The following is a 56,344-nucleotide window of genomic DNA, read 5'->3' on the forward strand; positions in this document are numbered from 1 at the left end:
CTGGCGCTCGTCTACTGGCTCGGCTTCCTGGCACTGATCGGCTGCGTGGCGCTGGTGTTTTGCGTGATCTGGTTTTCCAGCGCCAGCAAGAACCTGATGGCGGGTCGTCCGGAGGACGTCGACACCCAAATCGCCGGGCCGACGACTTTCATGGCGGGCCTCTAGCGCCAAGTCGCTTTCGATGCTGCGGCCCTTCGGGCTGCGCGCGACAATCGCTCCTCAAGCGATCCGCAAAACGAGGTCGCACCCACTTTTCAGTCTCTGCGCCCCACTTACTTTCATGTCCTCTTCCGACAAGCCGTCATCCGGTGCCGTCAAACTCGAAGGCGCGGGCGATGCCTTGCTCGCCGCCAATGCGCAAATCGAGGTGATGTCCGAGCAGCTCCAATCGCTGAACGAACTGCTCGCCAAGCCGCTCGACCAGATCCTCGCCGAGCGCGACAAGTTCAAGGAAGCGGCCGCTGCCTGGGATGCTTTTGCCGCCCAGTGGGTGCTCTCGCAGCGCGCCATGAAGCGCGTCGCGCTCGATCTGGCAGTCGACCAGGGCGTCACCGAAGAAGACGTCGTCGCCCGCGCGATGGCCTATGCCAACGAGGTGCTCAACGGCGACGAAGTCGACCTCGGCGGCACCATCGCCGAAGCGCAGCTGGCGCACATCGGTCGCCATCGCGCGTTTCTTCGCAAACAATTCCGCCCATCCTGACAACGCTGATCCCGCCTACGCTTTTGGAGCCGTCATCGCCACCGCCAAATCCCTCGTCACCGACGAATACAAGCTGTTCCCTTCACCGCGGAACGTGCATCGCGGCGTGTTCGAGCACCAGGTTTTCCTGCCGTATCCGTACATGCTGATCGACATGGAAAGCTATTACCTGAAAGGCCGCTACAGCCTCTTCGCGGCCTGCCGCCTGGTCGACAACAAGATGGGCCAGCTCGTCACGCTCGAAGACGTTGCCGACGAGGTCAAGTTCAAGAGCAAGTTCGTGCCCGACTGAGCGCTCCACGGCCACCGCAACAAGATTTACAACGAAGGAGACAACACCATGTTCCAGACCGCTCTCATGACCGGCCAGCGCATCCTCGTCACCGGGGGTGGCACCGGCCTCGGCAAGTCGATGTCCGAAAAGTTTTTGGCGCTCGGCGCCGACGTCGCCATCTGCGGCCGGCGTCAGTCGGTACTCGAAGAAACAGCGGCCCAATGGCGCAAGGATTTTCCGGAGCGGCGCATCGACACCTTCGGCGTCGACATCCGCAATGCGCAGGCGGTCGATGAAATGGTCGAGAGTCTGTTCGAAAGCGGCGGCCTCACCGGTCTCGTCAACAACGCCGCCGGCAACTTCGTCGCACCGACCGAAAGCCTGTCGCCACGCGCCTTCGACGCCGTCGCCAACATCGTGTTCCATGGCAGCTTCTACGTGACGCAAGCCGTCGGCAAGCGGTGGGTCGCACAGGCCAAGTCCGGCGAGTGGGAAAAGGGCAGCCCGTACCGCAGCGTGATGAGCATCATCGTCACCTGGGTCGACAACGGCGGCCCGTATGTCGTGCCTTCGGCCATGAGCAAGGCCGGCATCGAGGTCATGACCAAATCGCTGGCGATCGAATGGGCGCGCTACGGCATTCGACTCAACGCCGTCGGCCCGGGCGAGATCCCGACCGAGGGCATGAGCAAGCGCCTCAATCCCGGCGAAGAGCCGGGTGAGCGCTCCAAGGCCAGCAACCCGATGGCGCGCGTCGGCGAAATGAGCGAGCTGCAGAACCTCGCAGCCTTCCTGATGGCGCCGGGCCAATGCGACTGGCTTACCGGTCAGTCGATCATGATGGACGGTGGCCAGGCCGCGGCCACCGGCGGCAACTTCTACGAGCTGCGCCAGTGGAGCGATGCCGACTGGATCGCGGCCCGCGAGCGCATCGAAGAACAGAACGCCAAAGACAAGCTGCAGCGCTGAGGGCGCGAATGCGTGTTTGTCGCTGCGACGGCGGGCGAGCGATGCCCTAAGTAAAAACCCGTTAGGTCGGCATCGGTTTGCTCGGTACTCTGTATACAGAGTTCAAAGCAAGTCATGTCAATGCCACTGGTTCAGATCCCCGCCGCTCCCGACCTGGTCGATCAGGTCTATCGGGCGCTGCTCGACGCCATCAGCAGCGGCTCGCTGGCGCCGGGCGAGCGGCTCACCCAGGAGGACATAGCGCGGCGCTTGAACGTGTCGCGGCAGCCTGTGCTGCAGGCGTTGCGGCTGCTCAAGAAAGACGGCTTCGTGCACGACGCGCCGGGGCGTGGCGTGTGGGTGGCCCCGCTCGATGTCGAGTGGACGCGCAAGGTCTACCAGGTGCGGGGCGCCCTTGACATGCTGGCCGCGCGACTGGCTGCCGCACAGTGCTTTCGTATCGACCCCAAGCTGATCGAACGCGGCCGGCGTGCCGCGCGCGGCCGCAGCGTGGAGGCCATGCTCGATGCCGACATGGCGTTCCACCAGGCGATCTACGCCGCATCCGGCAATGCATTGATCGGGCAAAGCGCCGACCACCACTGGCGCCATCTGCGACGCGCCATGGGCGCGGTGCTGCAGTCCGCCACCCAGCGCGAATCGCTCTGGGACGAACACCAATCGATCGCCGATGCGATCGCATCCGGCGACGCCGACGGCGCCGCGCGGCTGAGCAACGACCACGGCGCGGAAGCCAGCGCCAACCTCGGCCGGCGCCTTGCCGAACGACTGAATAGCCCGGCCCTTTCCACTTCAACTAACGCACTTTCCGGAGACATACGATGAAGCTCACACCCGAACAACGCGCGCAATTCGATCGCGACGGCTACTTGTTCTTTCCCGGTCATTTCACGCCCGAAGAAACTCGCACGCTGACCGAGGCGGTGCCGGACCTGTACAGCCGCCGCGAGGCCTTCAACGTGCGAGAAAAAGGCAAGGACGCCGTGCGCACCAACTTTGCGGCGCACCTGATCAGCGAGCCGTTCGCTCGCCTGGCGCGTCATCCCCGGATGGTGGGGCCGGTGACCGATCTCTTCGAGGAAGAGGTCTACATGCACCAGTTCAAGATCAACGGAAAGATGGCCTTCGAGGGCGACGTGTGGCAGTGGCACCAGGACTACGGTACCTGGCTCAACGACGATCTGATGCCGACCGAGCGCGCCATGAACGTGGCGATCTTCCTGGACGACGTGAGCGAATACAACGGCCCGTTGATGTTCATCCCGGGCAGTCACAAGAAGGGCGTGGTCGATGCCAAGCACGACCTCACCACCACCAGCTACCCGCTCTGGACGGTCGACCACGACCTGATCCGGCAGCTGGTCGATCGTGCCGGTGGCAAGGACGGCGGCATCGTCTCGCCCAAGGGCCCGGCCGGCTCGATGATCCTGTTCCATAGCTGCCTGGTGCACGCTTCGGGCAGCAACCTGTCGCCCTTCAATCGCGTCGCGGTGTACTTGAGCCTGTGCGCGGTCAGCAACCACATTCGTCGCTTCAAGCGACCCGAGTTCATCGCACAACGCGACTTCACCCCGATCGAGATGCTGCCCGACGACTGCCTGCTGAAGCCCTACCCGGTCGAGACGCCGTGGCAGCACGGCTTGCCTGAGAGCGCGCTGCAGACGTCGCTCGACGTCATCGACGAAGCCACTGCCGCCTGACAGGAATTGTGATGAGCCTCCACTCCAAACTCCAGCAACGCGAAGCCGAAGGCCGTCCGATTCGTATCGGATTGATCGGCGCCGGCAAATTCGGATCGATGTACCTGGCGCAGATTCCGCGAACGCCCGGCATTCATCTGGTCGCCATCGCCGACCTCTCGCCCGACGCGGCGCGTGCCAGCCTGACGCGGGTCGGATGGGATCCGGCACGCACGCAGGCGCGCTCGGCCCAGGAGGCGCTGAAGACCGGCGCCACCTGGATCACCGACGACTGGCAAGCCGTCACCCGCAACGCCGGCATCGATATCGTGGTCGAGTGCACCGGCAATCCGGTGGCGGCGGTGCAGCACTGCCTGGATGCGTTTGCTCACGGCAAGCATGTGGTCAACGTGACGGTAGAGGCCGATGCTTTCTGCGGCCCGTTGCTGGCGCGCAAGGCGCAAGACGCCGGCGTGATCTATTCGCTGGCGTTCGGCGACCAGCCCGCCTTGATCTGCGACCTGGTCGACTGGGCGCGTACCTGCGGCTTTCCGGTGGTGGCGGCCGGTCGCGGCCACAAGTGGTTGCCGCACTTCTCGGAATCGACGCCCGAGACGGTCTGGGGCAACTACGGCCTGACGCCCGAACAGGCCGAGCGCGGCGGCCTCAACCCGAAGATGTTCAACAGCTTTCTCGACGGCTCCAAGCCGTCGATCGAAAGCTCCTCGGTGGCCAACGCCACCGGTCTTTTCGTGCCGTCCGACGGGTTGCTCTATCCGCCGGCCAGCGTGGAAGACATTCCGGTCGTGACGCGGCCGAAAAGCGAAGGCGGCGTGCTGGAGCGCAAGGGCATGGTCGAAGTCATTTCGTCGCTCGAGGCCGATGGCAGGCGCATCCCGTACGACATCCGCATGGGCGTGTGGGTCACGGTCGAGGCCGAGACCGATTACATCAAGAACTGCTTCGAGGAATACAACGCGCACACCGACCCCAGCGGTCGCTACTTCACCCTGTACAAGCGCTGGCACCTGATCGGGCTGGAGGTCGGCGTGTCGGTCGCCAGCGTCGCGCTGCGCGGCGAGGCCACCGGTGTCGCGACCTGCTGGAACGCCGACGTGGTGGCGACCGCCAAGCGCGACCTGATGCCGGGCGAGATGCTCGATGGCGAAGGCGGCTACACCGTCTGGGGCAAATTGCTCCCGGCCGATCGTTCATTGCGAATGGGCGGGCTGCCGCTGGGTCTGGCCCACAACGTCAAGGTGCTGCGGCCGGTCAAGAAGGGCCAGAGCCTGAGCTGGGCCGACGTCGCGAAGGACATGTCGACCGACGCCTACAAGTTGCGCGCGGAAATGGAGTCGATGTTCGCGCTGCCCGACGCCAAGGTCGCCTGAAGCCCGGTTGTTCGGCCCGGCATCCGGCCACAGCCGGTCGATGCTTTCACCGCGAGCACGCTCTCGACACCCAAAGAAACTGCACATGCCAACCCCACACATCATCGGCTGGGGGCACACGCCCTTCGGAAAGCTCGACCAGCTCGACATAGAGCAGATGTTTCGTGACGCCGCGCTTCCCGCAATGGCGAGTGCCGGACTCGAACCCAAAGACATCGACGGCATATTTGTCGGCACCTTCAATGCCGGCTTCGTACCGCAAGACTTCAGCGCGTCGATCGCGGCAGTCGCCATCCCGGCATTCCGGTTCACCCCGGCGGTGCGTATGGAGAACGCGTGCGCTACCGGTTCCGCTGCGATCTGGGCGGCAATCGATGCGCTTGAGAGCGGTCGCATGAAGCGGGTACTCGTCGTCGGCTTCGAGAAGATGAACACGCTGCCGAACAACGAGATCAGCGCGGTGCTTATCAAGTGTTCTTACGTCAAGGAAGAGGGCAGCGAGCCGGGAGGCTTTGCTGGCGTGTTCGGAAAAATCGCAGCGACCTATTTCGAGCGTTTCGGCGATCAGTCCGATGCGCTCGCGGCAATCTCTGCAAAGAATCACATCAATGGTGTTCGCAATCCCTATGCGCACATGAAACGCGATCTCGGCTTCGATTTTTGCCGGACCGTGTCCGACAAGAATCCGTTTGTCGCCGGACCCCTCAAGCGCTCGGACTGTTCGCTGGTGTCGGATGGAGCGGCTGCGCTCGTGCTGTCTTTGGAGCCCGTGGGCAATGCACAGGTGTCCCCAGTACGTTGGCGCTCGCGTACGCAGGTCAACGACTTCCTGCCCCTGTCGCGCAGGGACCCGACGCGATTCGAAGGAGCGACCCGGGCCTGGAGCGAGGGTCTTGCCGCGGCACGGTCGCAGTTATCGGACCTGCAGTTCGTGGAGACGCATGACTGCTTCACCATTGCGGAACTGCTCGAATATGAAGCCATGGGGTTGGCGCCACACGGCCAGGGTGCTCGGGTCATCCTGGACGGCGTGACCAACATGGAGGGACGACTGCCGGTGAATCCATCGGGCGGCCTCAAATCGCGCGGCCACCCGATCGGGGCCACCGGCGTGTCGCAACACGTCATGGCTGCGATGCAGTTGTCCGGGACTGCCGGGGACATGCAGGTGCCGAACGCCCGTGTGGGTGCGGTGTTCAATATGGGCGGCGCTGCCGTCGCCAATTACCTGAGTGTGCTCGAAGCGGTCTGATCGATGCACCCGGCTCAAGTCATGAACCTCGGCCAATTGCTGACGCAAACGGCCCGGTTGTTTCCGCAACACGCAGGTCTGATCCAGGGCGACGAGACCTGGACCTGGAAGGCAATCCACGCGCGGGTCGACGCCATGGTGGCGGCACTGCGCCACAAGGGCATGAAGAAGGGCGACAAGATCCTCGTGCAGTCCCGCAACAACCTGCAGTTGTTCGAGAGTTGCTGGGTCGCCTTTCGTCTCGGTTGCGTTTGGGTGCCGACGAACTTCCGCCTGACGCCACCCGAGATTTCGTATCTCGGCGCATCGAGCGGTGCACGCCTCATGATCTACGAGTCGGATTTCGCGATGCACGTCGACGCCGTGCGTGCGGCATCGGACGCGCTGGAACTCGTGGTCTGCATCGGGAATCCGCGTGCCGGTGAGAGTTCGTACGAGGGACTCGTCCAAGAGCACGCAGCAGACTCGGCCGAGTCTGGCGAATCGGTCGAGTGCGCCGCAGTCGCTTACGACGACCCGTTGTGGTTTTTCTATACCTCGGGCACGACCGGCAAGCCCAAGGCGGGCATCCTCACGCACGGACAAATGGCTTTCGTGGTGACCAACCATCTTGCCGAACTGATTCCCTGCACCACGGAAAAAGACTGTTCGATCGCGGTCGCGCCGCTCTCGCACGGCGCCGGAATCCATGCGCTGCTCAATGTGGCCCGGGGTGCCGCTACCGTCATGATGCCGGGCGAAAGGCTGGAGCCGGAGTCGTTCTGGCAACTCGTCGAGCGGCATGCAGTGAGCAACGTCTTCACCGTCCCGACGATCGTCAAGATGCTGGTCGAACATCCGGCCGTCGATCGTTACGATCACTCTTCACTCCGCTACGTCATCTATGCCGGAGCACCGATGTACCGGATCGACCAGAAACTTGCGCTCGGCAAACTGGGCAAGGTGCTGGTGCAGTACTTCGGTCTCGGCGAGGTCACCGGCAACATCACCGTTCTCACTCCCGACATGCACTCGGCGGACGACGACGACCCCCGCGCCAACATCGGATCGTGCGGTCGGGCCCGAGTGGGCATGGAGGTCGCGATTCTGGATGCAGCGTTTCAGCGTGTCGCAGCGGGCACCGTCGGCGAAATCTGCTGCCGTGGCCCCGCTGTTTTCAATGGGTATCACAACAACCCGGATGCCACGGCCAAGGCACTGCAAGGTGGCTGGTTCCATACGGGCGACCTGGGCCGGATGGACGGCCGCGGGCTGCTCTACATCACCGGCCGCGAATCCGACATGTACATCTCCGGCGGGTCCAACGTGTACCCGCGTGAAGTCGAAGAGGTCCTGCTCACGCACCCGGGCGTCGCCGAGGTCGCCGTGCTGGGCGTACCCGATTCCAAATGGGGAGAAATCGGCGTTGCGGTGATCGTTCGCGGGGCCTCGGCGAGTCCGGTCGACGAACAGGCCCTGCTGGCCCACCTCGATGGCCGATGCGCAAAGTACCGCTGGCCACGCCGGATGTTCTTCTGGGACGCCTTGCCGAAGTCGGGCTACGGCAAGGTGACCAAGAAGGATGTATTGCGGCTTCTTACCGAGCGCGGCGACATCGCTCCGTCTTCCTGATCATGGCCGCGTTGCGACAGGGAATACGCATGAAGGATGTTCGTTGAGCAATCGAATGAAAGACAAAGTCGTCATCGTCAGTGGTGCCGGCTCTTCGGGACCCGGCTGGAGCAATGGGAAAGCGGCGGCGGTGCTCTATGCGAGGGAAGGCGCACAGGTTTTCGCAGTCGACTCACGACTGGAGGCGGCACAGGAAACGCAGGCTCTCATCGAAGGCGAGGGCGGCACCTGCATGACGTTCAGGGCCGACGCTTCCGTGAGTGCCGACATGAAGCAGGCGGTCGAAGCCTGCATCGGTCGGTTCGGTCGCATCGACGTGCTGCACAACAACGTGGGAATCGTCGAGGTCGGCGGGCCGGTCGAGACTTCAGAGGAAAGCTGGGACCATGTCATCGCGGTGAACCAGACCAGCGTGTTCCTCGCCTGCAAGCACGTGTTGCCGCACATGATCGAACGACAGTCCGGTGCCATCGTGAACATCGGCTCCGTCGCCGCCGTACGTTGGATCGGCTTTCCCTACATTGCTTACAGCGCCGCCAAGGCTGCGATCGTCGCCATGACGTCGAACATCGCAGTCCAGTACGCCGCACAAGGCATCCGTGCCAACTGCGTGATGCCAGGCTTCATGAACACTCCGTTGATTCGGGCGCCGCTGCTCAAGACGTATGGCGGCGACATCGATTCGATGATCGAACAGCGCGACAAGCAAGTGCCCACCGGAAAGATGGGAGACGCATGGGACACCGCCTATGCAGCGCTCTATCTGGCATCGGATGAAGCCCGCTATGTGACCGGAATTCAATTGACGGTCGATGGCGGACTCACCGCCCGATGTGCCTGACAGCGACTAAAAAATAACCACGATAACCACGATAACCACGATAAACCAGGAGACAAGAAGATATGCAAACCTCACGCCGCACCATTCTCAAGACCGCCACGACCATCGGCCTGATCGGTCTTGGCAGCAAGACCGCGACCGCACAAAACGGCACCTTCAACTTCAAGGTCGGGACCAATGTCCAGAACACGCACCCGATCTTCATTCGCCTGAATGAAGCGACAGAGAAGATCAAGTCCGAAACCGATGGCAAGGTGATCGTGCGCGTTTTTCCTAACGGGCAACTCGGGTCGGACACCGACATGTTGAGCCAAGTGCGCTCCGGTGGCCTGGACTTCCTCACCCTGGCGGGCGTGATTCTCGCCAATCTGGTGCCGATGGCGTCGCTCAACAGCGTGGGCTTCGCGTTCCCGGACTATCCCAGTGTCTGGAAGGCGATGGACGGCGACCTAGGCAATTTCATTCGCCTGCACATCACCAAAGCGAATCTGCATGTGTTCGACAAGGTGTGGGACAACGGCTTTCGTCATGTCACTTCGTCCAAACTGATCAACACACCGACCGATCTCAACGAACTGAAGATTCGCGTCCCGGTCAGTCCATTGCTGATGTCGTTGTTCAAGACGCTCAAGGCGTCGCCGACCGGCATCAACTTCAACGAGCTTTACAGCGCACTCCAGACCAAGCTGGTCGATGCGCAGGAAAACCCGCTTCCCATCATCCAGTCCGCAAAGCTTTATGAAGTGCAAAAGAACTGTGCGCTGACAGGCCATATCTGGGACGGTTACTGGATGCTGGCCAACAACCGGGCATTCGAAAGTATGCCGGTCGCGTTGCGCGAGATCGTGACCAAGAACTTCAATGCGGCTGCCATGGTCCAGCGCGCCGACAGCGAAAAACTGGCGGTGTCGTTGCAACAGGAACTGGCCGGCAAAGGACTTGTTTTCAACAAGCCGGCGATCGAGCCGTTTCGCGCGGCGCTGCAACAGGGCAAGTTCTATTCGGAGTGGAAGGGAAAGTTCGGCGACGAGGCTTGGGCCAAGCTCGAGGCAGCGGTCGGCAAGCTGGTGTGACGGGAGCAGGACATGAACACCCAGGTCTTGTCCCCGGAGTTTGTTGCGCGACCGCCGCTGCGGCCCCTGGCGGCCCGGCTGGATCAAGCTTTTTTCAGCGTCATCGAGAACGTCGCAGCGCTGTTGCTCATCGGCGAGATCTGCATCCTGTTTGCCGGCATCGTGGCGCGCTATGTTTTTCATGCGCCGTTGATCTGGTCGGACGAACTCGCTCAGATGATGTTCATCTGGCTGGCGATGCTGGGCGCCGTGATCGCATTGCGGCGCGGCGAGCACATGCGAATGTCGACCTTCGTCAACAACGCATCGCCAGGCACCCGTACGCTGCTCGAGACGGTGGCCATCATCGCGGCCATCGTCTTTCTCGGCTGCATTCTGGTTCCGGCCTACGAGTACGCGGCAGACGAGCAATTCATGATGATGCCCGGCCTGGAGTTGTCGAGTTCATGGCGGGCAGCGGCGTTGCCGGTCGGCATGTTCCTGATGTTGCTCGCGGGGTTGCTCCGACTTGCCGTCGTCGCTGAATGGAGGGTGATCCTGACTTCGCTGGTGCTGATCGGTGTGTGCGCTGCGGCGCTCATCCTGGCCAAGCCGCTGTTCGGATCTCTGGGCAACGTCAACCTGGTGATTTTCTTTGTCTTCATGATCGCGGGATGCGTGTTCGCCGGCGTGCCCATCGCGTTCTCGTTCGGACTCGCCACGTTGAGCTATCTGGCGTTGACCACCACGACACCGCTGGCAGTCCTGGTCGGGCGCATGGGCGAAGGCCTGTCGCATCTGATCCTGCTGGCGGTGCCCATGTTCGTTTTTCTCGGGCTGCTGATCGAGGCGACCGGCATGGCGCGACGCCTCATCGGTTGCCTTGCTTCGATGATCGGGCATGTCAAGGGCGGACTCTCTTACGTGCTGGTCGGCGCCATGTACCTTGTGTCCGGAATTTCAGGATCCAAGGTGGCCGACATGGCGGCCATCGCACCCGCGCTCTTTCCGGAGATGCGCAAACGCGGGTCGAAGCCGGGTGAGTTGGTGGCGCTGCTTTCTGCGACGGGCGCACAGACCGAGACCATTCCGCCGAGCCTGGTGTTGATCACGGTCGGCTCCGTCACCGGCGTGTCGATTACCGCGTTGTTCGCGGGTGGCATGCTGCCGGCCGTGGTGGTCGGCCTGCTGCTTTGCGTGGTCGTCTGGCATCGACACCGTCACGAAGACCTTCGGCATATCTCCCGCAGCACCAAGGCCCAGATCGCGAAGCACCTCCTTGCAGCCTCGCCTGCCATCGCGTTGCCCTTCGTTATCCGGTTTGCGGTCGTCGAGGGCATCGCCACCGCCACTGAAGTTTCGACGATCGGCATCGTCTATTCGATGGCCGTCGGGCTGTTGATCTACAAAGAGTTCGACTGGAATCGGCTCAAGCCCATGCTGCTCGACACGGCTGCGCTTTCCGGCGCGATCCTGTTGATCATCGGCGCGGCCACCGGCATGGCGTGGGCGCTGACGCAATCGGGTTTCTCCACCAGTCTTGCCGAGGCGGCGATGGCGCTCCCCGGTGGCAAGTGGACGTTCCTGGCCGCTTCCATTGTCGGTTTCATCGTTCTCGGCAGCGTGCTCGAAGGCATTCCCGCCATCGTGCTTTTTGGGCCACTGCTGTTTCCGATTGCCCAGCAAGTGGGGCTTCACGAGGTGCACTACGCCATGGTGGTCATCCTGGCGATGGGCATCGGATTGTTCGCTCCGCCATTCGGTGTGGGCTACTACTCTGCGTGCGCCGTGAGCAGGATCGATCCGCAAGAAGGACTGCGCCCGTTGGTCGGGTATGTCGTCGCACTGGTCATCGGCGTCGTGGTCATCGCGGCCGTTCCCTGGTTCTCCACGGCATTCCTGTAACGCACGGGCGACCCGGCGTCCGCCCTCGAAGCGCCGGGTTTTTACGCTTTTTTTACGGCCCCTGACCGACTCCATTCCCCGTTTTTATGTGCCCCTGCCGAGACTGACTGCCATGTCTCGAAACAGGAGTGACTGAATGGACTTCGTATGGATTGCCGCCCTCGCCGTGTTCTGGCTGGGAATGGTCGGCATGGTGAACGGGTTGCACAAGCTGCAATCCGCCAAGGGCGAACAGGGAGCGCGCAAATGATCAGTCTCGAAGTGCTTTACGGCTTCGGCGGATTCATTGCGATCGCGTTGTTCGCCTATCTTGTCTACGCCCTGATCCGCGCAGAGGAGTTCTGACATGACCACCTCCGCATGGACCCTGCTGGTGGTCTTTCTCGTTTTGCTGGGCGTGCTGGCTTGGCCGCTAGGCCGCTTCATGGCCGCGATGTGCGACAGCCGCTTGCCGCGTTGGATGCAGCGCGTCGAAGCGCCGTTGTACGCGGTGGCGGGTACGTCGCCTGACCAGTCGATGCACTGGCGCACCTATGCGCTGGCGCTGGTTGCTTTCAACACTCTCGGCGCGATCTTCGTCTACGGCTTGCAGCGCCTGCAGGCCGCGCTGCCGTTGAACCCGGCAGGCATGGCCGCGGTGTCGCCGGATTCGTCGTTCAACACGGCGATCAGCTTCGTGAGCAACACCAACTGGCAGGGCTACGCCGGCGAGTCGACCATGAGCTATCTCACGCAGATGCTCGGCCTCACGGTGCAGAACTTTCTGTCGGCGGCCACCGGCATCGCCGTCGCCTTCGCGCTGGCACGCGGCTTCGCGGCGCGGCGCACCGACGGCAAGGGGCTGGTCGGCAACTTCTGGGTCGACCTGACGCGCATCACAGTGTGGCTGTTGCTGCCGATCTCGTTCGTCATCGCGATGGTGCTCGCAGGCCAGGGCGTCATCCAGAACTTCGACGCTTACAAGACCGCGACGACGATCGAAGCACAGGCTTACCAACAGCCCAAGCTCGACGCCGGCGGTCAGCCCGTCAAGGACGCCGCTGGCGCTCCGGTGCTCGAAGACGCGAAGACCACCACGCAAACGCTCGCCATGGGTCCGGTCGCTTCGCAAGAAGCCATCAAGATGCTCGGCACCAACGGTGGCGGCTTCTTCAACGCCAATTCGGCGCACCCGTACGAGAACCCGACCGCGTTTTCCAACCTCGTGGAGATGCTGGCGATCTTCCTGATCCCGGCGGGACTGTGCTTCACCTTCGGCCGCGTCGTCGGTGACCGACGCCAGGGCTTCGCCGTGCTCGCTACGATGACGGTGTTGTTCGTCATCGGCGTGCTGGTCATGATTCCGGCCGAACATGCGGGTAACCCTTTGCTGACCTCGCTCGGGGTCGACCAGGCATCGAGTGCGATGCAGGTCGGCGGCAACATGGAAGGAAAGGAAACGCGCTTCGGCCTCGATGCGTCGTCGCTGTTCGCCGTGATCACCACCGCCGCATCTTGCGGTGCCGTCAACGCGATGCACGACTCGCTCACGCCGCTCGGCGGCATGGTGCCGATGGTGATGATGCAGCTCGGTGAAGTCGTCTTCGGCGGCGTCGGCACCGGCCTGTACAGCATGCTGATCTTCGCGATCCTCGCAGTGTTCATCGCCGGCCTGATGATCGGTCGCACGCCTGAATACCTCGGCAAGAAGATCGAGGCGCACGAGATGAAGCTCACCTCTATCGCCATTCTGGTCACGCCGATGCTGGTGCTCGCAGGCACCGCCATCGCGGTCATCGCAGCAGATGGCAAGGCCGGCATCGCCAACCCTGGCGCGCACGGTTTCTCGGAAATCCTGTATGCGCTGACATCGGCGGGCAACAACAACGGCAGCGCCTTTGCCGGGCTTTCGGCCAACACGCCTTTCTACAACGGGCTGCTCGCGGTCGCTATGTGGTTCGGCCGCTTCGGCGTGATCGTCCCGGTGCTCGCCATCGCGGGTGCGCTCGCTGCCAAGAAGCGCCTGCCGGTGACCGCCGGAACGATGCCCACGCACGGGCCGCTGTTCGTGACTTTGCTGATCGGCACCGTGCTGCTGGTCGGCTTGCTCAACTACGTGCCTGCGCTCGCGCTTGGGCCGATGGTCGAGCACCTCATGCTCTGGAAATAAAGGCTCGCCCCCAGGTCGCTGCGCACTGCGTGTCGCGACTTCCACCCCCTGACCGGGGGCAACACCAGCAGCCTGGCAAAGCCAGTTCCGCGGTGTTCCTGGAAAAGACCTCATGGACAATTGATATGCAAATCCGATCTTCCCTTTCTCTCTTCGATGGTGCGCTCATCAAGCCCGCACTGTGGTCGTCGGTGACCAAGCTGAGTCCGCGCGTGCAATGGCGCAACCCGGTGATGTTCATCGTCTACATCGGCAGCATCCTGACGACGCTGCTCTGGCTGCATGCGCTGACATTTCCGGGTGACACCGGCATGCCGCCGGCGTTCGTGCTGGCCGTGTCGATCTGGCTCTGGTTCACCGTGCTCTTCGCCAACTTCGCCGAAGCGTTGGCCGAAGGCCGCAGCAAGGCGCAAGCCGCTTCCTTGCGCGGTTTGCGCAAGGACACCTGGGCCAAGAAGCTGCAGCAGCCGCACTACGGCGCGGCCTTCCTGCCCGAGCAGGCGCCCAACCTGCGCAAGGGTGACGTCGTGCTCATCGAGAGCGGCGACGTGGTGCCGCTCGATGGTGAAGTCATCGAAGGCGTGGCCTCGGTCGACGAAAGCGCCATCACCGGCGAATCGGCACCCGTGGTGCGCGAATCGGGCGGCGACTTCTCGGCTGTGACCGGTGGCACACGCGTGCTGTCCGACTGGCTGGTGGTGCGCATCTCGGTCAACCCCGGTGAGTCGTTTCTCGACCGCATGATCGGCATGGTCGAGGCTGCCAAGCGCCAGAAGACGCCGAACGAGGTCGCCCTCACCATCCTGCTGGTGGCGCTCACGCTGGTGTTCCTGATGGTCACCGTCACGCTGCTGCCGTACTCGGTGTTCAGCGTGGCCGCGGCCGGTACCGGCACGGTGGTGTCGCTCACCGCGTTGGTCGCGCTGCTGGTGTGCCTGATCCCGACGACCATCGGCGGCCTGCTGTCGGCGGTCGGCGTGGCCGGCATGAGCCGGATGATGCAAGCCAACGTCATCGCCACTTCGGGCCGCGCGGTGGAGGCCGCCGGCGACGTCGACGTGCTGTTGCTCGACAAGACCGGCACCATCACGCACGGCAACCGCCAGGCCAGCGCTTTCCTGCCGGCTGCCGGTGTCCGGCCCGAGCGGCTGGCCCGCGCCGCAGTCGTCGCCTCGCTGGCCGACGACACGCCCGAAGGCCGCAGCATCGTCGAGCTGGCACGCCGCCAGAACGTGTCGGATGCCGGCGTCGAAGGCGCGACCTTCGTGCCCTTTACCGCGCAAACGCGCATGAGCGGCGCCGACCTTCCGGCAGCGGCCAACAGCCTCGACGTCGACACCATCGCCATGCGCAAGGGCGCGGTGCACGCGGTGCAGAAGTACGTGGAAGCGCTCGGCGGCACGATGCCGCCCGATGTGCTGCGCGCATCCGAAGAAGTGTCGCGTCGTGGCAGCACGCCGCTGGCCGTGTCCGAAGGCAACCATGTGCTGGGCATCGTCGAGCTGAAGGACATCGTCAAGACCGGCATCAAGGAGCGCTTTGCCGAGCTGCGCCGCATGGGCATCAAGACGGTGATGATCACCGGCGACAACAAGCTCACTGCGGCTGCCATCGCGGCCGAAGCCGGCGTCGACGACTTTCTGGCCGAAGCCACGCCGGAAGACAAGCTCGCGCTCATTCGCCAGTACCAGGCCGACGGCCGGCTGGTCGCGATGACCGGCGACGGCACCAACGATGCACCGGCACTGGCGCAAGCCGACGTGGCGGTGGCGATGGGCAGCGGCACGCAGGCCGCGAAAGAGGCCGCCAACATGGTCGACCTCGACTCCAATCCGACCAAGCTGCTCGAAGTGGTGGAGACCGGCAAGGCCTTGCTGATGACGCGCGGCTCGCTCACCACGTTCTCCATTGCGAACGACGTGGCGAAGTACTTTGCCATCATCCCGGCGATCTTCGTGTCGACCTATCCGCAGCTCGGTGCGCTCAACGTGATGCGGCTCGCCAGCCCGTCGTCGGCCATCCTGTCGGCGGTGATCTTCAACGCGCTGGTCATCGTCTTCCTGATCCCGCTGGCGCTCAAGGGCGTGCGCTACCGGCCCGTCGGCGCCGCTGCGCTGCTGCGCCGCAACCTCGCGATCTATGGCCTCGGCGGCCTCATCGTGCCCTTCGTCGGCATCAAGCTGATCGACTGGATCCTCGTTGCCGTGCACCTCGTCTAAAGCGTCTCCAGGACTCATCATCATGAAAAACATTCTTCGTCCCGCGCTGGTTCTGTTCGTCTTGCTCAGCGCCCTTACCGGGCTGCTCTATCCGCTGGTCGTGACCGGCGCCGTCAAGGCGGTGTTCCCGGTGCAGGCGGCGGGCAGCATCGTCGAACGCGACGGCGTGGTCATCGGCTCGACGCTCATCGGCCAGAACTTCAGCGACCCCAAGCACTTCTGGGGACGCCCGTCGGCCACCTCGCCGATGACCTACAACGGCGCGGCTTCGGGCGGCTCCAACCAGGGCCCGCTCAACCCGGCGCTGGTCGATGCGGTCAAGGGTCGCGTCGAGGCTCTGCGTGCTGCCGATCCTGGCAATACCGCGCCGGTGCCGGTCGATCTGGTGACCGCATCGGCCAGCGGGCTCGACCCACACATCAGTCCGGCTGCCGCGAGCTACCAGGCGGCCCGCGTGGCACGTGAGCGCGGCCTGCAACCGGCGCAAGTCGAGCAACTGGTCGCCTCGCACACCGAAGGCGCGCTGTGGGGCTTTTTGGGCGAGGCGCGTGTCAACGTGCTGGCACTCAACATGGCGCTCGACGCCGCCAAGTGAGGAGCACCTGTCATGGCCTATGCCGCTTATCGAGAGAACAATGGTGTCCCGCGAATCTCGCATGCCACGCCCCGCAACGCGACCGCGTTCTGCGTGCTCGACGTGACCGTCGCCTGCGCAGATGCCGCCTGCGTTCGGCGTAACGTCGCGCAGGTCGACGACACCGGCGTGGTCCGGTGCGAGCCGCTGCTGCACGACGACGGCACGCAAGAGAGCGTTGCGCCCCGCGTGCGCCTGATGATTCGCTTGCCGATCACCCGCTACACCGAGCTGCTGCACCGTTTGATCGAGTGCGTGCCTTCCGGTGAAATCGGCCGCTTGGTGAGCTGGCGCGAGCACCTCGCGCGCTGCGGGTTGCGCGATGGCCGATAGCACCTTGGTGCAGGACCTCTGGCACGGGCTGCTGGCCCTGGCGGCGTTGATGGTGCCGCTGTTGTTCGCCTGGTTCGTGCTGTCGCGCACCGCAAGGCGGCACAGGCACAAGAAGCACATGACCAGAGACGAAAAGGGCAGAAGCGAGCTATTTGCGTTCGCGTCGACGAAGCGCTGCTCTGGTGCCCCATGCGCATCCGATCACCGAAACGCTCAAGATCAACACGCTCGAAAAATCGACGCTCCAATGTCCATCCAAGACTCGGCTCACGACGGCCCCAAGGCACATGAACCCAGCGACATAGAAAAACTCTCCTGCGAGCAATGCGAACCATGCACGCTGCCTGATGAACGGCCGCTTGAACTGGGTCCAGAGCGCCACCCCGAAGCCCGCAAGGCTCGTCAGAATCCAAGCGAGCAGCGATATGCCCGTGAACAACGTAATCGATCCGACGTAAACGGTCCCTTTGTTGATGGGATAGGCGACCACCGACCACAGCATTGGCGCAATGGTCGTGGCGATCGCAATCCCGGCAATACGGCTTGGCCAAAGTGACCCGTGTTTATCGGACGCCAGCATCGAAAATCCGTTGTGCCAGTGCTTTCCATCTTGCGGGTGAGTCCTTGACGACTTGCGCGTAGTAAAAATGGCCTTCTGCATTCTTCGAACCGAACTGCCTTCCCAGCGTGGGAATTGCTTGCGCAATTTCAAGCTGTGTCATTCCTGCATGAAGCAAGTCGCCCCTATCGGTGAGGTCTATGACGACCACGCTCTTGATGTTTTTGTTGGCGCGCAGCTTTGCAAGGAAGTCTTTATCGATGGGCGAACCGATCAGTACGAGGTGATCGACGATGTGCCCTTTGTTTGCGTAGAAGTTGGCAGTCTGAGCCGCGAGCAGCGAGCCATAGGAATAGCCGAGCATATTGAACTGGCCTTCTTTCGCGTCCATGCCGCTTGTCAGTACCCAGTCATCGCTGTCCTCGTAGCGAATGAGCAGACCGGCTCTGAATGCGTCGAGGAATGTGCCGCCCGAGTCCTTTGCGAAGTTGGGCATGTTCGCGCCAGCGGTGTTGGTGAGACCAACGCTCACGTTCTTGATACCCACCGCTTGAAATGCCGCCAACTGCGGCTTTATGTAGTCACCGTTCAAGCCCGCCCCACCCCAATACAGCGTGCCACGCGGCTTCTTCACATAGACCTTGACCGGCGCCGTATCGCTCTTGAGCGTCAGCGGGGACACGCTCGAATGAATGGGATTGAACCCGTAGTGCGGGGTGCTCACTCTATTCACCCTCCGGCAGAACTTCCAACTCGGCGCTCAGCGCATGCGCCGCGCTGACTCGCTGTGTCTTGCCATCGCTGTCGGTGACGCCTTCGAACGTCAACCCGTCAACGGTAAGTCTGTAGCGACGATGCCTGAGTGGTTCGCCCGTCCCTTCATCGAGAACGTGAAAGTGTTGGTCGTATTTCTTCTCAGGTGCTTTCGAGTCGTGATCCTCGGCTATCGCCTGCGTTCCAAGTCCGAATGCGATCCTGGCAGCTGCGTTGCTGCCGATCTCGCTTCGGGCGTTGCTTTGCAACGCGATGAGCGTAGCGCCGCAAGAGGTGAGCATTCCTTCCAGCGCGATTCGCACCCCGTTGACGGTGCGCTCCTCAGCGCCTTCGATGATGGTGTGGATGCCGGGGCATATGGGGCAGCGCACCTTGTGCCCGACGCCGGAGGCCCGCCGCCCGTAGACATCGAAACCCTCGAATCCCTCGATGACGGTGCCTTTGTGTGTCGTGGTGTCGCCCACGCAAATGATTGGCCGTTCTGCCATGGTCAGTACCTCCCTTGGCCAGCGTGCTGGCCTGCTGTTTTCGACGAAGCCTCTCGGGTTTGCCGTATGAAACGGATACCGCGATGTATGGCGGAAAGCAGACTAGCACCAAAGAAATTTGCGTCAGCGGTTGCAGCCACCCGGTTTTGTTAAAAAGTTCCTAATGCAAGACCACACCCGCCCCGACCCCGACGCATTGATCGCGCAGATGCGCAACGACGAGGCGCGCGCCAGGCGCGGCAAGCTGCGCATCTACTTCGGCGCCAGTGCCGGTGTCGGCAAGACCTGGGCGATGCTGAGCGCCGCACAACGCGAGCGCACGGCGGGCCGCGACGTGATGATCGGCGTGGTCGAAACGCATGGTCGCAGCGAGACCGCGGCGCTGCTGGTCGGGCTCGACACGCTGCCGCTCAAGCAGTTGCCGTACCGCGACCGCACGCTCCCCGAGTTCGACCTCGACGCCGCGCTGGAGCGCAAGCCCGCGGTGCTGCTGGTCGACGAACTGGCCCACACCAACGCGCCCGGGTCGCGCCATGCCAAGCGCTGGCAAGACGTGCAGGAGCTGCTGGCCGCCGGCATCGAGGTCTGGTCTGCCCTCAACGTGCAGCACCTGGAAAGCCTGAACGGCACGGTCGGCGCCATCACCGGCGTGCGCGTGCACGAGACCGTGCCCGACACCGTGCTCGACGAAGCCGACGAGGTGGTGCTGGTCGACGTCACGCCCGACGAGCTCACTGCGCGACTGGCAGCCGGCAAGGTCTATTTGCCCCAGCAGGCCGAGCGCGCGGCGAAGAACTTCTTTCGCAAGGGCAACCTGATCGCGTTGCGCGAGATCGCGTTGCGACGCACCGCCGAGCACGTCGAAGACGACATGCGCGGCTGGCGCGTGGAGCAGTCCGGTGCGACCGCGCTGCAGGCGTGGAACACCTCGGGCGCCATCCTCGCTTGCGTCGGTCCGCACGAAGGCTCTGCGCAGACCGTGCGCACCGCCGCGCGACTGGCCGGCCAGCTCAACGTGCGCTGGCACGCCGCGTATGTCGAAACGCCGCGGCTGCAACGGCTCGACGCGGCGCAGCGCGACCGCATCCTCGCGGTGCTCAAGCTGGCCGAAGAACTCGGTGCCGCGACAGCGGTGCTCACCGGCGCCGACATCGCGCAGCAGCTGACGGCCGAAGCGCAGCGGCTGAACTGCGCCACGATGGTCATTGGCCGACCCGAGGCCGCGACAGGATGGCGCCTCCTGGTGTCTCGCATGTGGCTTCAGCCCGCGTTGGCGCTTTCATTGGCCGAGCAGGCGCCGGCGCTCGACATCGTTGAAGTCGGACGTGCCGACAGCACGCGCCGACTGGCCTGCGCGCCCCTCGGCCTCGGCCACCGGGCTGGGAACGGCGACCGCGACGATGGCAGCGAAAGAAACGACGCGGCCGATGACGACGACGATGCCGACCGGCCGCGCGCCCAATGGCCCGGCTATGCGCTGGCAGCGGCGAGCAGTGTGGCGATCACCTTGGTCGCGACGCCGCTGCTCGGCGTGCTGGAACTGACCAACATCGTCATGCTTTTTCTGCTGGGCGTGGTGGGCATCGCGATGCGCTTCGGTCGCGGCCCTTCGGCCTTGGCGGCGCTGCTCAACGTGGCGGCGTTCGACTACTTCTTCGTGCCGCCACGGCATTCCTTCGCGGTCAGCGACGTGCAGTACGTCGTGACCTTCGCGGTGATGCTGGGCGTTGGCCTGCTGATCGGCCAGTTGACCGCGGGCTTGCGCTTCGCAGTGGGCGTGTCGACCAGCCGCGAGCGGCGCGCGCAGTCGCTGTTCGAGCTCACGCGCGAACTGTCGGCCGCGCTGGAAAGCACGCAGGTGGTGGCGCTCGGCGCCGCTGCGGTGCAACGCCATTTCGGCGGTCGGGCTCTCGTGTTGGTGACCGACGCGACCGACCAGCTGGTGCGCCCGCTGGCGCCGCCGCCCGGCTTCGACGCGAGCGTGGCCGACTGGGCGTTTCGGCAAGGCCAGCCGGCTGGCCTTGCGACCGCCACGCTGGCCGCGCAGCCCTGGCACTACGTGCCGCTGAAGGCGCCGATGCGGGTGCGCGGCGTGCTCGCGCTCGAACCCGCGCGACCGCGCTGGCTGCTCATCCCCGAGCAGGCGCAACAGCTCGCTACGCTGGCGCGGCAGATCGCGATCGCGCTGGAGCGCGTGCACTACGTCGAGGTCGCGCAGGGGGCGGTGGTCGAGATGGAATCCGAGCGCCTGCGCAACGCCTTGCTCGGCGCCATTTCGCACGACGTCCGCACCCCACTGACGGCGTTGATCGCGCTGGCCGAGTCGCTGCAAACCTTGCCGCCCGACCAGCATGCCGAGGCTGCCCGCGCCATCGTCGCGCAGGCGCGCCAACTGCATGCGTTGGTCAACAACCTGCTGGACATGGCGCGGCTGGAGAGCGGTGGTGGCGCCGTCAATTTGCGGCGCGATTGGCAGTCGGTCGAAGAAGTGATCGGCTCGGCCATACGGGCGGCACGACCCGCGCTCGGCGACTGGCCGGTGCAGACCGCGCTGGCGCCCGACCTGCCGCTGGTCGAATTCGATGCGGTGCTGATTGAGCGCGTGCTGGTCAACCTGCTCGAGAACGCCGTCAAGTACGGCGCGCAGCCGGTGGTCGTTAGCGCCGCCGTCACGCCCGTTTCGCTGGTGCTGACGGTGCGCGATCACGGCCCCGGTTTGCCCGCCGCCCTGCACGGCAACGAGCAAACGCTGTTCGACAAATTCACCCGCGGCCAGGCCGAGTCGGCCACGCCGGGTGTCGGGCTGGGCCTGGCGATTTGCAAGGCGGTGGTGAGTGCGCATGGGGGTGACATCGCTGCGATGAATGCGGTCACTGATGCCGAAGGTGGTGGCGCAGAATTCACCGTCACCCTGCCGCGCCGTGCGCCGCCAGCACTGCCCGAACTGCCATCGTCATGAGCACCACGCCTCGTCCCCTGCAACCCACCGCCATCGTGATCGAAGACGAGCCGCAGATTCGCCGCTTCGTGCGGGGCGCGTTGGAAACGGAAGGCTGGCTGGTGCACGAAGCCGCGACGCTGCGCGATGGCCTGGCCGCCGCCGGCACGCGCCAGCCCGACCTGCTGGTGCTCGACCTCGGCCTGCCCGACGGCGATGGCGTGACGTTGATCCGCGATGTGCGCGGCTGGTCGGGCGTGCCGATCATCGTGCTGTCGGCCCGCACCGATGAGGCCGACAAGATCGCCGCACTCGACGCCGGTGCCGACGACTACCTCACCAAGCCCTTTGGCACTGGCGAACTGCTGGCGCGCGTGCGAGCCAACCTGCGCCGGCTGCGTGCGGGGAGTGCAGGTAGCGACGAGCCCGAGGCGCTGTTTCGGTTCGGCGAAATCGAGGTCGACAGGGCCGCACGGCTGGTCCGGCGCGCGGGTGCCGAAGTGCATCTGACGCCCACCGAATACCGCCTGCTGACCGTGCTGGTCGCGAACGTCGGCCGCGTGATCACGCAGCGGCAGTTGCTGCGCGAGGTGTGGGGTCCGTCGCATTCCGACCAGAGCCATTACTTGCGCATCTACATGGGGCATCTGCGGCAGAAGCTGGAGGCCGATCCGGCGCAGCCACGGCATTTGTTGACTGAGACGGCTGTGGGGTATCGGTTGGTGGTTTAGGTCTAGCTCTAGGTCTGGTGCTTCGCGGAACAAGATGATCAAACTTTCAAGTCGGACCATTTTTCGATGACATTGCTGAATCTTCACCTCAGCACCTACTTGGACGGCTAACTTTCAAGACTCGTATCGATCCCATCGAACCGAGGCTTCGAGAAGCGCTTCTGTCCTGGACTGCGCACGCGCCAGTGCGACGTTGTCAGAAACAGAATTGGTGAGGGCCGCATGCACCTCCTCACCGAGAACTTCTTCAATGCGCGTGTATACAGGTGTCAATGGGCGCATTGAATTACTCAGAAGTCCTTGTTTTGCAAGTCGATCCACAAAGCCGACGATTGGGGAAGTGGCACGCATCTCCGGATCGGAACTGACACTGAACAGTGGCGCAACAGGAAAGCCATTGCGAATCTGGTTTCGCATCGACCCCGCAGATGTCATCCATTTGATAGCTTGCACCGCCAACTTCGCGCGCTCCTGTGGCAAGTTGCTCGGCACCGCAAGCAAGAATCCACCGATCGGCGATGAACAACGAACTCCGCTGATGTTGGGGTGTGGCAGATAGTGGACCAATCCCTTGACCTTCGACGCCAGATCGAACTCGAAGCGTGCTGCCCGCATGCTCCAGAGATAACACATGGCCGACTTTCCCACCATAAATTCATTCATGCTGCGATTCCAGTCGTACATCAGCACTTCGGGAGCGGACACCGTCAATAGCTCGCGCATGAATTTCAACGTTTCTACGGCGGCGTCAGAATCGAGGCTGGCGCGCCACTGATCCGGGTTTGCTCCGCTACCAACTGCTTCAGTTCTTCCTCTCGTCAACACCGCACCTCCATGCGCATCCAATAGAAACATGAATGCGGTCGCGATGGGCATGCCGCGAGCGCCATTCCATGACAGGCCGTAGCGGCCTCGCCGGGGCGCGTGAAGTCGGCGCGCGGCATCGAGCAGCTCTTTCAATGTTCTTGGGTAGGGCAGGTTCGCATCGGAGAACAGATCGCGTCGTGCAGCGACGGTTTCCACGGTGAGGTAGAGCGGCACACCGTACTGTCGCGCTTGCCAAGCACCGGTCTCCCAGACTGTCGGGTGGAAGTCGTGTCCCGAGATCACCCCTTCCTCGATAGCCTCGTCGAGTGGGGCGATCAGTTCCTTATCGGCAAACTCTGATAGCCACGGGAAGTTCAGAGCCACGATGTCGACGGTCGACTCTGGAAGCGTGGCGTTGCTCAACAGCGTGTCGTACAGCTCTGGCAACTTGAGCAAGGTGAAGTCTTCACGCGAGCCAGCGTTGGCTCGGAAATCGGTCCAGAGGTCTCGCAGGGATGTGAAATAGTTGTCCTCCGCGAACAGGAACGTCAGTCCTTTGCCTTCGCTTGCCAAGCGCAGTCTCAAGGTTTCTGGGGGTAACCGATCAGCGATCGAGGTATGAAGGTCGCCGAAGTGATAGTGCTCATCACTGCCGGTGTCGAGACGCTGTCCCATGGCCTCCGCCAATAAGGCCTTGATGCGCTGTGCGTACTGGATAAACGATTCCCGAAGCACGGAACTGGCTTGCAGCAGGTACGACTTGCCCAACTCACCAGCTGCGACCTTGTTGATCAAGCCAGATTCAATCAGTCTCTGGATCCGTCGGGTGGCCGTGCCATAAGGAAGTCCCGACACCTGAATAAGTTGTGTGATCGAAAGAGGCTCCTGCAGCAACCCGGCGCGGATCAGATGACTCGTAATCGTCCACGACGCGTCTACCTCGGCGCCTGCCACGAGTTCGACGAAGGGTTGCCGGGTGTGGGTAATGAAATCAACGACGCGCAGCAATTCAATGTCGTTCATTTGGTCAACGTCGCGGTCTAAGGGTTGTTCCTGGAATTATCCATTGTGGACTTTTTCGCAGTTGTGCGTCTCTGTGCGGTCCTTTAGTCTCCGGTTGCGCTGACGGCCACTCGGATGTTCGCGCCGATTCCATAGAGACGTCCTTTGACCGACGGTGCGTCGTTCAAGGGTACTAAATCCAATGAAAGAGACAAAATGAAAACTTCAATTGCGCTTTGCTGCGCCACCCTTGCCCTTTTCTCGGCCTTGGCAGTCCACGCAGACGAGTACAAGGGAGCGCCTCGGACGTTCCTCTTCAATCCAGCTCTTGAGGTGTGCTTCAAGGACACCGCGGTGTACAAAAAGAAGGGGCCTTACACGATCGGCTTTTCCAACGCGGGGCTGGGTGACTCTTGGCGCGTCGTCATGCTGCACTCGCTTCAGCGCGCTGCGGCCGAGCACAAAGCCGAGATCGCGCATCTGTTGATCACTGACGCCGGCAATGACGACGCGAAGCAGGTAGCCGACATTCAGGACTTGATGTCGCGCGGCGTCGACCTGCTGATCGTAAGTGCCAACACACAGAAGGCCCTCGACCCCGTCGTCACTAGCGCAATGAAAAAGGGTATCCCCGTCGTGATGATGGACCGAAGAATCGCGTCGGACAACTTCGTCACGTTCGTCACTGCATCGGACGCGATGATGGGACGGCTCTGGGCGCAGTGGATCGTGGAGCGATTGAATGGCACCGGTAACGTCGTGATCCTGGCCGGACAGGCGGGTTCGAGTCCTAGCGAGAACCGAATTAAGGCGGCAAAGCAAGTATTTGCACAAAACCCAGGTATCAAGATACTCGACACCGTCTACTCCGACTGGAGTCCGGTAAAGGGCAAGCAGGTGATGGCCGCCGCGATCAGCAAATACGGCAAGTCCATCAATGCTGTTTGGGCTGCCCACGGATTGCAGGTCTCCGGATCGATCGAGGCGTTCATTGAAGCTGGATTCAAGGATGGCGAGATTCCGATGCACACGACGGCCGACCTGAACGGTCCGATGCAGCTGGCGTTGAAGCACAACATTCCGATGCTTGAAATCGGATATCCGCCTGCGATGGGTGGGGCGGCGATCAACGCTGCGCTCGAGGTGCTGAAGGGAGCGCCGGTGCCATGCAACTACGAGATCAACGCACAGATCGCCACGACAGACGGCAAGGGCACGGCCTCAATCAAGCCTGATCTTTCGTTCAAAGAGATGGTCTCACCTAACGGCGCTGCCAACTTGCTCGTGACTGGCGGAATGGGTAAGGACTACAACCCGACGACTTACAAGGTTGACTACCCGAAGTGAGTGACGCGGTGGAAAGTGCTGCGGACCAAGGGGCGCAGCATTTCTCTGGTTCGTGACCATGGCGAGATCACATAGATTCTGGAACGATACATGCTCGAACTCGTAGAGATCAGAAAGAGCTTTGGCTCTGTGGATGTCCTGAAAGGTGTCTCGCTCCGGGCGGCGGCAGGCCGAATCCACGCACTCGTTGGGGAAAACGGTGCGGGCAAATCGACCCTCATAAAGGTCACTGCCGGCGTCATACCTGTGGAGTCGGGGTCGATTCGCTTCGATGGCGAGGAGATCCGTTGGAAATCGCCCGGCGAAGCCAAAGCGCGTGGTGTTCACGTGATCTACCAGGAGTTCGTTCAGTTTCCTGAACTCAGTGTGGCCGAGAACATCTTTATTGGCGACCCCCGGGTAAGTCCAGGTGGTCTATTGCGTCCCAAGCGGATGCTTGCCATGGCAAGCGAATTGCTTTCGAAACTTGGGGTCGAAATTGATCCGTCGACGCCTGTGAGCGCGCTTTCGGTTGCTGACCAGCAGATGGTCGAAATCGCGAAGGCGTTGGCCCACAAGGTCAAACTGCTTGTGCTGGATGAGCCGACCGCCGTCATTTCTGGTCGCGAAGTCGAACTGCTTTTCAAGCGATTGCGCCAGTTGCGGGACGAGGGGGTGGCGGTCATCTATGTTTCACACCGCCTCGAAGAGATTTTTGAACTGTGTGATGACGTCACCGTCATCAAGGATGGCCAACTTGTCGGTTCGCGGCTCACGTCCGAACTTGATCAGAAGCAGCTTGTTGCCATGATGGTGGGTCGGCCACTGGCGGATCTTTACCCGCCACGACGCGAACTCGGTGAGTCACTGCCAGTGGTGTTGCAGGCAATCGACGTGTGGTCGGGTGAGCTTGTGCGCGGGTGCAGTCTTGAGCTGCGCGCTGGCGAGATCACGGCGCTGGCCGGAATGATTGGGTCGGGCCGTACCGAGTTGGCAATGGCCATCTTTGGCGGCAACGCACTGGACCGTGGAACGATTTGCGTGGACGGTCAGACGCACGACCGGATGACTCCTGCCAAAGCCATGGACCTCGGCATCGGACTCCTGACCGAGGATCGAAAAAAGGAAGGTTTGGCAATGCAGCTCGACGTGGCAGCAAATTTGAGCGCTGCTAACTTGCAAGAAATCACACGTCACGGGGTCCTCGATAAAACGTTGGAATCGAAGATCGCGCACGACGCCATCAGCGAATACCGAGTGGCGTGTCGTGGCCCGCACACACCAGTCGCCGAGATGTCCGGCGGAAATCAGCAGAAAGTGCTCCTTGCCCGATGGGCGCGCCGGGCAAAGCGTGTACTCATCCTGGATGAGCCTACGCGCGGTGTCGATGTTGGCGCTAAAGCCGATATCTATCGAATGATGCAAGACGCAGCAAATCGCGGCTTGGCCATCCTGATGATCAGCTCTGAATTGCCAGAGGTCGTCGGCATGGCCGACCGAGTCGTCGTGATGCGCGATGGACGCATAACAGGCGAGTTGCACGGCGCAGAGATCAATGAGCACTCGATCATGACGCTGGCAACCCGCTCTGGTGGCGCGACGCGGAAGGAGGCGGTATGAACATGAGTGTGGTTGCTCCTCTGCTGCAGGTGAATGCTGCGCGGAGACAGAATTGGATGCCCGTGTGGGTACGCGGCCACGCACGACTATTGGCCGTCGTTGCGTTGCTGCTTCTCCTGGCAGTTATCGGTTCATTTTTCAACGCACGTTTCCGCGACGTGGGCAATTTCCAAAACGTTTACGAGCAGTCCGTTGGTCTTGCGCTGGTGAGTCTGGGTCAGACCGCCGTGATACTCACTGGCGGAATTGACTTGTCGGTCGGTTCACTCATCAGCTTGCTGTCCGTGTTGACCTCCGGCCTGATCGACGGGCACCCCGAACGGGTCGCGGTGGTGATCGGTGGCGTGCTGTTACTCGGCCTTCTCATCGGCATGCTGAACGGGTTGTTGACGATCTGGCTTGGTGTTCACCCCTTGATCGTGACACTCGGTACCGGGGCAATATTGCAAGGCATTACGTTGCTCTATTCAAGCGATGCGGCCGGGTCTGTTCCACCGGGGTTCGAGGATTTTGCGTACGGCCGTATCTGGGGGCTTCCGGTAGGGGCTTCCCTCACGCTGCTTTTCTTTTTGTTGGCTGCGTTCGTGCTGCGACGAACGCGCCACGGTCGGTACGTGTACGCGGTGGGCGGAGACCCCCACGCTGCTGCATTGCTGGGCTTGCCGGTGCGTCGAGTCTTGGTCGTCGCCTATGGGTTCTGTGGTCTCTGCGCGGCGGTTACTGCGCTCTACGTGGTGAGTCGCTTTGGTGTCGGCCAACCCTATACGGGTGCGAACTACACGCTTGCATCGATCACGCCAGTTGTCATCGGAGGCACGGTGCTCGCAGGCGGCCGAGGTGGAGTCATCGGCACGCTGCTCGGTGTCTACCTGATCGCACTGTTGAACAATTTGCTGAATTTCATGGATGTCTCCAGTCACTATCAACTGGTTATCCAAGGCCTTGTTGTAGTGGTCGCGGTCTCTTCATTTACCAACAGTCACGCAAAGCGCAGCTAAGGTGAACCGAATGAATCCTTCTATTCCGGCAGTCGCTGTTACCGGCCGCCGCTCCGACCTGACGTCGCGCGTGACGCGCTTACTGCGAAGCAACGTGCTTGCCTTGGTAGGCGCAATACTTTTGGTGGCGGCCGCAATAGCAGCGCCCGCGCTGTTGACTGCCAGCAACCTGGGAAACATGCTTTTGCAGTTCGCGCCGCTCGGCATTGTGGTGATCGGGCAGATGTTGGTAATTCTGGTGCGTGGTCTGGATCTGTCGGTTGCGTCCGTGATGGCGACTTCCGCGGTTGTAGCGACCTCATTTTCCGGGCTCGATGCAGACCTCGTCTGGATCCTCCCAACAGCGCTGGGCTTGGGTGCTCTCGTCGGCGCAATCAACGGCCTGCTTGTGACGAAGCGCAACGTCAGCCCGTTTCTGGCGACGCTAGCGACCATGATCGTGCTTCAGGGCGCTCGCAATGCCTACACGCAAGGAGCGCCTTCCGGCAACGTGCCACCGCTCCTTCGATCGATTGGTTCGGGCGTCACTGCCGGTATTCCAAACAATGTCATCGTGCTCCTGGCTGTTGCGGCGCTCGCGTACATCCTGCTGCACGTCACCACTTTCGGGCGGCGAATTTACCTGACTGGTGGGAGCCCAAGAGCGGCCCAACTCGTCGGCATCACGGTGGATCGGGTGACGATCTCCGCCTATGTGTTGTCGGGTGCCTTGGCTGCGTTGGCGGGGTTGGTCCTTTCCGGCTATGTCAGCGTTGTCGACAACTGGGTGGGAAAGAACTTCGAACTCGATTCGATCGTCGCTGCAGTCATGGGCGGTGTCGCCTTGTCCGGTGGGAAGGGCACTGCGTTAGGTGCGCTGATGGGCGCCGCCATTCTCGTAGTGCTGTCCAACGCTGTCGTCATTTTGGGCATGCCCATCCATGTGCAGTTGGTGATGAAGGGTTTCATCATCGTGCTCGCAGCGGCGCTCTACATCGTCAAATCCAAGGGTACGCGCTGAAGCGCGATCCAATTCAATTCACACACTGAGGAAACCTCATGAAGGCAGTTCGCTTCCACGGTCAAAAGGACATTCGAGTCGAGGAGGTCAGTGGGCCCACGTCACCATTGGCAGCCGATGATGTGCTGATCAAGCCGTTGGTTTGCGGTATCTGCGGCACCGATCTTCACGAATACGTCTCTGGCGCAATCGTCACGCCGACAACGCCGCACATCTACACGGGAGCGACCAATCCCCAGATTCTCGGTCACGAGTTTTCGGCACTCGTGCTCGATGTGGGCAAGGAAATCAAGCACGTTCATGCTGGCGACCGGATCTCGGTGCAACCGCTGATATCACCGCGCGACGACTATTTCGGTCGCCGGGGTTTGTTTCATCTGAGCCCGTGCATGGCCTGCGTTGGGTTGTCATGGGCTTGGGGTGGTCTAGGCCAGCAGGCCGTCGTGAAGGGCTACAACGCCGTAAAGATCTCGGACAAAGTCAGTGATGTTCAGGGCGCGTTGATCGAGCCTGCCGCAGTGGCCGTCTACGCGCTTGACCGAGGGCGCGTCACCATCGGGTCGACTGTCTTGATCTCTGGCATGGGCCCCATCGGGGCGCTTTGCTTGCTGGGAGCAAAGGCTGCAGGAGCGAGCAAGATTTTCGTTTCCGAGGTCAATCCCAATCGGTTGGCCCGTGCTCGTGAGCTGGTACCAGCTTGCATTCCCGTCAACCCGACAACGACGAACCTGGAAGAGTTCATACGGGACCAGACCGAAGAAGGAGTCGGCGTTGATGCGGCCATCGAGTGCGGCGGCTCGGAGGCGTCGTTAAACGCTTGCATCGGTGCGGTGCGACGCCAAGGCGTTGTGGTGCAAGCCGGTCTGCACTCGCGCCTTGCGCTGGTCGATCCGATGAAGTGGGCCTTGAAGGACATCACGATCGAAGCCACATGGTGCTACCCCACCAGCAGCTGGTCCCGAATCGCCTCGATGATCGAAAGCGGCGTTTTCCCGGTTGAGAAAGTCGTGACCGCACAGATCGCAATGGATGACATCGTCTCCAAAGGCTTTGACGCACTGCTTGATCCGACAGGCAACGAAATGAAGGTACTCGTTTCCGTCAGTTAGCGCTCAAGCCGTCACTTCAAATAGCTTTCGTCAATTCATCGACAACCTTCTCCAGAACAATCATGCATTTCATCGTCCACTGCGTTGATCACGAAAACGCTCTTCCGATTCGACTCGCAAACTACGAGGCTCACAAGGCTTATTTGGCTCAGGCGAAAGTCAAGACTGTGATCTCCGGGCCACTCACCGCCGATGACGGTGTGACTATGAAGGGGAGTTGCTTCCTCCTCGAAGCGGACAGCAAGGACGACGTCCTCGCGTTCCACCGCAACGATCCGTTCTTTGCTGCGGGCGTATGGCGTGATGTTTCGATTCACGTCTTCCTCAAACGCGTCGATAACCGCGATTGAACTAAAGGTCATCAATGTCTCATCACAAACATGCACTCGTCATCGGCCACACCGGCGTTGTTGGCGGCAATCTCGCTTCTCATCTGATCAATCTCGGGGATTGGAAAGTCACCGGCGTTGCACGAAACTCCCTGGCCACCACGACCGGCGTGACGCCCATCACCGTCGATCTGCTGGACCGCAACGCCACCTTGCAGGCCTTATCTGGTCTGAGGCCGACGCACCTCTACTTCACCACGTGGACTCGGCGAGATACGGAAGCAGAGAACATCAAGGCCAATGGCGCCATGCTGGCAAACGTACTGGATGCAGTAGCGCCTGCGCGGTCACTGCGGCATGCAGCGTTGGTCACCGGCACCAAACACTACCTTGGCCCGTTCGAATCCTATGGTGCTTCAAAGCCCGACACACCGTTTACAGAAGACAGGCCACGTTTGCCTGGCGAGAACTTCTACTACACCCAGGAGGACATCCTGTTCGCACAAGCCGCAACCCACGGCTTTGGCTGGAGCGTGCATCGCCCCCACACGATCGTCGGCTACGCGCTTGGCAATGCGATGAACATGGGCGTGACGCTGGCCATCTATGCCTCGATCTGCAAGGAAACCGGGCAAGCCTTCGTGTTCCCCGGATCGCGCCAGCAGTACGAGGCAGTCACCGACATGACCGATGCGCGCCTGTTGGCTCGGCATTTGACTTGGGCCTCGACTTGCGAGGCTGGGCGAGACGAAGCCTTCAACGTCGTCAACGGCGATCTGTTCCGCTGGCGGCAAATGTGGGCCACATTAGCTGAAGAGTTTGGTCTCGTGAATGGAGGATTCCCGTCACAACCCATGCCACTCGCACAACAGATGGCCACCAGCGGCCCGGTCTGGGACGACATGGTCAAGAAGTACGGGCTGCAACCTCACGCACTCGACCGCCTGGCCTCTTGGTGGCACACCGACGGTGATCTTGGTCGCGATGTTGAATGTTTCAACAGCATGACCAAGAGTCGCGCAGCGGGGTTTGGCGAGCACCATGACACTGCGCAATCCTTCCGCGAACTGTTCGTGCTGTTGCGTGGAAACCGGATCATTCCGTGAGCCCTGTCGCAGCGATCGACATTTCCAACCCATGTGTCCGGCCTGACCGCCTTTGCACACAAGAAGCGACCTACCCATGAATAAAGACATAGGATTTCTCGGCCTTGGCAAGATGGGACTGCCAATGGCACGTCATCTTGCTGCCAATGGTCATTCAATCAGCGGCTTCGACCTTGTCGCGGATCGTAATTTGGCCGCGCAGGCCGCCGGTTTGCGTATTGCAGAGAGTGCTTTGCGCCTCGTCACTGAATGCGCCACCATCGTCTCCTCATTGCCGAACGACGACGCGCTCGAGGAGACGGCCCGCGTGATCGCGGCAAGTGCGCGTGCCGGCTCGGTCTACATCGACACCAGCACAGTTTCGATCGAGGCGTCGGCCCGGGTGGCGACAGTCTTGAGTGCAGCAGGTATTGCCTACCTGCGTTGTACGGTTTCGGGCAACAACCACATGGCAGAAGCTGCGCAGTTAACCGTGATGGTCTCCGGCCCGCGGGAGACCTTTGACGAAGCGCGCGCTATTTTCAATTCCTGGGGAGCGACTTGCTTCTACCTGGGTGATGCCGAGCAAGCGCGACTGATGAAGCTGGTGATCAACTTGATGATCATGCTGACCTCTGGCATGTTGGCTGAAGCCCTGACGCTAGGTCGGAAGGGTGGTCTTGATTGGAACGACATGTGGCAGGTCATTTCGGCGAGTGCGGTTGCTTCACCGATCGTCAAGGCCAAGGCAGCGATGCTCGGTCGACGCGATTTCAGTCCCACCTTCACAGTACAACAGATGCGCAAGGACGTTGGCTTGATCCTGGATGCAGGAGCCGGATTGAACGTCCCGTTGGGCCTGACCGCGACTGCCGCGCAGTGGCTGGCGAGCGCTGCAGCCCAAGGTGGTGCCGAGGATGACTACGCGTATGTCATCAAGGTCGTCGAACAGGCGGCTGCAATGGATTCGTCTGCCGTCTAATTTGTGTAATAGAACATTGCTTCACGATGCGCTTTATTTTCGATGCCAGACTGCCTAGAGTTCGATTTGGCGACGGTGAGTTAGCTCGCTTGCCAGACGAGGTTTCAGCCTTGGGTGCTAAACGAGTTTTAGTGCTTTGCACGCCGCAACAGCTAGAACACGCGCAACGTGTCTCAACGCTGCTCGGTCAGCAGGCCGTCGCCACCTTTGACCAAGCGGTGATGCACGTGCCGACCGAGACCGTGGCGGATGCCATCGCGGTCGCCGAGCGGGTTGATGCGGACCTTGCTGTAGCGATCGGCGGCGGTTCGACCATCGGTTTAGCGAAGGCATTGGCGCTCAAGCGCAACCTGCCTTTCATTGCCATTCCTACGACTTACGCCGGCAGCGAGATGACGCCGATCTACGGCCTGACGGAGCAGGGTCGCAAGCTCACAGGCCGCGATCCCAAGGTCCTGGCACGTTCGGTTATCTACGATCCCGAATTGTCTCGGGAATTACCGATTGGACTGACGGTCACGAGTGGTTTGAACGCCATCGCTCATGCAGTCGAGGGAATGTACGCGAGCGATGGCAACCCGGTGATCAGCCTGATGGCCGAAGAAGGTATTCGAGCGATGGCGGTAGCCATCGCTGGGCTCGTGACCGCGCCGTCGGATCCCGTGTTCAGGTCACAGGCATTGCAGGGAGCTTGGTTGTGCGGCACGGTCCTTGGCAATTCTGGAATGGGACTGCATCACAAGCTCTGCCATACGCTTGGGGGCAGCTTCAACTTACCGCATGCCGAAGTACATAGCGTCATCTTGCCCCACGCACTTGCGTACAACGAGCCCATGGTTCCTGACATCGCTGCACGGATTGCTGCGGCTTTGGGTGGAGCAGGCACTGCGTCGAGCCAGTTGTTCGCGTTGGCAAAAAAAGCCGGTGCGCCGCTCAGCCTGCGCGAGATCGGCATGCGTGAGGCGGACCTCGACCAAGCCACCAGTCTGGTATTCGAACAGCGCTATCCGAACCCCCGACCACTGGAAGAGTTGGCAATACGCAAGCTTTTGCAACGTGCCTTCGATGGCTCGCCACCGTTGTAGTCCGGTTTTTAAATCTTCACGACATTCAATTCGAGAAAACATGATCAACATTGACGAGCGGACAATCACCGATGCGGTTGTGCAGTCCTTCGCCACTTGCCCAGATTTGCGTCTGCGTGCCATCCTTACGCGCCTCGTACACCATTTGCACGACTTTGCACGCGAAGTCAAATTGACAGAAGCCGAGTGGCTCGCTGGTATCCAGTTCCTTACAGACGCCGGCGACATCACTGACGCTAAGCGCCAAGAGTTCATTCTGCTGTCCGATACGCTGGGTTTGTCTACGCTGGTGACTGCACAGAACAATCAGCGGCCCGCGGGCTGTACAGAAGCGACCGTGTTCGGACCCTTCTTCGTGGAGGGCGCGCCTGAAGTCGCCAATGGTGCAGACATCGCTAATGGCGCCAAAGGGCTGCCGTGCTACGTCCGAGGCTCGGTCAAAGGACTCGATGGATTGCCGATTCTTGAGGCGACGATCGACGTCTGGCAGTCCGATGACGACGGTTTCTACGATGTTCAACACCCAGACTTAGAGCAACACCAGGCTCGGGCGCGACTCAGAAACCGTAGCGATGGAACGTTCGATTTTCGATCTATCGTCGCGGTGCCGTACCAGATTCCCAAGGATGGCCCCGTCGGTAAGATGCTGGAAGCGACCGGGCGGCATGCGTGGCGGCCGGCCCACTTGCACTTCATGATCGTCGCACCTGGATATGAACGTCTCATTACGCATGTATTCCGTTCGGATGGACCTTACCTGGAATCCGACGCGGTTTTTGGCGTTCGATCAACCCTCATCGCCGACTGGCAACGACACGAGCCAGGCATGGCTCCCGATGGGGCGGTGCTCGCGGTGCCATTCTTTACCCTTGACTATGCGTTTGTGTTGAATCGCAGTATCGCTACAGCATCGCGATGATTCGGCAAATTGTGATGTGGAGTGTTCGTGGCGATACCCCGCCGGAGCGGCAAGTCGCGCGCGAGCGGGTTCGGGATGCATTCGAGAGTTTGAGAGGCCGCATTCCCGGCATGACTCGGTTAGAGATCGGACTTAACATTAGCAGTGCTGACTATGCTTGTGATGTGGTTCTTGTCTCGGATTTTGTCAGCAGAGATGCATTGGAAGCCTATGCCATTCATGCTGAGCACAAACGTGTGAGAGCCGAGCTTGACACCCTGCGACTCACCAGATATCAGATTGACTACGTTGTTGTCGAAGAGCCGTACTGAGGTGGCAATCTAGTCTAATTCTTCCAACTCAGCGGATTGGCGGGAGCCGCGTTCAATGTCCAAGATGCTTTCCGAAGAAGCTGGCGATCTCGTCGAACGCTTCTTTGGTCTCAGGCACACGATCGTCGAATTGATATTGGGCATGCGATTGCCCCTCAAAGACGACCAGATCGGCGGGTACGCCTGCCCTGCGTAGCTCGCGGTGGACCCGAACGGTATTGCTCAACAGAAGGTCGCGCGTTCCTGTGGTCAGTATTGCGGGAGGGAAGCCGTGCATATCGCCATAGACCGGAGAGAGCAGCGGATCCTTTAGGTCGTGGCCTTTGGCGTAAATCAGAGTCCCGGCATCGCAGAAGCCGTCACGGGACACAAGAATATTGTCGACCTTCTCATTGGTATAAAAACTGTCGCCCGTCTTCGTCACGTCGGACATCGGCGTCCCAGGAGCAATGGCGCCCGGTACGGGGAGTCCTTGCGCCCGCGCGTTCAACACCATTTCGAGTGTCAATGCGCCACCGGCCGACGTTCCAAAAAATGCAACATTCTTTGAAGGCGTGTTTTTCAAAACGGCCTTGTAAACGTTCACCGCGTCATCTAGCGCAGCGGGGAAATAAGCCTCTGGGGGCATGCGATAGTCGACAGAGATAACTTTATAGTGCCCGAAGCCGGCCATCATGATGGCCTCAGTTGTGCCGGATTCGCCGGGAAACAGAACATAGCAGCCGCCGTGCACATGAATCAGAACCTTGTCGCGGTTTTCTGGTGGAATTACATCGGGCGTAATGGTGAATACTTTGACACCATCGACAGTTGACGCCGTTGACTTTACGTGCAGCCGTTCAAGCATCCCCGGAATTCCTTTGACGGCGTTAGCGGCCTGGACATCCGCATACTTTCTTGCCTCGTCACCGGTTTTCCAAAGCTTGTCCCAATCTGGGTTCAGCGGCGCTGCAATAAAGGCTTGCATGCCGGTGCTGATGCCTGCGGTCGGTACGGGCAAGCTCTTGGCAGGGACCTGTAGTGGTGAAGCGATGTCGACTGCAAAAGCATGCTGGGCAGCCAGTATCGAAGCGGCCAAAAATATTGTCTTTATGGTACTCATGCGAGGTCTTTCGTTCTGGGAAAATTGATTTCGTGCAGTCGCGAAGAAAACTGTGCATCACGGTTTGACTTCAACAGATTGCGCTATCTGCAGATGAATATTCGTACTGGCTTCTCTATTGGCTCGTGTCGGTAACACTCGCTTCTAGGCCGTATCGAAGGCGCCAGATCGGCGCCTATCGTCGACGGGACTCAGTGACTATGGGGCTGCCGGGACTTTTTCAACGGTAGCGGTAGTTAAGCAATGGTTAACGTGTGCTTAACAATCGGGACGCGTTGCCGCCGGCCGTAAATTGGCCTCCCCAGGCGTCAAGATTCAACCGGCGCAGACAGGCCAAGCCTTACCGCTTCAGTCCACGCCCGCCACCGGCGCTTGGCGAATCTAATTCGCACTTCGTCGCAAGGCACGCGACCGTCTGCAAGGTCTTCCAGACAATCGCCGACGTCGTCTCCACTGAAGGCCATCACCATGAATACGTTCACCTCCAAATTGCGCTCCGCCGCCACCGCCATTGGCACCACCATCGCGCTCACGCTCGCCGGCACCTGCGTTCATGCCGCAGGCTTCCAACGCGGCTTTGCCGCCGATCCCGATGGCAAACCATTGGAGATCGGCATCTGGTACCCGAGCGAGGCCACAGCCCGGCCGGTGACGATGGGGCCGACGACGATGAGCGTTGCGGTCGACGGCCCGGTGCAAGGCAAGGCGCTGCCGCTGGTGGTGATGTCGCATGGAAACGGCGGCTCGTTTCTCGGGCACTACGACACGGCCATTGCGCTGGCCGACGCGGGCTTCGTCGTTGCCGCCGTCACCCACACGGGGGACAACTATGCAGACCAGAGCCGCAGCACCGACGTGATGGACCGGCCGCGCCACATGAGCAGGGTGATCGACCACATGCTGTCGGCCTGGGATGGTCGCGGCACGATCGATGCGGCGCGCATCGGCATGTTCGGCTTTTCTTCGGGCGGCTTCACCACGCTGGTGAGCATTGGGGGCGTTCCGGATTTTTCGACAATCGGGTCGATGTGCCGCCAGTATCCCGGCGACTTCGCATGCCAGCTCATCGCCAAGAGCGGCGGCAATGTCACGGCGCCGCACACGTCTGCAACAGCCCGTGCGGCCGACCCTCGCATCAAGGCCGCGGTGGTGGCCGCACCCGCGCTCGGCTTCGCTTTTTCTCCGGACGGGCTCGCTAACGTCAGGGTGCCCGTCCAGCTATGGCGCGCCGAAAACGATCTGATCCTCCCGCACCCGCGCTATGCCGAAGCCGTGCGGCTCGCGCTGCCGGACGCGCGGCAGATGCTGGACTATCGCGTCGTTCCCAATGCCGGGCACTACGACTTTCTGGTGCCGTGCAGCAGTGCCCTGGCGTCGATCGCGCCCGCCATTTGCAGCAGTGCTCCCGGCTTCGACCGGACAGCGTTTCACGCAAGCTTCAACGCGGCGGTCGTGGGCTTTTTCAGCAAGACGTTAGGTGTCGGTTCGCACACTTGATCCGGTTGATGCCACGGTGAGCGTCCATCGAACACGTTTCGCACGCATGAAAATTCGGGCTTTCTGCTGACGGAGGAAATCGGTTCCGACGAGATAATTTCGGCAGCCATGACCACTGACTCCACCACGCCCGCTTCACTCGCAGCGTCCAGCACGTCTGTCTTCGATTCGGGCGGCGGTGTCATGGGCGCCCGGTTGCGCGCTTTTGGCTGGGCCGGCACGCCACTCGGCGCCATCCAAGACTGGACGAGCGCGCTGCGTGTCGCGGTCGATCTCATGATGTCGTCGCACTTTCCGTCGTGCTTGTTCTGGGGCCCGGACCTGGTGGCCATCTATAACAATGGCTACCTCCCCATCCTCGGCGAAAAGCCGGAGGCGCTGGGGCAGCCCATGCGGGTTACGTGGCATGAGACGTGGGAGCAGCTCGAACCGATTGCTGATAAGGCGCTCAGAGGCGAGTCGACCTACATCGAAAACTTCATGATCACCATCGACCGGCATGGCTATCTTGAAGACGCGTACTTCACGTTTTGCTACAGCCCGGTGCGTGACGATCGCGGCCGCATCGTGGCGTTGCTCGACACGGTCACGGAAACGACGGCGCAGGTGCGAGCTGCGCGAGACGCGCTCGACGAACGCGGGCGGCTGCAGCAACTTCTCCAGCAAATGCCGGGCTTCGTGGCCTTGCTCAACGGTTCGTCCCACGTGTACGGCTACGTCAACGACGCATACATCGCCGTTGCCGGCTCGCGTAACTATCTAGGCAGGACCGTGCGCGAAGTCCTCCCCGATCTGGGAGGCCAGGGCTTCTACGAAATGCTCGATGGCGTCTATGCGACCGGCGAAGCGGTCCACGCCAAAGCCCTGCCGATCCGGTTGACCGGCCTCAGCACCATGCGCTACATCGACCTTCTGTTGGAGCCCATGCGCGATGCCGAGGGCCGCATCAGCGGCATCTTCGTGGGCGGCTATGACATCACCGACCGGATCGAGGCCGAGGCCAGGCTGAGTGATTTGAATGTCGAGCTCGAGCGCAAGGTGATCGAACGGTCGCAGGCGCGTGGCCGTACCTGGCAGGCCAGTCCCGATTTGCTCGGTGCGCTCAACGGCGAGGGCTATTTCCAGACATCCAATCCGGCGTGGCATTCGATGCTCGGCTGGACCGAGCAGGAAGTCACCAGCATGTCGATGTTCGAACTCTTGCATCCGGACGATGTGGAGCGCACGCGCAGCGGGTTCAACCTGACCCAGCATGGGCAGCCCGCCATCCGGTTCCCCAATCGGTACCGGCGCAAAGACGGCGGCTATAGATGGATTTCGTGGGTCGGTGTGCCCGAGGACGGTCTGGTCTATTGCAGCGGGCGTGACATCACCGACGAGATGGAGCAGGCCGAAGCGCTCGAACGCACGCAAGACGCGCTGCGGCAGGCGCAGAAGATGGAGGCGCTCGGCCAGCTCACCGGCGGCATCGCGCACGACTTCAACAACATGTTGCAGGGCATCGTCATGCCGCTGCAGTTGATCCGTAAACGGATCGAGGCCGGCCGCTATGACGGGCTCGACCGGTATGTGCAGGCCGGGCTGGAATCCGCCCGGCGGGCAGCATCGATCACGCAACGACTGCTGGCGTTTTCTCGTCGGCAGCCGTTGGCCAACCAGAACGTCGAAGTCGCCGGCACGCTGTTGGGGCTGGAAGAGATCATCCGCAATGCGGCGGGCGAAAACATCGGGATTTTCATCCGCATAGAGGCCGGGCTATGGAACGTGCTGACCGATGCGCACCAGTTCGAAAGCGCCATCATCAATCTCGTCATCAACGCGCGAGACGCCTTGCCCAACGGGGGCGAGGTCACCCTCAGTGCGCGTAACGTGCACATCGGGACGACCGAAGCGCGCTTTACGGAAGGCCTGGACAGCGGCGACTACGTTCAGGTCGACGTGCGCGACACGGGGATCGGGATGCCGCCCGACGTTCTTGCAAAGGCGTTCGAACCTTTCTTTACGACCAAGCCGATGGGGCAGGGGACCGGGCTGGGCCTGTCGATGATCTACGGCTATGCAAGGCAGTCCCGGGGTACCGTCATCATCGAAAGCATCGAGGGCTCCGGTACCTGCGTGCAACTCTATCTGCCTCGTTCCACAGCGATCGAAACACACAAGGGGGAGGGACCGGTTGTTCCCCCATCACGTTCCACCGCCTCGCGCTGCATTCTCGTGGTGGAGGACGACAACGTAGTGCGTCGCATGGTCGTGGAGCTGCTGCGCGACCACGGCTATCAGGTGCTGGAGGCCGGCGACGGTGCCGCGGGCATGGCGCTGCTCGAGGGCTCGATCGCGGTGGACCTGTTGCTCTCCGACGTGGGCTTGCCCGGGCCGAATGGCCGGCAGCTCGCCGACTTCGCCCAGTCCCGCTTCCCGGAGATGAAGATCATCCTGATGACGGGCTACGCCGCGCACGTCGCGACCGACACGGCACAACTGAACCAGGGCGTCGTGCTGATGATCAAGCCGTTCGATGCCGACACTTTGCTAGCCAAAGTGTCGACCGTCCTCGCACTGCGAGAAGCTGTGGGTGCACTGCATTGATTGGGGATGCTGGCCACACCCGGCGTGGAAGATCCCGGGCCTGGCTTTACTACGTCGCGGCACGCAGGGCGGGCAACAGGCGGTCGTACTCGTGCCTCACCACGGCATAGCATTCGCAGGTGCGCGCTTCGAGTCCTTCCCGGTCCAGTACGGTGATCTTGCCGCGCGCATAGCGGATGAGCTTGCTTTTCTTGAGCTTGTTGGCGGCTTCGGTTACGCCTTCGCGGCGCACGCCGAGCATGTTGCCGATGAGTTCCTGCGTCATCACCAATTGGTCGCCCTGCAGCCGATCCAGGCTGAGCAGGAGCCAGCGGCAAAGCTGCTGATCGACCGAGTGATGGCGGTTGCACACAGCGGTTTGCGACATCTGAGCAACGAGCGCCTGCGTGTATCTCAGCAAGAGGTGCATGGCCTGACCGCCGCGCTCGAATTCCTGTTTCAGCGCTATCGCCGGCAACCGAAACCCGTGACCTCCGCTTTGCACCACGATCCGGCTCGTGGCAGAGCCGCCACCCATAAAAAGCGAGATGCCGACAATTCCTTCGTTGCCGACCACAGCCACTTCGGCGGAGGCGCCTGTGTCCATCACGTACAGCAAGGACACGATGGCCGTCGTCGGGAAGTAGACGAACTTCATCGTCTGGTTGGATTCGGCCAGGACCAGGCCCAGGGGCAACGCGACGAACTCAAGGTCAGAAGACCAGCGCTCGCGCTCTGCTGCACTCAATGCCGCCAGAAGCAAATTGGCTTTCAGGTCCTCGTTGGGGAGCGTCTTGGTTGCCATGAGTACTCCGGTGTTGGCTCGGTCAAGTTGAAACTCGGGAGAAGTTAAAACTTTCGGCCACTGTCAAAAATACGACTTACGGCTGATGTGGCTTGTCGGGAATTAGCCCGATATCTCTACAGCTGTTCGGGTTGCCCTTGCACAGGCGTCGCGTTGACGGGGGCAAGGTGCCGATCGGGGATAATTTCGGGGGAGATTTTCTGGCGGCCGAGCGATGCGTTTGCAACGCTGCCTCAACCGGTCGAAGGAGACCTTATGGACGTCGCACGCCGCAACAACGTCAAAATTTTGGGCGATGGCCCGGCCACCATGGTTTTCTCGCATGGGTTCGGTTGCGACCAGAACATGTGGCGCTTTCTGGCGCCGCAGTACTCGGCCCGCTTCAAGACGATCACGTTCGACCTGGTCGGCGCGGGCGGCTCCGATGTCACCGCCTACGACCCCAAAAAATACGCCTCGCTGTCGGGCTACGCGGACGACCTGCTGGAAATCGTCGATGAGTTCGCGACCGGCCCGGTGATTTTTGTCGGCCATTCGGTCAGCGCCATGGTGGGCATGCTGGCCGGCATCCGCGAGCCGGAGAAATTCGCTGCGCACGTCATGTTCGGGCCTTCGCCTTGCTACATCAACGATGGCGACTACGTGGGCGGTTTCTCGCGTGAAGACATCGACTCGCTGCTCGACACGCTGGAGTCGAACTATCTGGGCTGGGCCAGCAGCATGGCACCCGCCATCATGGGCGCGCCGGCACAGCCGGAACTCGGGGAGGAGTTGACCAACAGCTTTTGCCGCACCGACCCCGACATCGCCAAACATTTCGCACGCGTGACCTTCATGGGCGACAACCGTGCCGACGTGGGGAGGCTGATCGCGCCGACGCTGGTCGTGCAGTCCAGCGACGACCTCATCGCACCTTTGTCGGTCGGCGAATATCTGAAACGCACGCTGCCCAATGGCATGCTGCGCGTGGTCGAGAACGTGGGCCATTGCCCGCACCTCAGCGCGCCCTGCGCCAGCGCCGACGTGATGGACGAGTTCCTCGCGACCCTGGGACGTTGACGAATGCCTGAGCAGTTGCCCACGTTGCCGGGTGCGGAGCAGCTTTTTGAGGAATTCCCCAGCGGGCTGCTCGTCACCAGCACGACCGGCCTGATCCTGAAGGTGAACCGTACGTTCTGCAGCTGGGTGGGCATGCCGGCAGAAGAGCTGGTCGGGCTCAAGCGCCTGCAGGAGCTCTTCACCATGGGGGGCAGGATCTTTCACCAGACGCACTGGCTGCCGACGTTGCAGATGCAGGGGTCGCTGTCCGAGGTCAAGTTCGAAGTGCGCCACAAGGACGGCCGCACCATACCGATGATGATGAATGCGATCCGTCGCGTCGGGGCGTCGGGCAGCTACGACGAGATCGCCGTCGCGGTTGCAGAAGAACGCAACAAGTACGAACGCGAGCTGGTCGCGGCGCGCAAGCGGGCGGACGAACTGGTCCTGAAGGAACGAAGCGCGCAGGAAGACCTGACCATCAGCCAGGCCCGATTGCGACAGGCCCTGCGCATCGGTGCCCTGTTTCTTTGGGAGGTCGATGTGGCGAGTGGGCGCAGGCGCTATGAAGACGAAGCCGCCCGCCTGCTCGGGTTCGAGGCGCCGCGCCCTGTCACCGATGTCATGTACGCCGGCGCCATCGCGCCGCACGACCGCGAAAAGGAAGCCGAGGCGTTTGCACATGCCATCGACGGGACGCTCGACGGTTACCAGTGCACCTACCGTCTGAACGGCGTCGACGGCGTCCAGCGCACGGTCGTGTCGTCGGGCCAGGGCTTCTTCGACCAGGAGGGCGCCTTGATCCAGTTCGTCGGAATATTGAGCGACGTGACAGAGCCGACCCGGCAGCGCGCGCTGGCCGAAGACCGGGCATTGTTTGCCGAGCAGATGGTCGGCATCGTGAGCCACGATCTGCGCAATCCGCTCTCTGCCATCCTGATGGGAATCAAGCTGCTTGCGCATGAAGAGACGGCGCCCGGCAAGGTGCGCGTGCTGGGGCACGTGACAAGTTCTGCCACGCGGGCGCAGCGGCTGATCGAAGAGCTGCTCGACTTCACCCAGGCGCGCGTAGGACGGGGTATAGCGGTCGTCCCCAGGCCCTTCGATCTGCACGCTTGCATCGCCACGATCGTCGAGGAGCTGGCGCTGGCCTTCCCCGATCGAAAGATCGTCCACCAGCGACTGGGCGAAGGGCAGGTCGTCGCAGACCCGGACCGCATTGCTCAACTGGTGGGCAATCTGGTGGGGAACGCGATGGCTTACGGCACACCGGGTGGAACCGTCACGGTCAGTTCGTCGACCGATCAACTCACCGCGAGCCTTCGGGTACACAACACGGGCGACGCCATTCCGGACGTGCAGATTGCATCGCTCTTCGAGCCGATGGTGCGTGGTGTTCCCGGTGACAGCGGAATACGCAGCGTCGGCCTGGGCCTGTATATCGTCAAGGCCATCGCGGCGGCGCACCGCGGTGGCGTGACCGTCACGTCCTCGCGGGATCAGGGCACCGAGTTCGTCTTTACGTTCCCGCGCATTTCCTGAAACTGTGCGTCGCGCTGCCTTACAACCCTGCGCGCACCAGCACCACCATGAGCATCGACACGCCGCCCATCGCAAGCGCCAGGGCGATCTGACTCCATCTGCTGTCCATAAATTTTTCTCCGTTGCTTGTTGACGATCGTCCGCGTTACAGCGCGTCGGCCAATCCCTTGTTCGGATTCAGCAGAAACTTCTCGCCCGTCGCCGCCTTGCCGTAGATCGCGATCGCGTCGAGCTGCAGCATCTCCGCCAACGACACCTCGCGCGTGTAGTGGCTGGCAAAGGTGGTCTTCAACTCGTCGGTCACGCGCTTCTTGAGGCGCGAGACGTCGGCAGGTGCGAGCTTCTGTAAAAAGGGGAACAGCAGCCAGCCGCCCATGCTCCACGCCATGCCGAAGGCGCGGGTGAATTCGGTCGGCCCGCGGTCGAGGCCGCCGTAGATGTAGACCTGCTTGTGCGTGGTGGAGCCGTAGCGGCTGTATTCCTTGGCCGTGCGGTTGATCGCGATCTCCATCGCCGTCAATATCTGGCCGGCCAGCTTGCCGCCGCCAGTGGCGTCGAAGGCCAGCGTGGCACCGGTCGCGACGATGGCTTGGGTCAGGTCTTCCATGAAGGTGGGCGACGTGGCGTTGCAGACGTACTTGGCGCCGATGGATCGCAGCAGCGTTTCCTGCTCGGGCTTGCGCACGATGTTGACCAGGTCGATGCCGTCTTTCAGGCAGATCCTGTTGAGCATCTGGCCGAGGTTCGATGCGGCTGCCGTGTGCACCAGCGCCGTGTGGCCTTCGCGCCGCATCGTCTCGACCATGCCGAGCGAGGTCAGCGGGTTGACGAAGCACGACGCGCCTTCGGCCGCGGTCGTGCCCTCGGGCAACAGCAGGCACTGGTCAGCCGGAAAAGCGCGATATCGCGAATACATGGCGCCACCGATCACCGCGACCATCTTGCCGAGCAGCGCTTGCGCCGCCGGCGCCGAACCGGCGCGCACCACCATGCCGGCGCCCTCGTTGCCAACCGGCATTGACTGGCCGAGCCGCCCGGCCATCGCGGGCATGGCGCGCTCGGGCACGGTGGCGGTCACAACGGGCTTGTGCGCCGTGCCCGTCACGGTGGCGGTGCTCATGTCGGCCGCGCCGAAGAGCAGGCCGAGGTCGGACGGGTTCATCGGCGAGCCTTCGACGCGCACCAGCACATCGTTGGCGCCGAGTTCGGGCACCGGCACGTCGGCCAGCGAAAGTTCGAGTTCGCCGTTGGCCTGGATGATCGATCGGAGTTGAAGCGCCATGGTGATGTCTGCCTTGTGTTGTCTTGGAGGGTGCGCTGGGAGTATAGGAACGGCTCGACGGCGCCGTGTGGTCGCGACTGCAATGCCCGCCAGACCCGTGGTCATTCCGAAGACGAATGCTGTAATGCGCGGCAGGTCGTCGAGCCAACGAGACCATCTTCAGGGCCCATTCACTTCATGACCAAACTACTCATCCTCAGCGTGAGCGCCGGCAACGGCCACGTTCGCGCAGCGCAGGCGCTTGCTGCCACCGCCGCGGCGCTGCAGCCGCCCCCCGATTCCACAAGTCACCCGACCGTCGAGGCGACGCACATCGACGCCATGCAATACGTCGCGAGCGGCTTTCGCAAGGTCTACACCGACTGGTACATCCAGCTCGTGAACCGCGCGCCGGAGGTGTGGTCGTACATCCACCAGAAGGCCGACAGCACGCCGCACAGCGCGGCCTCGCAACGGCTGCGCCGCGGCATCGAGCGGGTGAGCGCCGGCGCGCTGCTGCGCGAGGTGCAGCGCGTCAAGCCGGATGCCGTGATCTGCACGCACTTCCTGCCAGCCGAGTTGCTGATGCGCGAGCAGACCAAAGGGCACATCAGATGCCCGGTGTGGCTCCAGGTGACCGACTACGACCTGCACAACATGTGGATCGTGCCCGGCATGGCGGGCTACCTCGCGGCCACCGACGAGGTCGCGTTTCGCATGCGGGCGCGTGGCTTGGCGACCGACCGCATCCATGTGACCGGCATCCCGGTGATGCCGGCGTTCTCGCAACCCGACGCACCCGCGCTGGCACGCGATGCGTGCGTGACGCGGCTCGGGCTCGACCCGGCGCGCAAGGTGGTGTTGATGGCGTCGGGCGGTGCCGGTGTCGGCGATTTGCCGAGCATGGTCGAGCGCGTGCTGGCGCTCAGTGGGCCGGGCAGTGACTTTCAGGTGATCGCAGTGGCGGGGCGCAATGCGGCGGCGCATGCGTCGCTTACGGCGCTGGCCCAGCGCATGCCCGGTCGACTGGTGGCCATCGGCTTCACCGACGAAATGGAAAAGCTCATGGCTGCCGCCGACCTGGTCGTGACCAAGCCCGGCGGGCTGACGATCTCCGAATGCCTCGCACTCGGCAAGCCGATGCTGCTCGTCTCGCCCATCCCGGGGCAGGAAGAGCACAACGCCGGCTTCCTGCTGGAAGAGGGCGCCGCCTGGCTGGCGTACGACACCATCGGCCTCGAATACAAGGTCGCCCACCTGATGGCCGCGCCCGACAAGCTGGCGCAGATGGCGCGCAAGAGCCGCGCGCTCGGCAAGCCCGATGCGGCTCGGCGCGTGCTCGACTGCGTGCTGGGCACGGGTCGGTCAGCAACTACGGCGGGTGCTCGATGAGTTGGAACGAACCTGGCCTGACGGTGGAATTGGGCACGGGCGATGTCGGTTGGCGCCGCACCGTCATGTACATGGCCTGGGTGCTGGTGATGGCGTTCTTCTTCGCCAACGCCGAGATCCAGATCGAGGGCGGTGCCGGCTGGGCGACCAGCCTCCCGACCTGGCGCATCGAGCACCACTGGCTGCTCGACATCTTCTGGGGCGGCCGCGCGATGACCGGCTACCACGCTTGGGTGTTCAGCTTCATGGCGCTGGTGTTCTATTCGCCGCTCGCCTTCAACGGCCGCGGCCGATGGCGCGACGCCGGGCTGGCGCTGTGCGGGCTCATCGCCTTCTGGATCGTCGAAGACTTCCTGTGGTTCATCATCAATCCGGCGTGGGGCTTGGCGCAGTTCAGGCCCGAGCTGGTGACGTGGCACAAGCACTGGGTGATGGGCGCGCCGGTCGACTACTGGGTCGGGCTCGGTGTGATTGCGCTCATCCTGTATTTCAGGCATCGGCCGCGTGCCGAGCATGAAAGGGCCGAAAAGGCAACGCGATGAAGCGGCGCTCCAAGCGGCACGACGCGCCGGTAGATGCGGCCGGGCGGGCCGTCGGATGGGCCCAAGCGGTGACCGGCGTGGAGCGCCCCGTCGACAACCTGTACCGCATCACGCCCACGCTCTACCGCAGCGCGCAGCCGCGCCGCGAAGACGTACCGGCCTTGCAGGCGCTCGGCATCAAGACCGTCATCAGTTTTCGCTCGTTCAACAGCGACGAGCGCACCTTTCGCGGCAGTCCGGGCGGCAGCGGCATCGACCTGGTCCGCGTGCCGATCGACACCTGGTCGATCAACGACGACGAAGTGCAGCGCGCCCTCGTCGCCATCCGCGAGGCAGAGAAGAAGGGCCCGGTGCTCATTCATTGCTGGCACGGCGCCGACCGCACCGGCGTTGTCGCGGCGGTCTACCGCATGGCGCTGCAAGGCTGGAGCAAAGACGCCGCCCGGCACGAGATGCTTCGCGGTGGTTTCGGGTATCACACGCTGTGGCGGAATATTCCGCGCTATCTGGAGCAGCTGGACGTGGGCGCGATGCGGGAGGCCTTGACGAAGGCGTCGCGTGCGCCGCTTGAGAACTCGCAGAAGCTGTTGGGCCAATGCACGCCGACCTCGGCTCGGTAGACTCGGCGCCACTGCACCATGACCGAGTCCACACCTTCTGCCCCCGGCGCCGTGCGCCTGAACAAACGCATGGCCGAGCTCGGCCTGTGCTCGCGCCGCGAGGCCGACGAATGGATCGCGCTGGGTTGGGTCAAGGTCAATGGCCGGCCGGCCGAGATGGGCGTCAAGGTGACACCGGCAGATCGTGTCGAGGTCGACCGCAAGGCCGAGCAGCATCAGCAGCAGCGGGTAACGATCATCCTGCACAAGCCGATGGGCTACGTGAGCGGCCAGGCCGAAGACGGTCACGAGCCCGCAGTGGTGCTCGTCAACCCGCGCACGCACTGGCGCGAGGATCCGAGCCGCAACCGGTTCTCCCCACCGCAACTGCGCGGCCTGGCGCCTGCAGGGCGGCTCGACATCGACTCGGTCGGCCTGCTGGTGTTGACGCAAGACGGCCGCGTGGCGCGCCAGCTCATCGGCGAAGACTCGGGGATGGAGAAGGAATACCTGGTGCGCGTCGCTTATCACGGCCTGGGCAGGCCGGCGCCCATGGGGCAACTGGTGCGCATCGATGACGACGATCCCATCACAACGAATGTGCAGGCGGTCTTTCCGCCCGCCCTGCTCGCCAGGCTACGCCATGGCCTGAGCCTGGACGGTCAGCCACTCAAGCCGGCGCGGGTCGATTGGCAGAACCCCGAGCAACTGCGCTTCGTGCTGACCGAAGGCAAGAAGCGGCAGATCCGTCGCATGTGCGAGCAGGTCGGCCTGAAGGTGGTGGGCTTGAAGCGCATCCGTATCGGCCGGGTCGTACTGGGCAATCTGCCGGCCGGGCAGTGGCGTTACCTCGGAGCCGACGAGCGCTTCTAGAGCGCGGACCGCTGTCCTCACCAGGAGCCTCACCAGGAGATAAGCGGTGCACGTTGCAGCCAGGTGTCGCTGCGCACCTGGTCCAGCACGAAGGCGGCAACGTCGCCCCGGGCAATCGTTCCGCCATGGAACGCAGACAAATCCGTGAGGGTGCGGACCGAGGGCCCGGAGGCCTTGTCGTTCAGCATTGAAGGGCGCACCAGAACCCAGTCCAATCCGCTTCCCCGGACCACGGCTTCCTGCCGATCCTTGTCTGCATAGACCTTCCGCAACAGTGCGGGAAAAATCACCCGGTCGAAAAGAAAGCCGCCGTGTCCGACGCTGTCTCCAGCGCCCATGCCGGTGATGCAGACGAGCCGTTTGATTCCTTCTGCCCGCATCGCACCGACGAGCGCGCGCGTTGCGGTTGAAAGAAGGGTCACCTCCCGAAAAGGACTGGCCGGCGTGCCCAGTGCACTCACGACCGCGTTGCGGCCTTGCAGCGCCTTGCGCAAGGCCTGCTCGTCACGGGCGTCGCCGACGTGGATCTCGGCGCCCTCGAGACCTGATGCTTTCGCGGGTGATCGCACCATGGCGCGGACGTCGTACCCCCGTGCAAGTGCCTGCCTGACGATCAGTCGGCCGGTGCCGCCCGTGGCGCCCAGAACCAGTATTTTCGGGCGAGCCGTTGCGCTGTCGGTGGTGTTGGCGACGTCGGATGCGTTCATGGCATCAGACCGAGGCCGCGATCTGCGAAGCGAAGTCGCGATACGAGTGCAGAGGGCGCCCCAACATCGTCGTCAGGCGCTCGACGTCGCCCTGGTCCGGGTTCATGCCCTCGGTCAGGAAGCGTTCGCTCATGAGGCGCATGTCGTACGCCATCCAGCTCGGCATGAAGTTCAGCAGGTTCTTCTCGAAGCCCGCGGTGTCGTCGCCGCCGTAGGCGATCGGGCGACCCAACACGTCTGACCAGATGGCAGCAACATCGAGTCCCGTCAGCGAGTCGGGGCCAACAAGATTGATGCGGCTGAGCGGCAGTGCGCCGGATGCCTGTTCACGGCGGAGCAGTTCGATAGCCGCGATCTCCGCGATGTCGCGCGTGTCGACCATGGCGAGCCCTTTAGCGCCGATCGGCATCGGGTACACGCCGTGCGCGAGGACGACATCCTTGATCGTGAGATCGTTTTGAATGAAGTAGGCCGGCCGAAGGATGGTCGCGCCCATGCCCATCTGCTCGATCATCCGCTCGACGCCGAACTTGCCTGCGAAGTGGGGAACATTCAGGTACCTGTCGCTGTGAATCACGGACAGGTAAACGATCCGATCGATGCTTGCCTCGCGTGCCAGGTTGAGCGTCATCAACGCCTGCGTGAACTCGTCCGGCACCACGCCGTTGAGCAGGAACAAGGTCGATACGCCGGTCAGGGCGCTGCGCAACGACGCCACATCGAGCAAGTCGCCTTGAACGACCTCCACGCCCGCGGGGAAGGCGAGCTTTGCCGGATCGCGAACGAGCGCGCGGACAGAAGCGCCACGGTCGACGAGTTGCTGGACGACCTGGCGGCCGATGGCGCCACTGGCGCCGGTGATGAGGATGGTCATGAAAAACTCCGGTTTGATTGAAGAGGCCTCGATCTTCATCGTTCCGTTCAGAGCCTCATAGCCGCTATATTTGGACACTTCGTCTCACTGGTGGAACACATGGACCTGCTTGCCCTGACTGACTTCAACCTCGTGGCACGGCATGGCGGTTTCGGACGCGCGTCTCGGGAATCCGGACGCCCCAAAGCGACCTTGTCGCGGCGCGTCGCCGACCTTGAAAGCGGACTCAACCTGCGATTGTTCGAGCGGGGAGCGCGGACCTTGAAGCTCACCGAGGAAGGGCGCGCCCTCCATGAGAGGACGTCGGTGTTGCTCGCCGAACTCGACGAGACGGCCGCGGCCATCGCGTCGGGCGGAGATACGCCACGAGGCGTCTTGCGGGTCAGTGCGCCGCTGCTGTTCTCTCAGGCGGCCATGGGCAAGATCGCTGCCCAGTTCGCGCTCAGGCATTCGCAAATCCGGCTGGAGGTCACCACCGAAGATCGCGCTGTCGACATGGTGGAGGAGGGGTACGACCTGGTGATCCGGGTCAACCCAGATCCCGATGCGAGGTTGGTAGGGCGGATCTTCATGAGGGATCGACTCGTCGTGGTCGCAAGCCCGAATTTCAAGAAGCCGGTGCGCAAGATGACTATTGCCGCCATCGTGCGGGGGAGCGGCCCGGGTGATCGAACCTCCTCATGGGAATACACCAGCCCCTCTGGCAAGAAGCGCGTCGACGTGGAGCCTGTGCTGCAGCTGTCGTCGTTGTTCATGGTTCGCGACGCTGTCCGCGCCGGCGTCGGTGCTGCGCGCTTGCCCGTGTCTCTGGTGACGAAAGACCTGCTCGCTGGAAAGTTGGTGCTCTGGGGCGATGTGGAGGGCCCGGAGATTGCGCTGTGGGCGCTGTATCCATCGCGGCGATTGCTGAGTACCCGCGTCTCTACATTCCTGTCCTTCTTAAAGGATGCGTTTCCACAGGGGTCACCCGACGAACTGGCTTCCTTCATCGATTGAATTTCGAGCCGCCGTCAAGTCCCTCATGTCGTTGCTCGTGTTTCCAGATAAGCGGCCGTATCGGCGGCGCCCATGCTTCGGGCCAGATCCAGTGCAGACAGCCCTTCGGAGCCTGTCGCGTTGACGTCGATGCCCTGTGCCAGCAAAGTTTTCACGATCTCGAGCCGGTTGAACATCGCCGCGAACATCAGAGGCGTTTTTCCGCCGGGCGGCGCAAAGCCCGGCTTGGCGCCGTGAGAGAGCAGCAGGTCGACGATGCCTTGAACGTGCGAGCTCAAAGACCTCTTGCGCAAACTCAATGAACTCCTGATTTGCGGGAGCGGGTGTTGAGGTTGGAGCGTTCATCGTCAAAGGCCGGTGAGTGATGTGGTCGGGCTGATGTGGTCAGGCAGATCTCCACGATGTCTTCGTACGCGCAAATGTGCACGCGACAAAACAATCGGTCCAGGTAAGACAAGTGCCCGAGCTGCCTCATTCCGCTTAGTGCAGCGTCAGTCCAAGCCGCTCACGACGCCGGCGCGACTGCCAATCTGGGCCAAGTCGCAGTCACCACCGCGGAGCCGGCGTACACGCCGCGCCAGCCGACCAGGTCGGCGACCACACCCGACCAGACCCTCGCGAGCAGCAAACCGACGACCACGCCCGCCTGTGTGGCCGTCACGACCCCGCCGATGGCCGCGGCAGAGACACCGAAATCTGCCGCCAGGCTGTCGAGCAATGGCTGCGCGAAGTACACATTGGCTACGCTGACGCCGCTGGTGCAGGCGAAGAGGGCGACCAGCTTTCGCGGCATGCCGGGAGTGTTGTTCGAATCGACCATCGGCAGAAATTCCAATCTCTTTCCAGTTTTAATTTAAAACTGGACGGAGCTTAGCCGATGAGTTTTAAAATGCAACCAGTAGGCGGCATGTCGTTGCCCGGAGATGTCGATGGCAGAACGAAAGCGAATGAACGCGGCGAGCTGTCCGGTTGCGCGCGCGCTGGACGTGATCGGGGACCGCTGGTCGCTGCTGATCGTGCGCGACGCGTTCGATGGCATCGCCCGCTTCGGCGATTTCCAGGCGAGCCTGGGCGTGGCGCGCAACATCCTGGCAAGCCGGCTCAAGGCGCTGGTGGAGGAAGACGTGATGGAGGTCCAGCCGGCCGCGGACGGCACGGCTTACCAGCAGTACGTGCTGACAGCCAAGGGGCGGTCACTGTTCCCGGTCATCGTGGGGTTGAGGCAATGGGGCGAGGGCAACCTCTATCGACGTGGCGAGCGCCGCTCGAGGCTGGTCGCCAGGGACACCGGCAAACCGGTGGAGCGCCTTCAAGTTTCGGGCGCCGACGGTCGCGTTCTGAAGCCGGGCGATGTCGTGGTGGTCGAGAAGTAGTGCCTGGGAGATCCAACGCGAAGTGTGCAGTCCGTGAGCCGGCCATGAAGTGAAGGCGCTACTACGTCCTCTGCCATATTGCCGCGCCCAGCCGCGTCGAGGACATTGGACGCACTCTCGACGGCAGGACACACCGCATGGCCCAGTTCAGTGTTAACTCGCAGCGCTTCGATCCGTACAAGAATTTCAAGTTCAGGATCAAGTGGGACGGTCGCTATGTGGCCGGCATCAGCAGAGTGTCGCCGCTCAGGCGAACCACCGAAGTCATTCGGTACCGGGAAGGCGGCGACCCGTCGTCTTCGCGCAAGTCACCGGGGCGTACCGAATTCGACGCGATCACACTCGAGCGCGGCGTCACGCATGACGCGGAGTTCGAGCAATGGGCGAATAAGGTCTGGAACTTCGGTGCTGGTCTGGGTGCCGAGGTATCGCTCAAGGACTTTCGGAAAGACCTCATCCTCGAGCTCTACAACGAGGCCGGCCAGCTCGTCAAAGCCTGGCACCTGTTCCGGTGCTGGGTTTCCGAATACGCGGCCCTGCCGGAACTCGACGCCAATGGCGCCGCGGTCGCGATCGAGCTCATCAAGATCGAGAACGAGGGCTGGGTTCGCGATGTCGACGTGCAGGAGCCGAGCGAGCCTGCTCTCGACGAGCCGGCTTGATGACGACGTCAGGCTTGATCAAGGGCGGGCTGATCGTCCTCGCGCCCGGCGGCGGTGCAGTGCAGCGAGCGATCGCGCTGCAATACAACCCCGAGACGGTGACGCGCAGCTTCGAACCGCAGGGCCAGGGTGGTCGAAGGGGCCCGGGCGATCAGCCCTATCACTTCACCGGACCGGCGATCGAATCGATCCAGCTGGCCGCCACGCTCGACGCAACGGATGCACTCGAACGCGCCGACGATCCTGCGGTGGCGAGGGCTGGCATCGCGCCGCAACTCGCGATGCTCGAAGCGCTGGTGCAGCCGAGCGCCGACGAACTGACGACCAAAGCTCAGAGGCCCAAGGATGTTCATGAGGCGCCGCTGGTGCTCTTTGTCTGGGGCGCACATCGCGTGGTGCCGGTGCGAGTGACGCAGTTGTCGATTGTCGAAGAAGCCTTCGACCGTGCGCTGAACCCGCTGCGTGCACGCGTCGCGCTCGGACTCCGGGTGCTCACGACCGCCGACTTCAGCCCGACCCATCGAGGGTCGACGATATTTCTGGCCTACCTGCGCGGCCGTGAGGCGCTCGCGCAATCGGCACCGGCTGTCGCGCTCGAAGCGCTCGGCCTGCGCGGCCCGCCTTGAAGTCCAGGGCAACGACAAGCTGAAAGCTGAAACTAGCTGGCGCAGACCTTGTTGTGCGACGCGTGCATGCCCTTCGCCTTGGCATCCGCTTCGCTCAGATATTCGCCCTTCTTGGTCTTGCCGTAGTAGCGGTCGCCCATGCAGTGATAGACCTTGGTCTCGTCGTTGGCCCACACCTTGCCGGCACCGCCGCCTGGCGCCGCGGTCATGGTCGAAGGGTCGTTCTTCGCGGGGGTCTTTGTGGCACCACCGGTCGAAGGCGCGACACCTGTTTTGCTCACGGCGGCTGATTGCGTCTGCACTGCGGGCGCTGCGGTGGTGGGTGCGGCGGCGGCAGTCTTGCCGTACCAGGTCTTGATGCCCTTGTGCCCGCGGCAGGCGCCCGACTTGGTGTCGGGCGAGGCGTAGCTGTCGTCCTTGCATTGCACCGTGCTGCCTGCCGGCGCGTCGGCCGGAAGAGTCTGTGCCTGGGCGGCCAGCATGCCGATGAGGCCAGTGGCGGCGAGCAATAACTTGGCGGAAAACTTCATGCAAAAAACTCCTGAAGGATATTGGGATGGTGACGAAACGCGCATGGTCAGCGTCCGTTCCCAGCGCCACCTGACTCAACCGCGATCGACGGACCTTTTTCCACTCAGGTCACCCTAAGAAAAGCGGCGTAGCCTCGCGCCGTCTGCCCGAAGGGCAAGGAAAACAGCAAGGAGACAACGTGCGCGTGCTGCTGGTGGAAGACGACGACATGATCGGCCGCAGCCTGATGCAGGCGCTCGAGGGCGCCGGCTGGTCGGTCGACTGGGTGCGCGACGGCTTGCTCGCGCAGAGTGCGATGTCCGATGGCGGCTACACCTGCGTGCTGCTCGACCTCGGGCTGCCCAAGCAGGACGGCACCGAGGTGCTGCGCCGCGCCCGCGAACGCGGCGACCTCACGCCGGTGCTGGTGCTGACCGCTCGCGACGGGCTGGACGACCGCATTCAGAACCTCGACCTCGGCGCCGACGACTATGTGCTCAAACCTTTCGAGTTCCGGGAGCTGCTGGCACGCATGCGCGCCGTGATCCGTCGGCGCGACGGCAGCGCGCATTCGCTGGTCGGCACGCTCGCACTGCAGCTCGATCTGACGACCCGCGAGGTCTTGATACAAGGCGAACGCGAGGCGTTGACCGCGCGCGAATTCGCATTGCTGCATGCGCTGCTGGAGCGCCCTGGCGCCATTCTTTCGCGCGACCAGCTCGAGCATCGCATCTACGGTTGGGGTGAAGAGGTGACGAGCAACGCGGTCGACGTGCTGATCCACGGCATGCGCCGCAAGATCGGCCCCGACGCCATCCGCAATGTGCGCGGGCTGGGCTGGCGCGTGGTACCTGCGTGATCGACGCGCTGCGCGCGAGCCGGGCGTGGGGCCGCCCGCATTCGCTGCGCGGCCAGTTGCTGTTGTGGTTGCTGACGCTGCACCTGATCGCAGCCGGCCTGACGGCGTGGTCGGCCTACATCCTCTACGGCCGGCTGGTTCACGACTTCATGGACGACCAGATGCGTCTGGTGGCGGAGTCGTACGCGTCGCACCACCGGCCACCCGCCTTGCTGCCCCTGGCCGATGCAGCCGACTTACGCCGAGGCGCCTTCGTCCTGCAGCTCTGGAGCGCCGACGGCACCACGCTGCTCGCCAGCAGTTGGCCTGCGCTGACGGTGCCGTTGCAGACGCAGACCGGCTTTGGCGACGTGCACACCGGCACGGGCGCCGAAGCCGATTGGCGCGTGTACACCGCGCTCGGCGCACGCGAAGACCGGCTGCGCGTGCAGGTGGTGCAAAGCGACGACTTCCGCCGGCATCGCGTCATACGACGTGCCCTGTTCGAAGGCTTGCCTATCGCCTTGCTACTGCCGCTGGCAATGATGATTTTGTGGATCATCGTCACGGCGGCATCACGCTCGTTGCGGGCCGTGGCACGCGACGTGGTGGCGCAGGACGAGCGCAGCCTGTCGGAGCTTTCGGTTGCGCGCGTGCCTGAAGAAATCATGCCGCTGGTCGATGCTTTCAACGGCTTGCTGGCGCGACTGCGTGCCGCCTTTGCGACGCAGCGGCGCTTCGTGCAGGACGCTGCGCACGAGCTGCGCAGCCCTATCGCGGCGATCACGCTGCAGATCGAAGCGCTGCGCCCGCACGTTGCCAGCGATGGCGATGCTGCACAGCGTTTCGCGCAGCTCGAAGCGGGCGTGACACGGGCTCGTCATCTGGTCGATCAGTTGCTGTCGTTGTCGCGCCAAGAGGCGCCGCCATCGACGAGCGCGGCTGCGCCGGTCGACGTCGCGGCACTGCTGCGCGACAGCATCGGCAGCCTCATGGTGCTGGCCGATCAGCGCGGCGTCGATGTCGGCTTCGAAGGACAGCTTTACCAGCTGGTCGATGCGCCGACCAGCGAGCTGCGCTGCGTCTTCGACAACCTGATCGACAACGCACTGCGTTATACGAAGCAGGGGACCGCGGTCGACGTGCGACTGCATGCGGTCGAAGGGCGTCCGGTGGTGGATGTCATCGACCACGGGCCAGGCATTCCATCGGATCTGATGGGCCGCGTATTCGACCGTTTCTTTCGCGCGCCGGGTGCAGCAGCGGGTGGCAGTGGGCTGGGGCTGTCGATCGCTCAGGCGGCAGCCGCCCGGCACGGCATGCGCATCGCGCTGCGCAACCGCTCTGTGGACGAGGGCGGACCGGGCGTCGTCGCCCGCGTGTATCTGCCTGTGCCGGCGTCCGTCACGGCCAACTAAGTTCTTGCTCACTCGGGCGTAATTCGACGCTCACTGGGCGCTCAGTCTG

At 62.6% G+C, this 56,344-nt stretch carries 55 protein-coding genes and 1 pseudogene (1 of these 56 cut by a window edge); 45 read left to right on the forward strand and 11 right to left on the reverse strand.

Going from position 1 to position 56,344, the window contains the following annotated elements:
• The 18 genes from H7F36_RS07835 to H7F36_RS07920 all read left to right on the forward strand — a co-directional run.
• Nucleotides 1-165: the 3' portion of a hypothetical protein gene (locus H7F36_RS07835; RefSeq protein WP_187054137.1), read on the forward strand. It extends 42 nt beyond the left edge of the window; 165 of the gene's 207 nt are visible here — the last part of the coding sequence; its start codon lies off the left edge, out of view; it ends in the stop codon at nt 163-165.
• A 115-nt stretch (nt 166-280) separates the two neighbouring features.
• Complete coding sequence (locus tag H7F36_RS07840; RefSeq protein ID WP_187054138.1) at nt 281-703, forward strand: hypothetical protein; 423 nt, start codon at nt 281-283, stop codon at nt 701-703.
• A gap of 34 nt (nt 704-737) precedes the next feature.
• Nucleotides 738-995 carry a hypothetical protein gene (locus tag H7F36_RS07845; RefSeq protein WP_187054856.1) on the forward strand — a complete coding sequence of 86 codons (258 nt, stop codon included), beginning with the start codon at nt 738-740 and terminating at the stop codon, nt 993-995.
• Nucleotides 996-1,043: 48 nt separating this feature from the next.
• Nucleotides 1,044-1,946: an SDR family oxidoreductase gene (locus tag H7F36_RS07850; protein ID WP_187054139.1), complete on the forward strand. Its 903-nt coding sequence runs from the start codon at nt 1,044-1,046 to the stop codon at nt 1,944-1,946.
• 114 nt (nt 1,947-2,060) lie between these two features.
• Nucleotides 2,061-2,771, forward strand: a complete 711-nt coding sequence (locus tag H7F36_RS07855; protein ID WP_187054140.1) for a GntR family transcriptional regulator — start codon at nt 2,061-2,063, stop codon at nt 2,769-2,771.
• Nucleotides 2,768-3,646, forward strand: coding sequence for a phytanoyl-CoA dioxygenase family protein (locus H7F36_RS07860; protein WP_187054141.1), 879 nt, complete (start codon nt 2,768-2,770; stop codon nt 3,644-3,646). Before H7F36_RS07855 ends, H7F36_RS07860 begins: the two co-directional genes overlap by 4 nt.
• A gap of 11 nt (nt 3,647-3,657) precedes the next feature.
• Nucleotides 3,658-5,016: an NAD(P)H-dependent oxidoreductase gene (locus H7F36_RS07865; RefSeq protein ID WP_187054142.1), complete on the forward strand. Its 1,359-nt coding sequence runs from the start codon at nt 3,658-3,660 to the stop codon at nt 5,014-5,016.
• 85 nt (nt 5,017-5,101) lie between these two features.
• A complete protein-coding gene (locus tag H7F36_RS07870; RefSeq protein ID WP_187054143.1) occupies nt 5,102-6,268 on the forward strand; it encodes an acetyl-CoA acetyltransferase in 1,167 nt (388 codons plus the stop codon).
• A 3-nt stretch (nt 6,269-6,271) separates the two neighbouring features.
• Nucleotides 6,272-7,879, forward strand: coding sequence for an acyl-CoA synthetase (locus tag H7F36_RS07875; protein ID WP_187054144.1), 1,608 nt, complete (start codon nt 6,272-6,274; stop codon nt 7,877-7,879).
• A 55-nt stretch (nt 7,880-7,934) separates the two neighbouring features.
• Nucleotides 7,935-8,720: an SDR family NAD(P)-dependent oxidoreductase gene (locus H7F36_RS07880; protein WP_410003072.1), complete on the forward strand. Its 786-nt coding sequence runs from the start codon at nt 7,935-7,937 to the stop codon at nt 8,718-8,720.
• 62 nt (nt 8,721-8,782) lie between these two features.
• The gene (locus H7F36_RS07885) at nt 8,783-9,793 is read left to right on the forward strand and encodes a TRAP transporter substrate-binding protein (RefSeq protein ID WP_187054146.1); all 1,011 of its coding nucleotides are present in this window, start codon (nt 8,783-8,785) and stop codon (nt 9,791-9,793) included.
• Nucleotides 9,794-9,805: 12 nt separating this feature from the next.
• Entirely contained in the window at nt 9,806-11,677 is a 1,872-nt protein-coding gene (locus tag H7F36_RS07890) for a TRAP transporter large permease subunit (protein ID WP_187054147.1), read from the forward strand.
• 246 nt (nt 11,678-11,923) lie between these two features.
• Nucleotides 11,924-12,022 carry a K(+)-transporting ATPase subunit F gene (gene kdpF, locus H7F36_RS07895; protein ID WP_187054148.1) on the forward strand — a complete coding sequence of 33 codons (99 nt, stop codon included), beginning with the start codon at nt 11,924-11,926 and terminating at the stop codon, nt 12,020-12,022.
• Between the two features lies 1 nt (nt 12,023).
• Nucleotides 12,024-13,826, forward strand: a complete 1,803-nt coding sequence (kdpA, locus tag H7F36_RS07900) for a potassium-transporting ATPase subunit KdpA (RefSeq protein ID WP_187054149.1) — start codon at nt 12,024-12,026, stop codon at nt 13,824-13,826.
• A 125-nt stretch (nt 13,827-13,951) separates the two neighbouring features.
• Nucleotides 13,952-16,045, forward strand: coding sequence for a potassium-transporting ATPase subunit KdpB (gene kdpB / locus H7F36_RS07905; RefSeq protein ID WP_187054150.1), 2,094 nt, complete (start codon nt 13,952-13,954; stop codon nt 16,043-16,045).
• Between the two features lie 22 nt (nt 16,046-16,067).
• Complete coding sequence (kdpC, locus tag H7F36_RS07910; RefSeq protein WP_187054151.1) at nt 16,068-16,640, forward strand: potassium-transporting ATPase subunit KdpC; 573 nt, start codon at nt 16,068-16,070, stop codon at nt 16,638-16,640.
• Between the two features lie 12 nt (nt 16,641-16,652).
• Nucleotides 16,653-17,012 carry a hypothetical protein gene (locus H7F36_RS07915; RefSeq protein ID WP_187054152.1) on the forward strand — a complete coding sequence of 120 codons (360 nt, stop codon included), beginning with the start codon at nt 16,653-16,655 and terminating at the stop codon, nt 17,010-17,012.
• A complete protein-coding gene (locus tag H7F36_RS07920; protein WP_187055165.1) occupies nt 17,002-17,568 on the forward strand; it encodes a hypothetical protein in 567 nt (188 codons plus the stop codon). Before H7F36_RS07915 ends, H7F36_RS07920 begins: the two co-directional genes overlap by 11 nt.
• A gap of 7 nt (nt 17,569-17,575) precedes the next feature.
• Here the strand turns inward: H7F36_RS07920 and H7F36_RS07925 are convergent, their stop codons facing one another.
• Nucleotides 17,576-18,295, reverse strand: coding sequence for an alpha/beta hydrolase (locus H7F36_RS07925; RefSeq protein WP_261802531.1), 720 nt, complete (start codon nt 18,293-18,295; stop codon nt 17,576-17,578).
• Nucleotide 18,296: 1 nt separating this feature from the next.
• Complete coding sequence (locus H7F36_RS07930; protein ID WP_261802532.1) at nt 18,297-18,809, reverse strand: PAAR domain-containing protein; 513 nt, start codon at nt 18,807-18,809, stop codon at nt 18,297-18,299.
• A gap of 187 nt (nt 18,810-18,996) precedes the next feature.
• Here H7F36_RS07930 and H7F36_RS07935 point away from each other — a divergent pair, with 187 nt between their 5' ends.
• Together H7F36_RS07935 and kdpE are read left to right on the forward strand one after the other, a co-directional pair.
• Nucleotides 18,997-21,792, forward strand: a complete 2,796-nt coding sequence (locus H7F36_RS07935; protein ID WP_187054154.1) for a DUF4118 domain-containing protein — start codon at nt 18,997-18,999, stop codon at nt 21,790-21,792.
• Nucleotides 21,789-22,502 (forward strand): two-component system response regulator KdpE, encoded by a 714-nt coding sequence (kdpE, locus tag H7F36_RS07940; protein WP_187054155.1) that lies wholly within the window; start codon nt 21,789-21,791, stop codon nt 22,500-22,502. Before H7F36_RS07935 ends, kdpE begins: the two co-directional genes overlap by 4 nt.
• Nucleotides 22,503-22,616: 114 nt before the next feature.
• Here the strand turns inward: kdpE and H7F36_RS07945 are convergent, their stop codons facing one another.
• Nucleotides 22,617-24,332 carry an extracellular solute-binding protein gene (locus tag H7F36_RS07945; protein ID WP_187054156.1) on the reverse strand — a complete coding sequence of 572 codons (1,716 nt, stop codon included), beginning with the start codon at nt 24,330-24,332 and terminating at the stop codon, nt 22,617-22,619.
• Nucleotides 24,333-24,527: 195 nt separating this feature from the next.
• Between H7F36_RS07945 and H7F36_RS07950 the strand changes: the two genes are divergently transcribed.
• From H7F36_RS07950 to H7F36_RS08000, 11 genes are all read left to right on the forward strand, one after another.
• Nucleotides 24,528-25,658 (forward strand): ABC transporter substrate-binding protein, encoded by a 1,131-nt coding sequence (locus H7F36_RS07950; protein WP_187054157.1) that lies wholly within the window; start codon nt 24,528-24,530, stop codon nt 25,656-25,658.
• A gap of 90 nt (nt 25,659-25,748) precedes the next feature.
• A complete protein-coding gene (locus H7F36_RS07955; protein ID WP_187054158.1) occupies nt 25,749-27,257 on the forward strand; it encodes a sugar ABC transporter ATP-binding protein in 1,509 nt (502 codons plus the stop codon).
• Nucleotides 27,254-28,255 carry an ABC transporter permease gene (locus H7F36_RS07960; protein ID WP_261802533.1) on the forward strand — a complete coding sequence of 334 codons (1,002 nt, stop codon included), beginning with the start codon at nt 27,254-27,256 and terminating at the stop codon, nt 28,253-28,255. The genes H7F36_RS07955 and H7F36_RS07960 overlap by 4 nt, the downstream gene beginning before the upstream one ends.
• Before the next feature lie 124 nt (nt 28,256-28,379).
• Nucleotides 28,380-29,255, forward strand: coding sequence for an ABC transporter permease (locus H7F36_RS07965; protein ID WP_261802623.1), 876 nt, complete (start codon nt 28,380-28,382; stop codon nt 29,253-29,255).
• 38 nt (nt 29,256-29,293) lie between these two features.
• Complete coding sequence (locus H7F36_RS07970) at nt 29,294-30,364, forward strand: zinc-binding dehydrogenase (protein WP_187054160.1); 1,071 nt, start codon at nt 29,294-29,296, stop codon at nt 30,362-30,364.
• A gap of 62 nt (nt 30,365-30,426) precedes the next feature.
• On the forward strand, nt 30,427-30,714 hold the full coding sequence (locus tag H7F36_RS07975) for a YciI family protein (protein ID WP_187054161.1): 288 nt from the start codon (nt 30,427-30,429) through the stop codon (nt 30,712-30,714).
• 14 nt (nt 30,715-30,728) lie between these two features.
• The gene (locus H7F36_RS07980; RefSeq protein WP_187054162.1) at nt 30,729-31,799 is read left to right on the forward strand and encodes an SDR family oxidoreductase; all 1,071 of its coding nucleotides are present in this window, start codon (nt 30,729-30,731) and stop codon (nt 31,797-31,799) included.
• A 76-nt stretch (nt 31,800-31,875) separates the two neighbouring features.
• Nucleotides 31,876-32,760: an NAD(P)-dependent oxidoreductase gene (locus H7F36_RS07985; protein ID WP_187054163.1), complete on the forward strand. Its 885-nt coding sequence runs from the start codon at nt 31,876-31,878 to the stop codon at nt 32,758-32,760.
• A gap of 26 nt (nt 32,761-32,786) precedes the next feature.
• Nucleotides 32,787-33,845 (forward strand): maleylacetate reductase, encoded by a 1,059-nt coding sequence (locus H7F36_RS07990; protein WP_187054164.1) that lies wholly within the window; start codon nt 32,787-32,789, stop codon nt 33,843-33,845.
• Nucleotides 33,846-33,885: 40 nt separating this feature from the next.
• A complete protein-coding gene (locus H7F36_RS07995) occupies nt 33,886-34,764 on the forward strand; it encodes an intradiol ring-cleavage dioxygenase (RefSeq protein WP_187054165.1) in 879 nt (292 codons plus the stop codon).
• Complete coding sequence (locus tag H7F36_RS08000) at nt 34,761-35,075, forward strand: Dabb family protein (protein ID WP_187054166.1); 315 nt, start codon at nt 34,761-34,763, stop codon at nt 35,073-35,075. The genes H7F36_RS07995 and H7F36_RS08000 overlap by 4 nt, the downstream gene beginning before the upstream one ends.
• A gap of 52 nt (nt 35,076-35,127) precedes the next feature.
• Here the strand turns inward: H7F36_RS08000 and H7F36_RS08005 are convergent, their stop codons facing one another.
• Entirely contained in the window at nt 35,128-36,177 is a 1,050-nt protein-coding gene (locus H7F36_RS08005; RefSeq protein WP_187054167.1) for an alpha/beta hydrolase, read from the reverse strand.
• A gap of 468 nt (nt 36,178-36,645) precedes the next feature.
• Here H7F36_RS08005 and H7F36_RS08010 point away from each other — a divergent pair, with 468 nt between their 5' ends.
• Nucleotides 36,646-37,674, forward strand: coding sequence for an alpha/beta hydrolase family protein (locus H7F36_RS08010; RefSeq protein WP_187054168.1), 1,029 nt, complete (start codon nt 36,646-36,648; stop codon nt 37,672-37,674).
• A 108-nt stretch (nt 37,675-37,782) separates the two neighbouring features.
• On the forward strand, nt 37,783-40,260 hold the full coding sequence (locus H7F36_RS08015; RefSeq protein WP_187054169.1) for a PAS domain-containing protein: 2,478 nt from the start codon (nt 37,783-37,785) through the stop codon (nt 40,258-40,260).
• Nucleotides 40,261-40,309: 49 nt separating this feature from the next.
• Here the strand turns inward: H7F36_RS08015 and H7F36_RS08020 are convergent, their stop codons facing one another.
• Entirely contained in the window at nt 40,310-41,044 is a 735-nt protein-coding gene (locus tag H7F36_RS08020; RefSeq protein WP_187054170.1) for a Crp/Fnr family transcriptional regulator, read from the reverse strand.
• Nucleotides 41,045-41,299: 255 nt separating this feature from the next.
• Between H7F36_RS08020 and H7F36_RS08025 the strand changes: the two genes are divergently transcribed.
• Both H7F36_RS08025 and H7F36_RS08030 read left to right on the forward strand, forming a co-directional pair.
• Nucleotides 41,300-42,103, forward strand: coding sequence for an alpha/beta fold hydrolase (locus H7F36_RS08025; protein WP_187054171.1), 804 nt, complete (start codon nt 41,300-41,302; stop codon nt 42,101-42,103).
• 3 nt (nt 42,104-42,106) lie between these two features.
• The gene (locus H7F36_RS08030) at nt 42,107-43,624 is read left to right on the forward strand and encodes an ATP-binding protein (RefSeq protein ID WP_187054172.1); all 1,518 of its coding nucleotides are present in this window, start codon (nt 42,107-42,109) and stop codon (nt 43,622-43,624) included.
• Nucleotides 43,625-43,769: 145 nt separating this feature from the next.
• Here H7F36_RS08030 and H7F36_RS08035 read toward each other — a convergent pair whose 3' ends face one another.
• Nucleotides 43,770-44,906, reverse strand: coding sequence for a zinc-binding dehydrogenase (locus tag H7F36_RS08035; RefSeq protein WP_187054173.1), 1,137 nt, complete (start codon nt 44,904-44,906; stop codon nt 43,770-43,772).
• A gap of 177 nt (nt 44,907-45,083) precedes the next feature.
• On the opposite strand from H7F36_RS08035, the gene H7F36_RS08040 reads away from it, so the two are divergent.
• Genes H7F36_RS08040 through H7F36_RS08055 form a run of 4 tightly spaced genes read left to right on the forward strand, consistent with a single transcriptional unit; the run spans nt 45,084 to nt 48,291 of the window.
• Nucleotides 45,084-46,277, forward strand: a complete 1,194-nt coding sequence (locus H7F36_RS08040; protein WP_187054174.1) for an MGDG synthase family glycosyltransferase — start codon at nt 45,084-45,086, stop codon at nt 46,275-46,277.
• A complete protein-coding gene (locus H7F36_RS08045; protein ID WP_187054175.1) occupies nt 46,274-46,819 on the forward strand; it encodes a hypothetical protein in 546 nt (181 codons plus the stop codon). Before H7F36_RS08040 ends, H7F36_RS08045 begins: the two co-directional genes overlap by 4 nt.
• Entirely contained in the window at nt 46,816-47,439 is a 624-nt protein-coding gene (locus H7F36_RS08050) for a dual specificity protein phosphatase family protein (protein WP_187054176.1), read from the forward strand. Before H7F36_RS08045 ends, H7F36_RS08050 begins: the two co-directional genes overlap by 4 nt.
• Before the next feature lie 18 nt (nt 47,440-47,457).
• Nucleotides 47,458-48,291, forward strand: a complete 834-nt coding sequence (locus H7F36_RS08055) for a pseudouridine synthase (RefSeq protein WP_187054177.1) — start codon at nt 47,458-47,460, stop codon at nt 48,289-48,291.
• Between the two features lie 29 nt (nt 48,292-48,320).
• On the opposite strand, the gene H7F36_RS08060 is transcribed toward H7F36_RS08055, so the two are convergent.
• Entirely contained in the window at nt 48,321-48,998 is a 678-nt protein-coding gene (locus tag H7F36_RS08060; protein ID WP_187054178.1) for an NAD(P)-dependent oxidoreductase, read from the reverse strand.
• 4 nt (nt 48,999-49,002) lie between these two features.
• Nucleotides 49,003-49,872: an SDR family oxidoreductase gene (locus H7F36_RS08065; protein ID WP_187054179.1), complete on the reverse strand. Its 870-nt coding sequence runs from the start codon at nt 49,870-49,872 to the stop codon at nt 49,003-49,005.
• A gap of 99 nt (nt 49,873-49,971) precedes the next feature.
• Here H7F36_RS08065 and H7F36_RS08070 point away from each other — a divergent pair, with 99 nt between their 5' ends.
• Entirely contained in the window at nt 49,972-50,868 is an 897-nt protein-coding gene (locus H7F36_RS08070; protein WP_187054180.1) for a LysR family transcriptional regulator, read from the forward strand.
• Nucleotides 50,869-50,891: 23 nt separating this feature from the next.
• Here H7F36_RS08070 and H7F36_RS08075 read toward each other — a convergent pair whose 3' ends face one another.
• Together H7F36_RS08075 and H7F36_RS08080 are read right to left on the reverse strand one after the other, a co-directional pair.
• Nucleotides 50,892-51,146 (reverse strand): ankyrin repeat domain-containing protein, encoded by a 255-nt coding sequence (locus H7F36_RS08075; RefSeq protein WP_187054181.1) that lies wholly within the window; start codon nt 51,144-51,146, stop codon nt 50,892-50,894.
• Between the two features lie 341 nt (nt 51,147-51,487).
• Nucleotides 51,488-51,661: pseudogene (locus H7F36_RS08080) on the reverse strand (MFS transporter); the annotation flags it as partial.
• Nucleotides 51,662-51,797: 136 nt separating this feature from the next.
• Between H7F36_RS08080 and H7F36_RS08085 the strand changes: the two are divergent.
• From H7F36_RS08085 to H7F36_RS08095, 3 genes are all read left to right on the forward strand, one after another.
• On the forward strand, nt 51,798-52,241 hold the full coding sequence (locus H7F36_RS08085; RefSeq protein WP_187054182.1) for a winged helix-turn-helix transcriptional regulator: 444 nt from the start codon (nt 51,798-51,800) through the stop codon (nt 52,239-52,241).
• 137 nt (nt 52,242-52,378) lie between these two features.
• Nucleotides 52,379-52,903, forward strand: coding sequence for a phage tail protein (locus H7F36_RS08090; protein ID WP_187054183.1), 525 nt, complete (start codon nt 52,379-52,381; stop codon nt 52,901-52,903).
• On the forward strand, nt 52,903-53,529 hold the full coding sequence (locus tag H7F36_RS08095; RefSeq protein ID WP_187054184.1) for a hypothetical protein: 627 nt from the start codon (nt 52,903-52,905) through the stop codon (nt 53,527-53,529). The genes H7F36_RS08090 and H7F36_RS08095 overlap by 1 nt, the downstream gene beginning before the upstream one ends.
• Before the next feature lie 32 nt (nt 53,530-53,561).
• On the opposite strand, the gene H7F36_RS08100 is transcribed toward H7F36_RS08095, so the two are convergent.
• Nucleotides 53,562-54,059 carry a DUF3761 domain-containing protein gene (locus H7F36_RS08100; protein ID WP_187054185.1) on the reverse strand — a complete coding sequence of 166 codons (498 nt, stop codon included), beginning with the start codon at nt 54,057-54,059 and terminating at the stop codon, nt 53,562-53,564.
• Nucleotides 54,060-54,238: 179 nt separating this feature from the next.
• Here H7F36_RS08100 and H7F36_RS08105 point away from each other — a divergent pair, with 179 nt between their 5' ends.
• Complete coding sequence (locus H7F36_RS08105) at nt 54,239-54,898, forward strand: response regulator transcription factor (protein ID WP_187054186.1); 660 nt, start codon at nt 54,239-54,241, stop codon at nt 54,896-54,898.
• The gene (locus H7F36_RS08110) at nt 54,895-56,295 is read left to right on the forward strand and encodes an ATP-binding protein (RefSeq protein WP_261802534.1); all 1,401 of its coding nucleotides are present in this window, start codon (nt 54,895-54,897) and stop codon (nt 56,293-56,295) included. The genes H7F36_RS08105 and H7F36_RS08110 overlap by 4 nt, the downstream gene beginning before the upstream one ends.
• Nucleotides 56,296-56,344 lie beyond the last annotated feature (49 nt).

The sequence above is a fragment of the Variovorax sp. PAMC28562 genome (assembly GCF_014303735.1).
GTDB lineage: Bacteria > Pseudomonadota > Gammaproteobacteria > Burkholderiales > Burkholderiaceae_C > Variovorax.

Excerpts from the sequence above, each read along its gene's own strand:
- H7F36_RS07840 (WP_187054138.1), top strand. The coding sequence starts at position 281 with ATGTCCTCTTCCGACAAGCCGTCATCCGGTGCCGTCAAACTCGAAGGC.
- H7F36_RS07850 (WP_187054139.1), top strand. The coding sequence starts at position 1,044 with ATGTTCCAGACCGCTCTCATGACCGGCCAGCGCATCCTCGTCACCGGG.
- H7F36_RS07855 (WP_187054140.1), top strand. The coding sequence starts at position 2,061 with ATGTCAATGCCACTGGTTCAGATCCCCGCCGCTCCCGACCTGGTCGAT.
- H7F36_RS07860 (WP_187054141.1), top strand. The coding sequence starts at position 2,768 with ATGAAGCTCACACCCGAACAACGCGCGCAATTCGATCGCGACGGCTAC.
- H7F36_RS07865 (WP_187054142.1), top strand. The coding sequence starts at position 3,658 with ATGAGCCTCCACTCCAAACTCCAGCAACGCGAAGCCGAAGGCCGTCCG.
- H7F36_RS07870 (WP_187054143.1), top strand. The coding sequence starts at position 5,102 with ATGCCAACCCCACACATCATCGGCTGGGGGCACACGCCCTTCGGAAAG.
- H7F36_RS07875 (WP_187054144.1), top strand. The coding sequence starts at position 6,272 with ATGCACCCGGCTCAAGTCATGAACCTCGGCCAATTGCTGACGCAAACG.
- H7F36_RS07880 (WP_410003072.1), top strand. The coding sequence starts at position 7,935 with ATGAAAGACAAAGTCGTCATCGTCAGTGGTGCCGGCTCTTCGGGACCC.
- H7F36_RS07885 (WP_187054146.1), top strand. The coding sequence starts at position 8,783 with ATGCAAACCTCACGCCGCACCATTCTCAAGACCGCCACGACCATCGGC.
- H7F36_RS07890 (WP_187054147.1), top strand. The coding sequence starts at position 9,806 with ATGAACACCCAGGTCTTGTCCCCGGAGTTTGTTGCGCGACCGCCGCTG.
- kdpF (WP_187054148.1), top strand. The coding sequence starts at position 11,924 with ATGATCAGTCTCGAAGTGCTTTACGGCTTCGGCGGATTCATTGCGATC.
- kdpA (WP_187054149.1), top strand. The coding sequence starts at position 12,024 with ATGACCACCTCCGCATGGACCCTGCTGGTGGTCTTTCTCGTTTTGCTG.
- kdpB (WP_187054150.1), top strand. The coding sequence starts at position 13,952 with ATGCAAATCCGATCTTCCCTTTCTCTCTTCGATGGTGCGCTCATCAAG.
- kdpC (WP_187054151.1), top strand. The coding sequence starts at position 16,068 with ATGAAAAACATTCTTCGTCCCGCGCTGGTTCTGTTCGTCTTGCTCAGC.
- H7F36_RS07915 (WP_187054152.1), top strand. The coding sequence starts at position 16,653 with ATGGCCTATGCCGCTTATCGAGAGAACAATGGTGTCCCGCGAATCTCG.
- H7F36_RS07920 (WP_187055165.1), top strand. The coding sequence starts at position 17,002 with ATGGCCGATAGCACCTTGGTGCAGGACCTCTGGCACGGGCTGCTGGCC.
- H7F36_RS07935 (WP_187054154.1), top strand. The coding sequence starts at position 18,997 with ATGCAAGACCACACCCGCCCCGACCCCGACGCATTGATCGCGCAGATG.
- kdpE (WP_187054155.1), top strand. The coding sequence starts at position 21,789 with ATGAGCACCACGCCTCGTCCCCTGCAACCCACCGCCATCGTGATCGAA.
- H7F36_RS07945 (WP_187054156.1), bottom strand. The coding sequence starts at position 24,332 with ATGAACGACATTGAATTGCTGCGCGTCGTTGATTTCATTACCCACACC.
- H7F36_RS07950 (WP_187054157.1), top strand. The coding sequence starts at position 24,528 with ATGAAAACTTCAATTGCGCTTTGCTGCGCCACCCTTGCCCTTTTCTCG.
- H7F36_RS07955 (WP_187054158.1), top strand. The coding sequence starts at position 25,749 with ATGCTCGAACTCGTAGAGATCAGAAAGAGCTTTGGCTCTGTGGATGTC.
- H7F36_RS07960 (WP_261802533.1), top strand. The coding sequence starts at position 27,254 with ATGAACATGAGTGTGGTTGCTCCTCTGCTGCAGGTGAATGCTGCGCGG.
- H7F36_RS07970 (WP_187054160.1), top strand. The coding sequence starts at position 29,294 with ATGAAGGCAGTTCGCTTCCACGGTCAAAAGGACATTCGAGTCGAGGAG.
- H7F36_RS07975 (WP_187054161.1), top strand. The coding sequence starts at position 30,427 with ATGCATTTCATCGTCCACTGCGTTGATCACGAAAACGCTCTTCCGATT.
- H7F36_RS07980 (WP_187054162.1), top strand. The coding sequence starts at position 30,729 with ATGTCTCATCACAAACATGCACTCGTCATCGGCCACACCGGCGTTGTT.
- H7F36_RS07985 (WP_187054163.1), top strand. The coding sequence starts at position 31,876 with ATGAATAAAGACATAGGATTTCTCGGCCTTGGCAAGATGGGACTGCCA.
- H7F36_RS07990 (WP_187054164.1), top strand. The coding sequence starts at position 32,787 with ATGCGCTTTATTTTCGATGCCAGACTGCCTAGAGTTCGATTTGGCGAC.
- H7F36_RS07995 (WP_187054165.1), top strand. The coding sequence starts at position 33,886 with ATGATCAACATTGACGAGCGGACAATCACCGATGCGGTTGTGCAGTCC.
- H7F36_RS08000 (WP_187054166.1), top strand. The coding sequence starts at position 34,761 with ATGATTCGGCAAATTGTGATGTGGAGTGTTCGTGGCGATACCCCGCCG.
- H7F36_RS08005 (WP_187054167.1), bottom strand. The coding sequence starts at position 36,177 with ATGAGTACCATAAAGACAATATTTTTGGCCGCTTCGATACTGGCTGCC.
- H7F36_RS08010 (WP_187054168.1), top strand. The coding sequence starts at position 36,646 with ATGAATACGTTCACCTCCAAATTGCGCTCCGCCGCCACCGCCATTGGC.
- H7F36_RS08015 (WP_187054169.1), top strand. The coding sequence starts at position 37,783 with ATGACCACTGACTCCACCACGCCCGCTTCACTCGCAGCGTCCAGCACG.
- H7F36_RS08020 (WP_187054170.1), bottom strand. The coding sequence starts at position 41,044 with ATGGCAACCAAGACGCTCCCCAACGAGGACCTGAAAGCCAATTTGCTT.
- H7F36_RS08025 (WP_187054171.1), top strand. The coding sequence starts at position 41,300 with ATGGACGTCGCACGCCGCAACAACGTCAAAATTTTGGGCGATGGCCCG.
- H7F36_RS08030 (WP_187054172.1), top strand. The coding sequence starts at position 42,107 with ATGCCTGAGCAGTTGCCCACGTTGCCGGGTGCGGAGCAGCTTTTTGAG.
- H7F36_RS08035 (WP_187054173.1), bottom strand. The coding sequence starts at position 44,906 with ATGGCGCTTCAACTCCGATCGATCATCCAGGCCAACGGCGAACTCGAA.
- H7F36_RS08040 (WP_187054174.1), top strand. The coding sequence starts at position 45,084 with ATGACCAAACTACTCATCCTCAGCGTGAGCGCCGGCAACGGCCACGTT.
- H7F36_RS08045 (WP_187054175.1), top strand. The coding sequence starts at position 46,274 with ATGAGTTGGAACGAACCTGGCCTGACGGTGGAATTGGGCACGGGCGAT.
- H7F36_RS08050 (WP_187054176.1), top strand. The coding sequence starts at position 46,816 with ATGAAGCGGCGCTCCAAGCGGCACGACGCGCCGGTAGATGCGGCCGGG.
- H7F36_RS08055 (WP_187054177.1), top strand. The coding sequence starts at position 47,458 with ATGACCGAGTCCACACCTTCTGCCCCCGGCGCCGTGCGCCTGAACAAA.
- H7F36_RS08060 (WP_187054178.1), bottom strand. The coding sequence starts at position 48,998 with ATGAACGCATCCGACGTCGCCAACACCACCGACAGCGCAACGGCTCGC.
- H7F36_RS08065 (WP_187054179.1), bottom strand. The coding sequence starts at position 49,872 with ATGACCATCCTCATCACCGGCGCCAGTGGCGCCATCGGCCGCCAGGTC.
- H7F36_RS08070 (WP_187054180.1), top strand. The coding sequence starts at position 49,972 with ATGGACCTGCTTGCCCTGACTGACTTCAACCTCGTGGCACGGCATGGC.
- H7F36_RS08085 (WP_187054182.1), top strand. The coding sequence starts at position 51,798 with ATGGCAGAACGAAAGCGAATGAACGCGGCGAGCTGTCCGGTTGCGCGC.
- H7F36_RS08090 (WP_187054183.1), top strand. The coding sequence starts at position 52,379 with ATGGCCCAGTTCAGTGTTAACTCGCAGCGCTTCGATCCGTACAAGAAT.
- H7F36_RS08095 (WP_187054184.1), top strand. The coding sequence starts at position 52,903 with ATGACGACGTCAGGCTTGATCAAGGGCGGGCTGATCGTCCTCGCGCCC.
- H7F36_RS08100 (WP_187054185.1), bottom strand. The coding sequence starts at position 54,059 with ATGAAGTTTTCCGCCAAGTTATTGCTCGCCGCCACTGGCCTCATCGGC.